Origin of the sequence: Rhodoblastus sp. (assembly GCF_052145335.1) — a bacterium.
In the GTDB taxonomy this organism is placed as follows: Bacteria; Pseudomonadota; Alphaproteobacteria; order Rhizobiales; family Beijerinckiaceae; genus Rhodoblastus.
The window spans coordinates 1-45,698 of sequence record NZ_JBKQOU010000066.1; the positions used below are offsets into that span (position 1 = coordinate 1).

Annotated in this window: 51 protein-coding genes and 1 tRNA gene; 18 read left to right on the top strand and 34 right to left on the bottom strand. The window is 62.4% G+C overall.

Annotated elements, in window-relative coordinates; all coding sequences use genetic code 11:
• From ACLP2E_RS04615 to rpsL, 4 genes are all read right to left on the bottom strand, one after another.
• Nucleotides 1-122, bottom strand: a 122-nt coding sequence (locus ACLP2E_RS04615; protein WP_442465302.1) for a GTP-binding protein, incomplete at its 3' end; no start/stop codon positions are given.
• A 41-nt stretch (nucleotides 123-163) separates the two neighbouring features.
• Nucleotides 164-2,239: an elongation factor G gene (fusA, locus tag ACLP2E_RS04620; RefSeq protein ID WP_442461479.1), complete on the bottom strand. Its 2,076-nt coding sequence runs from the start codon at nucleotides 2,237-2,239 to the stop codon at nucleotides 164-166.
• Nucleotides 2,240-2,278: 39 nt separating this feature from the next.
• Nucleotides 2,279-2,749 carry a 30S ribosomal protein S7 gene (gene rpsG, locus ACLP2E_RS04625; protein WP_442461478.1) on the bottom strand — a complete coding sequence of 157 codons (471 nt, stop codon included), beginning with the start codon at nucleotides 2,747-2,749 and terminating at the stop codon, nucleotides 2,279-2,281.
• Nucleotides 2,750-2,766: 17 nt separating this feature from the next.
• The gene (gene rpsL, locus ACLP2E_RS04630; RefSeq protein ID WP_442461477.1) at nucleotides 2,767-3,138 is read right to left on the bottom strand and encodes a 30S ribosomal protein S12; all 372 of its coding nucleotides are present in this window, start codon (nucleotides 3,136-3,138) and stop codon (nucleotides 2,767-2,769) included.
• Nucleotides 3,139-3,588: 450 nt separating this feature from the next.
• Here rpsL and ACLP2E_RS04635 point away from each other — a divergent pair, with 450 nt between their 5' ends.
• Both ACLP2E_RS04635 and tyrS read left to right on the top strand, forming a co-directional pair.
• On the top strand, nucleotides 3,589-4,008 hold the full coding sequence (locus tag ACLP2E_RS04635) for a secondary thiamine-phosphate synthase enzyme YjbQ (RefSeq protein ID WP_442461476.1): 420 nt from the start codon (nucleotides 3,589-3,591) through the stop codon (nucleotides 4,006-4,008).
• A gap of 70 nt (nucleotides 4,009-4,078) precedes the next feature.
• Entirely contained in the window at nucleotides 4,079-5,332 is a 1,254-nt protein-coding gene (gene tyrS, locus ACLP2E_RS04640; RefSeq protein ID WP_442465278.1) for a tyrosine--tRNA ligase, read from the top strand.
• 101 nt (nucleotides 5,333-5,433) lie between these two features.
• Here tyrS and ACLP2E_RS04645 read toward each other — a convergent pair whose 3' ends face one another.
• A complete protein-coding gene (locus tag ACLP2E_RS04645) occupies nucleotides 5,434-6,618 on the bottom strand; it encodes a pyridoxal phosphate-dependent aminotransferase (RefSeq protein WP_442465279.1) in 1,185 nt (394 codons plus the stop codon).
• Between the two features lie 107 nt (nucleotides 6,619-6,725).
• Between ACLP2E_RS04645 and ACLP2E_RS04650 the strand changes: the two genes are divergently transcribed.
• Nucleotides 6,726-7,490, top strand: a complete 765-nt coding sequence (locus tag ACLP2E_RS04650; RefSeq protein WP_442461473.1) for a DsbA family protein — start codon at nucleotides 6,726-6,728, stop codon at nucleotides 7,488-7,490.
• Nucleotides 7,491-7,496: 6 nt separating this feature from the next.
• Here ACLP2E_RS04650 and ACLP2E_RS04655 read toward each other — a convergent pair whose 3' ends face one another.
• Together ACLP2E_RS04655 and ACLP2E_RS04660 are read right to left on the bottom strand one after the other, a co-directional pair.
• A complete protein-coding gene (locus ACLP2E_RS04655) occupies nucleotides 7,497-8,138 on the bottom strand; it encodes a glutathione S-transferase family protein (RefSeq protein ID WP_442465280.1) in 642 nt (213 codons plus the stop codon).
• A 5-nt stretch (nucleotides 8,139-8,143) separates the two neighbouring features.
• Complete coding sequence (locus tag ACLP2E_RS04660; RefSeq protein WP_442461471.1) at nucleotides 8,144-8,563, bottom strand: rhodanese-like domain-containing protein; 420 nt, start codon at nucleotides 8,561-8,563, stop codon at nucleotides 8,144-8,146.
• A gap of 96 nt (nucleotides 8,564-8,659) precedes the next feature.
• On the opposite strand from ACLP2E_RS04660, the gene ACLP2E_RS04665 reads away from it, so the two are divergent.
• Both ACLP2E_RS04665 and ACLP2E_RS04670 read left to right on the top strand, forming a co-directional pair.
• Entirely contained in the window at nucleotides 8,660-8,932 is a 273-nt protein-coding gene (locus tag ACLP2E_RS04665; RefSeq protein WP_442465281.1) for a DUF3253 domain-containing protein, read from the top strand.
• Between the two features lie 21 nt (nucleotides 8,933-8,953).
• Entirely contained in the window at nucleotides 8,954-9,742 is a 789-nt protein-coding gene (locus tag ACLP2E_RS04670) for a YdcF family protein (RefSeq protein ID WP_442465282.1), read from the top strand.
• 4 nt (nucleotides 9,743-9,746) lie between these two features.
• Here the strand turns inward: ACLP2E_RS04670 and ACLP2E_RS04675 are convergent, their stop codons facing one another.
• The gene (locus ACLP2E_RS04675; RefSeq protein WP_442461468.1) at nucleotides 9,747-10,556 is read right to left on the bottom strand and encodes a glycoside hydrolase family 25 protein; all 810 of its coding nucleotides are present in this window, start codon (nucleotides 10,554-10,556) and stop codon (nucleotides 9,747-9,749) included.
• 241 nt (nucleotides 10,557-10,797) lie between these two features.
• Between ACLP2E_RS04675 and ACLP2E_RS04680 the strand changes: the two genes are divergently transcribed.
• Nucleotides 10,798-11,727: a polysaccharide deacetylase family protein gene (locus ACLP2E_RS04680; RefSeq protein WP_442461482.1), complete on the top strand. Its 930-nt coding sequence runs from the start codon at nucleotides 10,798-10,800 to the stop codon at nucleotides 11,725-11,727.
• 71 nt (nucleotides 11,728-11,798) lie between these two features.
• Here ACLP2E_RS04680 and ACLP2E_RS04685 read toward each other — a convergent pair.
• Nucleotides 11,799-11,885 (bottom strand) — tRNA-Leu (locus ACLP2E_RS04685).
• 177 nt (nucleotides 11,886-12,062) lie between these two features.
• Between ACLP2E_RS04685 and ACLP2E_RS04690 the strand changes: the two genes are divergently transcribed.
• Both ACLP2E_RS04690 and lipB read left to right on the top strand, forming a co-directional pair.
• Nucleotides 12,063-12,941 carry an alpha/beta hydrolase gene (locus tag ACLP2E_RS04690; RefSeq protein ID WP_442461467.1) on the top strand — a complete coding sequence of 293 codons (879 nt, stop codon included), beginning with the start codon at nucleotides 12,063-12,065 and terminating at the stop codon, nucleotides 12,939-12,941.
• A gap of 119 nt (nucleotides 12,942-13,060) precedes the next feature.
• Complete coding sequence (gene lipB, locus ACLP2E_RS04695; protein ID WP_442465283.1) at nucleotides 13,061-13,789, top strand: lipoyl(octanoyl) transferase LipB; 729 nt, start codon at nucleotides 13,061-13,063, stop codon at nucleotides 13,787-13,789.
• Here lipB and ACLP2E_RS04700 read toward each other — a convergent pair.
• The 7 genes from ACLP2E_RS04700 to ACLP2E_RS04730 all read right to left on the bottom strand — a co-directional run bounded on the left by ACLP2E_RS04700 (nucleotide 13,786) and on the right by ACLP2E_RS04730 (nucleotide 19,760).
• A complete protein-coding gene (locus tag ACLP2E_RS04700; RefSeq protein ID WP_442461465.1) occupies nucleotides 13,786-14,250 on the bottom strand; it encodes a type II toxin-antitoxin system RatA family toxin in 465 nt (154 codons plus the stop codon). The genes lipB and ACLP2E_RS04700 overlap by 4 nt on opposite strands.
• A gap of 7 nt (nucleotides 14,251-14,257) precedes the next feature.
• Nucleotides 14,258-15,298 (bottom strand): lipoyl synthase, encoded by a 1,041-nt coding sequence (lipA, locus tag ACLP2E_RS04705; protein WP_442461481.1) that lies wholly within the window; start codon nucleotides 15,296-15,298, stop codon nucleotides 14,258-14,260.
• A gap of 64 nt (nucleotides 15,299-15,362) precedes the next feature.
• The gene (locus ACLP2E_RS04710; protein WP_442465303.1) at nucleotides 15,363-16,475 is read right to left on the bottom strand and encodes a 2-oxo acid dehydrogenase subunit E2; all 1,113 of its coding nucleotides are present in this window, start codon (nucleotides 16,473-16,475) and stop codon (nucleotides 15,363-15,365) included.
• Between the two features lie 45 nt (nucleotides 16,476-16,520).
• A complete protein-coding gene (locus ACLP2E_RS04715; protein ID WP_442465284.1) occupies nucleotides 16,521-16,808 on the bottom strand; it encodes a DUF5076 domain-containing protein in 288 nt (95 codons plus the stop codon).
• Nucleotides 16,809-16,930: 122 nt separating this feature from the next.
• Nucleotides 16,931-18,226, bottom strand: coding sequence for a pyruvate dehydrogenase complex E1 component subunit beta (locus ACLP2E_RS04720; protein ID WP_442461463.1), 1,296 nt, complete (start codon nucleotides 18,224-18,226; stop codon nucleotides 16,931-16,933).
• A 55-nt stretch (nucleotides 18,227-18,281) separates the two neighbouring features.
• Nucleotides 18,282-19,280 (bottom strand): pyruvate dehydrogenase (acetyl-transferring) E1 component subunit alpha, encoded by a 999-nt coding sequence (gene pdhA, locus ACLP2E_RS04725; RefSeq protein WP_442461462.1) that lies wholly within the window; start codon nucleotides 19,278-19,280, stop codon nucleotides 18,282-18,284.
• 129 nt (nucleotides 19,281-19,409) lie between these two features.
• A complete protein-coding gene (locus ACLP2E_RS04730) occupies nucleotides 19,410-19,760 on the bottom strand; it encodes a septum formation initiator family protein (RefSeq protein WP_442461461.1) in 351 nt (116 codons plus the stop codon).
• Nucleotides 19,761-19,923: 163 nt separating this feature from the next.
• On the opposite strand from ACLP2E_RS04730, the gene ACLP2E_RS04735 reads away from it, so the two are divergent.
• The gene (locus ACLP2E_RS04735; protein WP_442465285.1) at nucleotides 19,924-20,109 is read left to right on the top strand and encodes a hypothetical protein; all 186 of its coding nucleotides are present in this window, start codon (nucleotides 19,924-19,926) and stop codon (nucleotides 20,107-20,109) included.
• 15 nt (nucleotides 20,110-20,124) lie between these two features.
• Here ACLP2E_RS04735 and ACLP2E_RS04740 read toward each other — a convergent pair whose 3' ends face one another.
• The 4 genes from ACLP2E_RS04740 to eno form a co-directional block, all read right to left on the bottom strand.
• Nucleotides 20,125-20,439, bottom strand: coding sequence for a hypothetical protein (locus tag ACLP2E_RS04740; protein ID WP_442465286.1), 315 nt, complete (start codon nucleotides 20,437-20,439; stop codon nucleotides 20,125-20,127).
• A complete protein-coding gene (parA, locus tag ACLP2E_RS04745; RefSeq protein WP_442461458.1) occupies nucleotides 20,436-21,080 on the bottom strand; it encodes a ParA family partition ATPase in 645 nt (214 codons plus the stop codon). The genes ACLP2E_RS04740 and parA overlap by 4 nt, the downstream gene beginning before the upstream one ends.
• A gap of 105 nt (nucleotides 21,081-21,185) precedes the next feature.
• Nucleotides 21,186-21,491: a hypothetical protein gene (locus ACLP2E_RS04750; protein ID WP_442461457.1), complete on the bottom strand. Its 306-nt coding sequence runs from the start codon at nucleotides 21,489-21,491 to the stop codon at nucleotides 21,186-21,188.
• Nucleotides 21,492-21,630: 139 nt separating this feature from the next.
• Nucleotides 21,631-22,914: a phosphopyruvate hydratase gene (eno, locus tag ACLP2E_RS04755; RefSeq protein WP_442465287.1), complete on the bottom strand. Its 1,284-nt coding sequence runs from the start codon at nucleotides 22,912-22,914 to the stop codon at nucleotides 21,631-21,633.
• A 184-nt stretch (nucleotides 22,915-23,098) separates the two neighbouring features.
• On the opposite strand from eno, the gene queF reads away from it, so the two are divergent.
• On the top strand, nucleotides 23,099-23,560 hold the full coding sequence (gene queF, locus ACLP2E_RS04760; protein WP_442461455.1) for a preQ(1) synthase: 462 nt from the start codon (nucleotides 23,099-23,101) through the stop codon (nucleotides 23,558-23,560).
• A 102-nt stretch (nucleotides 23,561-23,662) separates the two neighbouring features.
• Here the strand turns inward: queF and ACLP2E_RS04765 are convergent, their stop codons facing one another.
• Entirely contained in the window at nucleotides 23,663-24,085 is a 423-nt protein-coding gene (locus tag ACLP2E_RS04765) for a winged helix-turn-helix transcriptional regulator (protein ID WP_442461454.1), read from the bottom strand.
• 170 nt (nucleotides 24,086-24,255) lie between these two features.
• On the opposite strand from ACLP2E_RS04765, the gene ACLP2E_RS04770 reads away from it, so the two are divergent.
• The gene (locus ACLP2E_RS04770) at nucleotides 24,256-24,912 is read left to right on the top strand and encodes an NAD(P)H-dependent oxidoreductase (protein ID WP_442465288.1); all 657 of its coding nucleotides are present in this window, start codon (nucleotides 24,256-24,258) and stop codon (nucleotides 24,910-24,912) included.
• A gap of 361 nt (nucleotides 24,913-25,273) precedes the next feature.
• Here ACLP2E_RS04770 and ACLP2E_RS04775 read toward each other — a convergent pair whose 3' ends face one another.
• Nucleotides 25,274-25,918 carry a hypothetical protein gene (locus ACLP2E_RS04775; RefSeq protein WP_442465289.1) on the bottom strand — a complete coding sequence of 215 codons (645 nt, stop codon included), beginning with the start codon at nucleotides 25,916-25,918 and terminating at the stop codon, nucleotides 25,274-25,276.
• A gap of 434 nt (nucleotides 25,919-26,352) precedes the next feature.
• Here ACLP2E_RS04775 and ACLP2E_RS04780 point away from each other — a divergent pair, with 434 nt between their 5' ends.
• The 4 genes from ACLP2E_RS04780 to ACLP2E_RS04795 all read left to right on the top strand — a co-directional run bounded on the left by ACLP2E_RS04780 (nucleotide 26,353) and on the right by ACLP2E_RS04795 (nucleotide 31,538).
• Nucleotides 26,353-27,213, top strand: coding sequence for a DUF6502 family protein (locus ACLP2E_RS04780; RefSeq protein ID WP_442465290.1), 861 nt, complete (start codon nucleotides 26,353-26,355; stop codon nucleotides 27,211-27,213).
• The gene (locus ACLP2E_RS04785) at nucleotides 27,210-28,574 is read left to right on the top strand and encodes a DUF5666 domain-containing protein (RefSeq protein ID WP_442465291.1); all 1,365 of its coding nucleotides are present in this window, start codon (nucleotides 27,210-27,212) and stop codon (nucleotides 28,572-28,574) included. The genes ACLP2E_RS04780 and ACLP2E_RS04785 overlap by 4 nt, the downstream gene beginning before the upstream one ends.
• A 377-nt stretch (nucleotides 28,575-28,951) precedes the next feature.
• A complete protein-coding gene (locus ACLP2E_RS04790) occupies nucleotides 28,952-30,832 on the top strand; it encodes an ABC-F family ATP-binding cassette domain-containing protein (protein WP_442465292.1) in 1,881 nt (626 codons plus the stop codon).
• A 118-nt stretch (nucleotides 30,833-30,950) separates the two neighbouring features.
• Nucleotides 30,951-31,538, top strand: coding sequence for a phosphatase PAP2 family protein (locus tag ACLP2E_RS04795; protein ID WP_442465293.1), 588 nt, complete (start codon nucleotides 30,951-30,953; stop codon nucleotides 31,536-31,538).
• Between the two features lie 5 nt (nucleotides 31,539-31,543).
• Here ACLP2E_RS04795 and ACLP2E_RS04800 read toward each other — a convergent pair whose 3' ends face one another.
• The 11 genes from ACLP2E_RS04800 to ACLP2E_RS04850 all read right to left on the bottom strand — a co-directional run bounded on the left by ACLP2E_RS04800 (nucleotide 31,544) and on the right by ACLP2E_RS04850 (nucleotide 42,146).
• Nucleotides 31,544-32,350: a hypothetical protein gene (locus ACLP2E_RS04800; protein WP_442465294.1), complete on the bottom strand. Its 807-nt coding sequence runs from the start codon at nucleotides 32,348-32,350 to the stop codon at nucleotides 31,544-31,546.
• A gap of 103 nt (nucleotides 32,351-32,453) precedes the next feature.
• The gene (locus ACLP2E_RS04805) at nucleotides 32,454-32,918 is read right to left on the bottom strand and encodes a substrate-binding periplasmic protein (RefSeq protein WP_442465295.1); all 465 of its coding nucleotides are present in this window, start codon (nucleotides 32,916-32,918) and stop codon (nucleotides 32,454-32,456) included.
• Between the two features lie 71 nt (nucleotides 32,919-32,989).
• Nucleotides 32,990-34,396, bottom strand: a complete 1,407-nt coding sequence (hflX, locus tag ACLP2E_RS04810; protein WP_442465296.1) for a GTPase HflX — start codon at nucleotides 34,394-34,396, stop codon at nucleotides 32,990-32,992.
• Between the two features lie 34 nt (nucleotides 34,397-34,430).
• Nucleotides 34,431-34,682: an RNA chaperone Hfq gene (hfq, locus tag ACLP2E_RS04815; protein WP_442461649.1), complete on the bottom strand. Its 252-nt coding sequence runs from the start codon at nucleotides 34,680-34,682 to the stop codon at nucleotides 34,431-34,433.
• Between the two features lie 189 nt (nucleotides 34,683-34,871).
• Nucleotides 34,872-35,732 (bottom strand): D-amino-acid transaminase, encoded by an 861-nt coding sequence (locus tag ACLP2E_RS04820; RefSeq protein WP_442465297.1) that lies wholly within the window; start codon nucleotides 35,730-35,732, stop codon nucleotides 34,872-34,874.
• A gap of 8 nt (nucleotides 35,733-35,740) precedes the next feature.
• Complete coding sequence (locus ACLP2E_RS04825; RefSeq protein ID WP_442465298.1) at nucleotides 35,741-36,280, bottom strand: chromate transporter; 540 nt, start codon at nucleotides 36,278-36,280, stop codon at nucleotides 35,741-35,743.
• Nucleotides 36,277-36,798 (bottom strand): chromate transporter, encoded by a 522-nt coding sequence (locus tag ACLP2E_RS04830; RefSeq protein WP_442461646.1) that lies wholly within the window; start codon nucleotides 36,796-36,798, stop codon nucleotides 36,277-36,279. Before ACLP2E_RS04830 ends, ACLP2E_RS04825 begins: the two co-directional genes overlap by 4 nt.
• A gap of 72 nt (nucleotides 36,799-36,870) precedes the next feature.
• Nucleotides 36,871-37,074 (bottom strand): hypothetical protein, encoded by a 204-nt coding sequence (locus ACLP2E_RS04835; RefSeq protein ID WP_442461645.1) that lies wholly within the window; start codon nucleotides 37,072-37,074, stop codon nucleotides 36,871-36,873.
• Between the two features lie 103 nt (nucleotides 37,075-37,177).
• Nucleotides 37,178-38,545 carry a nitrogen assimilation response regulator NtrX gene (gene ntrX, locus ACLP2E_RS04840; protein ID WP_442461644.1) on the bottom strand — a complete coding sequence of 456 codons (1,368 nt, stop codon included), beginning with the start codon at nucleotides 38,543-38,545 and terminating at the stop codon, nucleotides 37,178-37,180.
• A gap of 2 nt (nucleotides 38,546-38,547) precedes the next feature.
• On the bottom strand, nucleotides 38,548-40,815 hold the full coding sequence (locus ACLP2E_RS04845; protein ID WP_442465299.1) for an ATP-binding protein: 2,268 nt from the start codon (nucleotides 40,813-40,815) through the stop codon (nucleotides 38,548-38,550).
• A 116-nt stretch (nucleotides 40,816-40,931) separates the two neighbouring features.
• Nucleotides 40,932-42,146 carry an NAD(P)/FAD-dependent oxidoreductase gene (locus ACLP2E_RS04850; RefSeq protein WP_442465300.1) on the bottom strand — a complete coding sequence of 405 codons (1,215 nt, stop codon included), beginning with the start codon at nucleotides 42,144-42,146 and terminating at the stop codon, nucleotides 40,932-40,934.
• A 123-nt stretch (nucleotides 42,147-42,269) separates the two neighbouring features.
• Here ACLP2E_RS04850 and ACLP2E_RS04855 point away from each other — a divergent pair, with 123 nt between their 5' ends.
• Nucleotides 42,270-43,223, top strand: coding sequence for a D-2-hydroxyacid dehydrogenase (locus ACLP2E_RS04855; RefSeq protein WP_442461358.1), 954 nt, complete (start codon nucleotides 42,270-42,272; stop codon nucleotides 43,221-43,223).
• Nucleotides 43,224-43,478: 255 nt separating this feature from the next.
• On the opposite strand, the gene ACLP2E_RS04860 is transcribed toward ACLP2E_RS04855, so the two are convergent.
• Nucleotides 43,479-44,294 (bottom strand): glycosyltransferase family 2 protein, encoded by an 816-nt coding sequence (locus ACLP2E_RS04860; protein ID WP_442461357.1) that lies wholly within the window; start codon nucleotides 44,292-44,294, stop codon nucleotides 43,479-43,481.
• Between the two features lie 225 nt (nucleotides 44,295-44,519).
• Here ACLP2E_RS04860 and ACLP2E_RS04865 point away from each other — a divergent pair, with 225 nt between their 5' ends.
• Both ACLP2E_RS04865 and ACLP2E_RS04870 read left to right on the top strand, forming a co-directional pair.
• Nucleotides 44,520-45,266 (top strand): glycosyltransferase family 25 protein, encoded by a 747-nt coding sequence (locus tag ACLP2E_RS04865; RefSeq protein ID WP_442465301.1) that lies wholly within the window; start codon nucleotides 44,520-44,522, stop codon nucleotides 45,264-45,266.
• 52 nt (nucleotides 45,267-45,318) lie between these two features.
• Nucleotides 45,319-45,690, top strand: coding sequence for a hypothetical protein (locus ACLP2E_RS04870; RefSeq protein WP_442461355.1), 372 nt, complete (start codon nucleotides 45,319-45,321; stop codon nucleotides 45,688-45,690).
• The last annotated feature ends 8 nt before the right edge of the window (nucleotides 45,691-45,698 follow it).

Below are 45,698 nucleotides of genomic sequence, written 5' to 3' on the forward strand. Positions count from 1 at the left end.
CCGCCCGTCTCGGCCAGAATCTTGGTGATCGCCGCCGTCAGCGACGTCTTGCCATGGTCAACGTGACCGATCGTGCCGATGTTGCAGTGCGGCTTCGTGCGTGAAAACTTTTCCTTGGCCATGGCCCGGACTCCTTAGCGAATTTTCAAAGTGATCAGATGCCTCAGGCGTATTTCGCCTGAACCTTGGCGGCCTCGGCGGCCGGCACCTGTTCGTAGTGATCGAACTGCATGGTGAAGTTGGCGCGGCCCTGCGAGAAGGAGCGCAACTGGTTGACGTAGCCGAACATGTTGGCCAGCGGCACCATCGCATTGACGACGACCGCATTGCCGCGCATGTCCTGGCCCTGGATCTGGCCGCGACGCGAGTTCAGATCGCCGATGACCGAACCGGTATATTCTTCCGGGGTCACCACTTCGACCTTCATGATCGGCTCGAGAAGAACCGAACCGCCCTTCTGGAGGGCTTCGCGAGTAGCGGCGCGCGAGGCGATTTCGAAGGCGAGGACCGAGGAGTCAACGTCGTGGAAACCGCCGTCATACAGGGTCGCCTTCATGTCGACGACCGGGAAGCCGGCAAGAATGCCCGCGCCCATCACGCTCTGGATGCCCTTGTCGACGCCGGGGACGAATTCCTTGGGAACCGCGCCGCCGATGATCTTCGACTCGAACACATTGCCCGCGCCGATTTCATTCGGCTCGAAGATGATTTTCACGCGAGCGAACTGGCCTGTGCCGCCGGTCTGCTTCTTGTGCGTGTAATCGATGTCGACCTTCTTGGTCAGCTTTTCGCGATACGCGACCTGCGGAGCGCCGATGTTGGCGTCGACCTTGTAGGTGCGCCGCAGAATGTCGACCTTGATGTCGAGATGCAGTTCGCCCATGCCCTTCAGAATGGTCTGGCCGGATTCCTGATCGGTCGACACGCGGAAGGACGGATCCTCGGCGGCCAGCTTGGCGAGCGCAATGCCCAGCTTTTCCTGGTCGGCCTTGGTCTTCGGCTCGATGGCGATCTCGATGACCGGATCGGGGAATTCCATGCGCTCCAGGATGACGGGCTTGTGCAGGTCGCAAAGCGTGTCGCCGGTACGGGTTTCCTTGAGGCCGGCCAGCGCGACGATGTCGCCGGCATAGGCCTCCTTGATGTCTTCGCGGTTGTTGGCGTGCATGAGCAACATGCGGCCGACACGCTCTTTCTTGTCCTTGGTAGAGTTGAGCACGGTCGTGCCCGATTCCACCTTGCCGGAATAGACGCGGCAGAAAGTGATGGTGCCGACGAAGGGGTCGTCCATGATCTTGAAGGCGAGCATGGAGAAGGGATCGGTGTCGACCGGCTCGCGGGTCATCACTTCGCCCGTGTCCATGTCGACGCCCTGGATCGCTTCGCGATCGATCGGGCACGGCAGGAAGTCGACGACAGCGTCGAGCAGGGGCTGTACGCCCTTGTTCTTGAAAGCCGAGCCGCAGAACACCGGATGGAAGGCGATTTTCCGCACGGCGGCGCGGATCATGCGCTTGATGGTCGCCTCGTCCGGCTCGACGCCGTCCAGATAGGCAGACATCACCTCGTCGTCCATTTCGACGGCGGCCTCGATCATCTTCTCGCGATATTCCTTGGCCTGCTCAAGCAATTCGGCCGGAATTTCCTCGTCGTGATATTTCGCGCCAAGACCCTCGTCGTCCCACACCACCGCCTTCATGCGGATGAGGTCGATGATGCCCTTGAAATTGTTTTCCGAGCCGATCGGCAACTGGATGCAGACCGGACGGCCGCCAACGCGGGTCGTGATGTCCGACACGCATTTGAAGAAGTCGGCGCCGATCTTGTCCATCTTGTTGACGAAGCAGATGCGCGGAACGGCATATTTGTCGGCCTGGCGCCAGACGGTCTCCGTCTGCGGCTCCACGCCCTGGTTGCCATCGAGCACGCATACCGCGCCGTCGAGCACGCGCAGCGAACGCTCCACTTCGATGGTGAAGTCGACGTGGCCGGGGGTATCGATGATATTCAGACGCTTGCCGTTCCAGAACGTGGTCGTCGCGGCGGACGTGATGGTGATGCCGCGCTCCTGCTCCTGCTCCATCCAGTCCATCGTCGCGGCGCCTTCATGCACTTCGCCGATTTTGTGGGACTTGCCGGAATAGTAGAGAATGCGTTCGGTCGTCGTCGTCTTGCCCGCATCGATGTGGGCCATGATGCCGAAGTTACGGTAGTCTTCGATCGGATGACTGCGCGGCATGGTCAAGTTCCTTGGCTGACGCCCTACTAGAGTTGGGTTTTACCAGCGATAGTGCGAGAAGGCGCGATTGGCTTCAGCCATGCGGTGGGTGTCTTCACGCTTCTTGACCGCGTTGCCACGGTTGTTGGAAGCGTCGAGCAGTTCCGCCGACAGGCGGTCGACCATGGTCTTGTCGTTGCGGTCTCGGGCGGCCGAAATGATCCAGCGGATCGCCAGGGCCTGGCGACGCTCGGTGCGCACTTCGACCGGCACCTGATAGGTGGCGCCGCCGACGCGGCGCGAGCGGACTTCGATCGCCGGAGCGACGTTTTCAAGCGCCTGCTTGAAAACACCGAGCGGATCGACCTTGGCCTTGGCCTGGACGATATCGAAGGCGCCATAAACGATCTGTTCGGCGGCCGACTTCTTGCCGTCGTACATGATCGAGTTCATGAACTTGGCAAGGACGGTATCGCCATATTTGGCGTCCGGGATGACTTCGCGCTTTTCGGCGCTGTGACGACGCGACATGTTCGCTCCTAAATTTCTTACTTCGGACGCTTGGCGCCGTATTTCGAACGGCGCTGCTTGCGGTCCTTGACGCCTTGGGTGTCGAGCACGCCGCGCAGGATATGGTAGCGCACGCCGGGCAAATCCTTGACGCGGCCGCCGCGGATCATCACCACGGAATGTTCCTGCAGGTTGTGGCCTTCGCCCGGAATGTAGCCGATGACCTCAAAACCGTTGGTGAGACGAACCTTCGCGACCTTGCGCAGAGCCGAGTTCGGCTTCTTCGGGGTGGTCGTATAGACGCGAGTGCACACGCCGCGCTTCTGCGGGCTGGCCTGCAGATGGCGAGATTTCTCGCGATAAATTTTCGGTTGCCGCGGCTTGCGGATCAACTGGCTGATTGTCGGCATCCATCGCCCTTCCGAAGCGAGTAGTTTAACGATTTTCCCCGAACGCGACGATTTCCCGCCGGTCCGGCCATCTCGACAAAGAGCTTCAAAGCCCTATGGCGAAACGAACGAGCGCCTTCAGCCCAAGGGCTTCCGGCGCTGAAAGACAGAGGACCAACGTTTGAGTCGCCGATCGTGTCGATGAACGATTCCCGAGGGAATCGGATTGACTTGTTAAGTCGTAATGATGGTCGACAGCGTTTAGACTGCTTGGGTTTCCGGCGAGGCGCTGGAAAACATGCCCGTCTACGGCCTGTCTCGAGTGGGCGGAACATAGAAGCGAGATTCTTTGCAGTCAACCATTTTCGTCATGGCTTGTTCGTAAAAATGCGCTTCTGCGTCGGAATCCACGCGCGCTATTCCTTTGCGTGACTACCCAGCACGGATAGCCTGCCAGATTGGAGCAACCCGATGAAATCCTACCGCAAGGAATTATGGTTCGAAACGCCGGGACGACGCGCCTTCCTCAATATCACGCCGCAGGTCGAAGGCGCCCTGCGCGAGAGCGGCGTCCGCGAAGGTCTTTTGCTGGTCAACGCCATGCACATCACGGCCTCCGTGTTCATCAACGACGACGAGAGCGGGCTTCACCATGACTATGAAATCTGGCTGGAAAAGCTGGCGCCGCACGAGCCGGTTTCGGGCTATTGGCACAACCGGACCGGCGAGGATAATGCCGACGCCCATATGAAACGTCAGGTCATGGGCCGCGAAGTCGTGGTGGCGATCACCGGCGGCAAGCTCGATTTCGGCCCCTGGGAGCAGATCTTTTACGGCGAATTCGACGGCGGCCGCCGCAAGCGCGTGCTGGTAAAAATAATCGGCGAGTAGGATCGATTTTCGCCGCCGCCTTGCGCCCTGCCCCCCAAAAATCTAAACCTCGCGGAAAGCCGAGGAAATTATGACCGAATTCCAACCGAAATCCGATTTTCTGCGCACCCTTTCCGCGCGGGGCTTCATCCATCAGTGTTCCGACCTGGAAGGGCTGGACCGGAAGGCTCTTTCCAGCGACCTCGTCGCCTATATCGGCTTCGACTGCACTGCGCCCTCGCTGCATGTCGGCTCGCTGCTGCCAATCATGATGCTGCACTGGCTGCAACAAACCGGCGGCAAGCCGATCGCGCTCATGGGCGGCGGCACCACCCGCGTGGGCGACCCGTCCGGCAAGGACGAAAGCCGCAAGATCCTGACCGTCGAGCAGATCGAATCGAACAAGCTTTCGATCCAGAAGATCTTCGAAAAATTCCTCACCTTCGGCGCGGGAAAAACCGACGCGCTGTTGAGCGACAACGAGGAATGGCTGTGCAAACTCAATTACATCGACTTTTTGCGCGATGTGGGCCGGCATTTTTCGGTCAACCGCATGATGGCGATGGATTCGGTCAAGCTGCGGCTGGAGCGCGAGCACGAGCTTTCGTTCATCGAATTCAATTATATGTGCCTGCAAGCCTATGATTTCGTGGAATTGAACCGACGCCACAACTGCCTGCTGCAGATGGGCGGCTCGGATCAATGGGGCAATATCGTCACCGGCCTCGACCTTGGCCGCCGGATGGGGACGCCGCAGCTCTACGCCCTGACTTCGCCGCTGCTGACCACCGCTTCCGGCGCCAAAATGGGCAAGACCGCCGCCGGGGCGGTCTGGCTCAACGCCGACATGCTGCCGGTCTATGATTACTGGCAATATTGGCGCAACGCCGAGGACGCCGACGTCGCGCGGTTTCTAAAACTGTTCACCACCTTACCGCTGGACGAGATTTCAAAACTCGCAAGCCTCGAGGGCGCGGAAATCAACGAGGCGAAGAAGCTGCTGGCCAATGAGGCGACGGCGCTGCTGCACGGCCGCGAGGCTGCGGAACAGGCCGCCGATACCGCGCGGAAAACCTTTGAGGAAGGCGTGTTGGCGCAGAGCCTGCCGACGGTTACCTATCCTCGGAGCGAGCGCGAAACAATGGGCGTACTCACTGCCGCAGTCCTAGCCGGCCTTGTTAGCTCTACCGGAGAGGCTCGCCGACTCATCAAGAGCCGTGGCTTACAGGCCAATAATGTTGTGGTGACCAACGAACGAGACGTTTTGTCGTCGTTCGATCTGATCGACGGCGTTACCAAACTGTCAGTCGGCAAGAAAAAGATTGTGTTGCTAAAGCCGGAGTAAAAGCAGCTGTCATTGCGAGCGCAGCGAAGCAATCCAGAGCCAGCTTACGGCCTCTGGATTGCCGCGTCGCTTACGCTCCTCGCAATGACGGCGTTGGTATGTTACCGCGCCGCCAAAAACCCCTTGAGCCTTTTCAAAGCCTCGATCATGTCGGCCTCAGCGCCGGCATAAGACAGGCGCAGCGACAAATGGCCGAGCTTGGGGTCGAAATCGACTCCGGGCGTCGCCGCGACGCCGGCGCGATGCAGCAGGTCATGGCAAAACTGGGTCGAATCGCCGGTGAAACGGCTGATGTCGGCATAGAGATAAAAGGCGCCGTCGGCGGGCGCGAGATCGCCGAGCCCCAGTTCCGGCAGCCCGTTCAGCAAGATATCGCGGTTGCGCCGGTAGCCCTCCTTCACCGCCTCGAGTTCTTCTTTTGCCTCGAACGCCGCCTCGGCCGCGATCTGGGACAGGGTCGGCGCCGATATGGCGAGCGATTGCTGCAGCCGCTCGATCGGTCGAATCAATTCGGGCGGCGCGACCAGCCAGCCGATTCGCCAGCCGGTCATGCAATAATATTTGGAGAAGGAATTGACGACGATCGCCTGATCGGAAAAAGCCAGCGCCGTCTGCGCCGGGCGGGAAAAGGTCAGGCCATGATAGATTTCGTCGGAAATGAACTTGACGCCCTCGGTCTCGCAAAAAACCGCGATGTCGCGCAGTTGCTGGACGCTCAGCATGGCGCCGGTCGGATTGGCCGGGCTCATCGCCAGAACGCCGTCGAGCCTTTGCGCCGCATGGGCCTTTGCCAGCGCCGCCGCCGTCATCGCGAAGCCGTTTTCGGAATTGACCGGCACATCGACGGTCTCGACGCCAAGGGCGGCGAAAATATTGCGATAGGCCGGATAGCCGGGATTGGGGATCGCCACCCTCGCGCCGGCGTCGAACAGCGTCAGAAAAGCCATGATGAAAGCGCCGGAAGAGCCGGTGGTGATCGCCACGCGCTGCGGATCGACGTCTATTCCAAAGTTTTCAGCGTAATGGCGGGCGATGCGCTGGCGCAACGACAACAGGCCGAGCGCGTCGGTGTAGCCTATGGGCCCTCCCGCCAGCGCCGCCATGGCGGCCTCTCGCACCAGGCGCGGCGGCGGCGCGCAAGGCTCGCCCACTTCCATATGGACGATCCGCTCGCCCGCCTGTTCCTTGAGCGTGGCCTCGCGCTTGACATCCATGGCGATGAAAGGCGCGATGGATGCGCGGCGGGCCGGCGCCAGATTTTTGATCGTCTCGATATTCAAGGACATGGTTTCGCCACTGAAACAATTTAGCGGGTGGGAAAATGACGCCGCAATTCGACCCCGTGCACGATCTGGTGCATAAGCAGCGTTAGATTTTTCTTCGGGAGTTGTCCATGTTCGACCTGCGCCGCAAGGCGATCTTCGCCGCCCTGAGCCTCGCGGCTTTCGCTTTCCCCGCCCATTCGGCGGAGTTCAACGCCGCCCAGAAAGCCGAGATCGAGGCCATCGTCCATTCCTATCTCGTCGAACATCCGGAAGTGCTGCGCGAGGTTTCGGTCGAGCTGGAAAAGCGCCAGAAAGTCGAAGAAGCCGATCTGCGCGGCCACGCCATCGCGGATAACAAGCAGGCTCTGTTCAATTCGCCCTTCCAGGCGGTGGTTGGAAATCCCAAGGGCAAGATCACCCTGGTGGAGTTCTTCGATTACAATTGCGGCTATTGCAAGCGCGCCCTTTCCGATCTGGTCAACCTGATGAAGGCCGAGCCGGAACTGCGTGTCGTGCTCAAGGATTTCCCTGTGTTAGGCCCCAACTCGATCGAGGCCGCCCAAGTCGCCTCAGCCGCGCGCAAACAGATTACCGGCGATAAATTCTTCGAATTCCATCAAAAACTGCTGATGACCCATGGCCCGGTCGGCCGCGAACAGGCGCTGGCCGTCGCCAAGGATCTCGGCCTCGACATGGACAAGCTGCAGAAGGACTCGAAAGACCCCTCGATTCACGCGGGCATCGAGGAAGTGATGAAAATGGCCGATTCGCTCGCCCTGACCGGCACCCCGTCCTATGTCGTCGGGGACGAAGCGGTGGTCGGCGCGGTCGGCATGGCGGAGTTGAAGACCAAGGTCGACGCCGTCGGCAAGTGCGGCAAGACCGTGTGCTGATGGCTCTTAAAGCCCCTCCCACTTCTCGATGACCCAATCCTCCGCCTTGGCGCCTTCGCGCCAGGCGGAAAAGGCCGGCAGGCCCAAAATCGCGTCGCAATATTTTTCCGTGCGCGCTGCGACCGGCAGCGAGTATGTGTCGATCCGGCTGACCAGTGGCGCGAAAAAAGCGTCGGCGGCGCTGAAATCGCCAAACAGGAACGGTCCCCTGGCGGCTGAGAAAATCGCTTCGATGCGGGCGAGGTCAGCCTGCGCCGCCTCGTCGATCTCGCGCGGCCCGGCGCGTTTGTCGCGGCGGAAATTTGTCGGGCAGTTCTGGCGAAAGGCCTGAAAGCCGGAGTGCATTTCGCAGCAGAGCGCCCGCGCATGGGCGCGGTCGCGCGCGTCCTTGGGCCAGATGTTTTTTTGCGGAAATTTTTCGGCCAGATATTCGACAATGGCGAGCGAATCCCAGATCGCCAGATCGCCGTCGAGGAGCACCGGAACTTTTCCCGTCGGCGCCACAGCCAGCATTTTTTCGCGCGAGCCTTCGACAAAGAGCGGCGTCACCACTTCGACGAAGGCAATCTCCAGCGCCCGCATCGCCAGCCAGGGCCGCAGCGACCACGACGAATAGGCCTTGTTGCCGATGAACAGGGTCATGGACATGGCGGTCAGAACCTTTTCGCCGCGGGATCTTCTGGCGGCTCGAACGGCGCGCCGGATTTCTTCCAGGCGGAAAAACCGCCCTCGATATGGGCCACCGGCGCCAGCCCCATGCGCTGGGCGAGATGGGCCGAAAGCGCCGAGCGCAAGCCGCCGGCGCAGAAGAACACGAAAGTCTTGTCCTCCTGGAACTGCGGCTTGGCATAGGGGCTGGCCGGATCGATCCAGAATTCCAGCATGCCGCGCGGACAATGGAAGGCGCCGGGAATGCGCCCCTCGCGCGCCAGTTCGCGCGGGTCGCGCAGATCGACGAACAATACGTCGCCACGGCCGAGCATGGCCTGCGCTTCGTCCAGATTAAGCGTTTTGATCGAGGCGTTGGCTTCGGCCAGCATCTGCTGGACGCTGTAAGTGATTCGAGAGGGCATGGCATTGCTCCTGGCTTTGGACGATAGGACCGCAAGCAATATCGCGCGTCAACTTACCCTCCTTGACCGCGGAAGGGGATTTGCCGAAAAGGCGGCATGATTGAAAATGACCCCCTAGCCCAGGCGATTCTCGCGCTTTGCGCCGCCGCCAGCCCCGGCAAGACCATCGACCCGACCGAAGCCGCGAAATTCTACGCCCGCCAGCGCGAGGAGGACGAGCTTGCCTGGCGCTCCCACCTGACCCAGGTTCGCGCCCGCGCCGTCGCCTTGGCGCGGCAGGGCCGCCTGGTGATTTATCGCAAGGGCAAGCCGGTCGATCCCGACGATTTTCGCGGCGTCTATCGCCTCGGCCTGCCCAGCGGCGATTGATCCGGGCAAGAGGGCGCCACGATGTTCTTCGTTGTTTCCAAACTCGTCTGGTTTATCGCCTCGCCGCTGCATTTGCTGCTGATCGCCCTCGGGGCCGGATTGTTTTTCGCCTCGCGGCGTTGGTACGGCCGCCCTTTGGCTATCGCCGCCGCGACCGGGCTGGTGCTGATGGCCTTTTCTCCTCTCGGCGCCCTGTTGCTGCGGCCGCTGGAGGACCGTTTTCCCATGCAGTCGCCGATCATGGCGCCGCCCAAGGGCATCATCGTGCTCGGCGGCGCGCTGGACGAGCGCACGACCGCGGCCCGCGGCCAGACCAGCCTCAACGAGGCGGCGGAAAGAATGACCGCGGCGGCGGCCCTGGCGCGACGTTATCCGCAAGCGCTGCTGGTTTTTTCCGGCGGCTCCGGCTCGCTGATCGACGGCAGCGTCAAGGAAGCGCAAACCGCCCATAGAGTCTGGAGCGAACTCGGCGTGCCGGAAAGCCAGATGATGTTCGAGGACCAGTCGCGCAATACCTATGAAAACGCCGTCTTCACCCAAAAACTCGTTCATCCTCGGAAGGACGACAAATGGCTGTTGGTGACTTCGGCCTATCACATGCCGCGCTCGATCGGCATTTTTCGCGCTTTGGGGATGAATCCCCTAGCCTTCCCGGTCGATTATCGCACCGATGGCAATGACGCAGATTATCGGCCGCCGGTCGACGGCACGCTGGCGATGCGCAATGTCGAGACCGCGCTGCGGGAATGGGTTGGATTGGTCGCCTATCGGCTTACCGGCAAGACCGACGCGCTCTTTCCAGCGCCGTAATCCCTCAGTTTGACGCAAACCCGTTGGTTTTCAACCAGACTTGCCAATCCTTGGTGTCGCCGTAGAAAGCGTTGCGGTCGACGCGGGTCGGAATGCCGCGCACCCAGCCATCGGACTGGTACTGCCAGAAATGCCAGGCGCGATCGCCATATTTCACCGAGGGGCGGTGCTTGGTCGAGCGAATCCACATCGGGTATTCGCCCAGGGCGTTGCCATAGAAAATCGCCTCATGAAAATCGACCGTCGTGTAAATGATCGGGCGCTTGCCGTAGTAACGCTCCATTTCGACCAGCATGGCCTTGATGTCGCGCAGGGTCTGCTCGCGTTCCAGATGGCGCGGACAGGTCGGCGAAGTCGGCGTCGCCTCGACATCGAGCACGGGCGGCAAAGCGCCGGGATCGCTCGGCACCGTCTTTTCGAACAGCGCCATTTGCTCCTGCCAGGGGCGGCACCAATAGACGAAATGATAGCCGCCATGCGGCAGGCCGGCAGCCTTGGCGCCGTTCCAGTTCTGCAGGAATTTCGGATCGATGCGGTCGCCGCCCTCGGTCGCCTTGATATAGGCGAATTGCACGCCGCCCTCATGGACGGCCATCCAATCGACGTTGCCTTGATATTTGGAGACATCGACGCCGTGGATGGCAAAATTGCGCGCAAGCTCCGTCGCTTCCGTTTCCTTGTAATTGCCGGGACGCGCGCCGGTCAGCATCGGCCTGTCGGGCAAGGCCGTGGGGCCGGGACCGCAGGCGGCGAGCGAAAGCAGCGCGAAAAGGGGCGCCAATTTCGAAAGGGACTTGAGCGGAACTTCACACATGCGGGCAAGTTACCCCTTAGGCGGTAAGAAGTCCTTAATATGCGTCAACTTGGACTTGAGCCGAATTTTTGCCGTTTGGCAAGACTCAGGTTGTTTTTCGCCCTGGCGCGCTTTGCGCAAAAACCTTAATTTTCACGAGCTCCAGCGTCTTGGCTCTTGCAATGTTGCGTCGCAGCAACCAAAACAGCCAAGCTTTTTCACGGGCGCATGAATGCGTCCCTCGGGCGGAAGTTTTGCTTTGATGGCAAACAGAGCATTAATCGCTGCGGTGCTGCTCGCCGGCCTTTGTGGGGGCGCTCGCGCGCAAACCTGCGGGCCCAATGCGCTGGGCGTTTCGCGCACGATGGCCGTTGGCGGCGCGACACAATTCGGGCTGAAAACCTACCCGCGAACCCTCGATCTCAAGGACCATGAAGTGGTCCTGACCTTCGACGACGGGCCGGCGCCGACGACGCCCGCCGTGCTGGCGGCGCTCGACGCCCAATGCGCCAAGGCGACCTTCTTCCTGATCGGCCGCAACGCCGCGGAGCGCCCCGACCTGGTGCGGCGCGAAATCGCGGCGGGCCATACGGTCGGGCATCATTCCTTTTCGCATCCGGCGCGCTCGCTCGCCGGCCTGTCGCTGGAGGCGGCGCTCGCCGACGTCGATCGCGGCGTGGCGGCGGTGGACAAGGCCGCCGGGGGCAAGGATTCGAAATTCTTCCGCTTTCCCGGTTTCGGCGATTCCCCGGAATTGCTGGCGGCTCTGGCGGCTAAGAACATGCCGGTGTTCGGGACCGATCTCTGGGCTTCGGACTGGAACAGGATGACGCCGCAGGCGGAGCTGGAACTGGTGATGGGACGGCTGCGCCGCGCCGGGGGCGGAATTTTGCTGCTGCACGACATCCACAAACAGACTGCGGACATGCTGCCGATGCTGCTCGCCCGGCTTAGGGAAGAGAATTTTCATCTGGTCCACCTCATTCCCGGCGATTCGCCGGCTCCGATGCGCCCTGCCCCGGCGGGCTGGAAATCCGAGACGGAAGCCTATTTCGAGCATTGGGGGAATTTACGCGCGGCGAAAGCGGCCAGGGCGGCGCAACAGGCTTCGCCGATGCAGGAGCAGAAAAAGGCGCCGGTTGCGCCAGCGGCTGCTGTCCCGGCGCCGGAGGCGCCTGCGCCAAAACCCTGATGCTCGGGCGACGCCAAAAACGATAACGGCGCCCAAAAAGGGCGCCGTTCATCAGACCAAATTCATAAATTTGGTGCGGCCAAGAGGACTCGAACCTCCACCCCGGTTAAAGGACTAGCACCTCAAGCTAGCGCGTCTACCAATTCCGCCATGGCCGCAGGAAAAGATTGGTTTGGCCGAAGCCGAACAATCGGTAGGCGCGTCGTCTAACAAATCGCTTCCACCGTGGCAAGCAGTTCGCGTCATTTAATCCCCGCCGCGACAAGCCGGTTGCAATCGTCCGCGCCTTCCTTAGTTTCAATGGCCTCATTCGCTCAGTCGTCGCGAGTTCCGACTTGTCCAGAGCCACAAGAATATTCCTCTCGATCCTGGCGCTTTGCATCGGCTTCGGGCTCCTCGCCAGTTGGCGTGTCGGAACCGAAATGATCTGGCGGCGCAAGGAGGCGACAATCGCCGCCGCCGTCGCGCCTGCCAGCGATTTGACCATTTCCACGCCGGACGGAATGACGTTGGGCGCGACCTATTGGCCAGGCAAAAATCCGAATTCTCCCGGCGTGCTGCTTTTGCACGGCCTCGGCGAATCACGGCAGGCCTTCGCGGCCAACGCCGACTGGCTTGCAAAACAGGGTTATGCGGTGTTGACCATCGACTTTCGCGGCCATGGCCAGTCAAGCGACGCGCCCCATTCCTTCGGCCTGGAAGAATCCATGGATGCGCAAACGGCTTTCGATTGGCTCAAAAAGAGCCAGCGCGGAGCGCCCGTCGGGGTGATCGGCATTTCGCTCGGCGGCGCGGCGGCCCTTTTGGGCAAAAACGGGCCGGTTCCCGCGGACGCGCTCGTGCTTCAGGCGGTTTTCCCCGACATCAGGCGGGCGATTCGCAACCGGATCGCCGCCCATTTGCCAGCGCCCCTTGCCTATGCGCTCGAACCGCTGCTGAGCTATCAATCGCCGATGCGATTCGGCGTCTGGCCGGACCGGATTACGCCGGTCGAGGCGCTGAAATCCTATAAAGGGCCAGTCTTGATCGTCGGCGGCGCCAACGATTCATTTACGCCCCCTTCGGAATCGCGCGAAATGTTCGCGGCGGCGACAGAACATAAAGAATTCCTGCTGCTGCGGGGGCTGAACCATTTCCAGGCGGCGGCAGCCAAATCGGACCAGTATCGCGGAGAAATTCTGAAATTTTTCGCCTCGACGCTGGGCGCGCCATAGCCTTTTCCGATCCGATTCGATCGGATCGGAAAAGGCTCCAGTTTTCTGTCTTTACGCGTTTTCTTCACGCGAACCGGCATCCACTTCGCTTGAAAACGCTTTTGGGTCCATAAGGCGATATGCAAAACCTGCGCGGCCAAAACCAAACCTCGTTAAAACCGCTGCCCGGCGCAGCGGCAGTGGAATGGCGCATCGCCGACGATCCGGTCGCCTATGACGACGCCGTGGCCTTCATGGAGGCGCGCGTCGCCGAAATCGCCGAGGGGCGAGCCAGCGAACTGGTCTGGCTGGTCGAGCATCCCGCGCTCTATACCGCGGGAACTTCGGCAAAACCGCAGGACCTGATCGATTCGCGCTTTCCGGTGCACGAGACCGGGCGCGGCGGCCAGTTCACCTATCACGGCCCCGGCCAGCGCGTGGCCTATGTCATGCTCGATCTCAGCCGCCGGCAAAAGGACGTGCGCGCCTTTGTCGCGGCGCTTGAGGCGTGGATCGTGGCGACGCTGGCGCTGTTCAACATCAGCGGCGAGACCCGGGAGGATCGCGTCGGCGTCTGGGTGGCGCGGCCCGACAAGAAGCCCGGCAGGAAAAATGAGCCAGCCGAGGACAAGATCGCCGCCATCGGCGTGCGGATGCGGCGCTGGGTGTCGTTTCACGGCATAGCGATAAATGTCGAGCCGGACCTGTCACATTTTTCCGGCATCGTGCCCTGCGGCATCAAGGACGACCATCTGGGCGTGACCAGCCTTGTCGATCTCGGCCTTCCAGTGGCCATGGCCGATGTCGATGTGGCGCTACGCCGGGCCTTTGAAGAAATTTTCGGGCCGACGGTCGGGTCTCCGCCTTAAGACCCCGGCGCCGTACGCAAGACCTGGTCGGCGCGCTCCTCGAAAGCAGAGGCGAATTTGCGGAACGCCGCGTCGAACATGTGTCCCATCAGCGTCGCCAGGGCGCGGCTGCGGAATTCATAGGCGATGAAGAAATCGACACGGCACTGGCCGCCTTCGGCCTCGGCGAAAAGCCAGCTATTCTCCAGATGGCTGAAGGGCCCATCGACATATTCAACGTCGATGCGCCGCCCGTCCCGGTCGAGCGCGACCCGGCTGGCGAACTTTTCCTTTATCGCCTTGTAGCCGACCTCCATGTCGGCGATCAGCGTCTCACTTCCTCCCTGCCCGGCGAAACGCCGGCGGACTCGCAGCGACTGGCACAAAGGCACGAATTGTGGATAGGATTCCACATCCGCCACCAGATCGAACATCTGCTGCGGCGTGTGCTTGACGACATGGCTGGTGCGAAAGCTTGGCATTTCACACTCACACGCCAGTTTCTCGTTTTGACGCGTTTTCTTTGCGCGAACCGGTGTCCGGTTCGCTCGAAAACGCTATGCCGGCGCGCCTTTTGGCGCGCAGGCGCTCGAAGTCCTCGCCGGCATGATGCGACGATCGCGTCAGCGGCGTGGCGGCAACCAGCGCGAAACCCTTGGCGTAGGCGATGGCTTCGTAGGCCTTGAAGGCTTCGGGTCGAATAAACGCCTCGACGGGATGATGTTTGCGCGTCGGCTGCAGATATTGGCCGATGGTGAGGAAATCGACCTCCGCCGACCGCAGGTCGTCCATCAATTGCAGCACTTCATTGCGCTCTTCGCCCAGCCCGACCATGATGCCGGACTTGGTGAAAATGTCGCCGTCCAGCTCCTTGACCTTCTGCAGCAGGCGAAGCGAGTGGAAATAGCGCGCTCCGGGCCGGACCTTGAGATATTTCGACGGCACGGTTTCGAGATTGTGGTTGAACACGTCCGGCCGGGCTTCGACCACGCGCTCCAGCGCGCCGGGCTTGCGCAGGAAATCGGGCGTCAGGATTTCCACCGTGGTCGCCGGGCTGGCGGCGCGGATCGCCGCGATCACCGCGGCGAAATGGGCGGCGCCGCCGTCATCCAGATCGTCGCGGTCGACCGAGGTGATGACCACGTGGGTCAAACCAAGTTTCGCCACCGCCTCGCCGATATGGCCGGGCTCCTTGGCGTCGAGGGGAGCGGGCAGGCCGGTCTTTACATTGCAGAAGGCGCAGGCGCGGGTGCAGACGTCGCCCATGATCATGAAAGTGGCGTGTTTCTTTTCCCAGCATTCGCCCATGTTCGGGCAGCCGGCTTCTTCGCAGACCGTCACCAATTTGTTGGCCTTGACGATGGCGTTGGTCTCGGCCCAGCCGGCCGATCCCGGCGCCTTGACGCGGATCCATTCCGGCTTGCGCAATACGGGCTGGTCTGGCCGATGCGCCTTTTCAGGATGACGCGGCCGCGCCTCCTCCGAATTCTTGCGGGGGTCCGAATTGAGCAGGTCGAGCACCACGGCCATGGTCGTTTTCCGTAAAGTGGGATCGTTCACATAAGCTTTTCCGCGCCGCGCCGCAAATGGCGGCTCACAATAACAACCCATAAGGATTTTCGATCAGTTGTCGAAAGGTGTCGAGCAGCATGGCCCCGGCGATTTCGTCCATGGCGCGGCGGTCGATGGCCAGGGTGACGCTTAAGGTTGCAGCGACCGCGGGAACGCCATCTTCGACGACGACGCGATTATCCGCCTCGCCGATGGCAAGAACCAAGGTCCATGGCGCGACGACCACGGGAAAGACGCGCTTGACGCCGAAATCGCCGAAATCAAGGACGAGGCTGGAGCCGGCCGTATGCGGGGGGCTGAATAAGCGGCCGGCCATGAACCGCGCGCGCGAAGCGGCGATTTCCGCCAGGGTCAGGTTTTCGGCCGAAGCCAGCGTCGGCGCGGCAAGCCTGCCCTCGACCGCGAGGCCCAGCGCGATGTCGCATTGTCGCGCGGGAGCGAACCCGTTGGTCCCGCGGGCCATGTTGGCGCGCGGCGTACGATGCAGGGCCAGGGCCAGGGCCTTGACCACGCAATCGACAAGCGAGATCGGCGCGCTAATTTCCTGTCGTGCCGATTCGTTGAGCCTGGTCCGTAGTTTTTCCAGCGCTTCGATGTTGCAATCGGCTTCGAGATGCGCCTGCGGCTCCCATTTTACGCCCGGCAGTAAAAGCGGGCTCTCGCCGCGCTCGCCGAATGGCGCAAGGTTGCGCGCAAGGTCGGGCGCCTGCTCGTGATCGTCCGTGCGCTCCGCCAGCGCCGCCCGCACGTCGCGCTCTACGATCCGGCCATGGGGACCGCTGCCGGCGACCGCCGCCAGATCGCAACCGGCTTCGTGCGCCAGCCGCCGGGCGCGCGGCGAGACGGGCGGCCGGCCCTTCTCCCCCGGAGGCGCTGGCGCGTCATCCATTCGCGGGTGTCGATGGGGCGCAGGGCGCGGATCGATCAAGGCGATGGGACGATCGACCGCGATCGGCGCCGAGCCTTCCTCGACCAGCAGCCGCACCAGCACGCCGGACTGGGGCGCCTCGACATCCATGGTGGCGCTCTCGGTGGCGATTTCGGCGATGGGGTCGCCCACCTCGACGAAATCGCCCTCGCGCCGCAGCCAGCGCTTCAACCGCCCTGCCCCCATGGAGGGTTCGACGGCAGGCATCAACACGTCTTTTCCCATGATCCCCGCCCCCGGCCGCCAAAAAAATTAATTCAGGGCGCCGCGATCCGTCTCGAGACGGTCGAAGGCCACTTCCAGCGCCAGCCGGATTTCAGCCAAAGCCTGTTCGGCGGCGATCGGCGTTTCGCGGCCGTAAACCTCGGCCACCTGCCGCGCCAGTTCGGCCAGCAACTGCCCCCACATTTCCGGCGCGGCAAAAGCCCGCTGCATCGTCAGAGACAAGGCTCCGTCGGTCACGAACAGCCGCAGGATTTCCGTGCCGCCATTAACCTCGACATCGGGCGGCAAGGACAACTCTCGTCTTTCTTCAGGCATTTTTGTTTTTTATCCCTCGGGTTAGCTCCACAGGGCGTCTTGAGGACGCCCGTCTTTCGACGGGCTGTCGGTCGCGTTCGCTCCTGGCCGGATCGAGCAGGGATCGCCTGCTCCACCCGGCATCACTCTTTCAGATAGAGCACCGCCTTGACCGCCGCGACGACATCCGCCGGTTTGGGCAAGGCCAGTTTTTCCAGATTGGCGGCGTAGGGCATGGGAATGTCCTTGCCGCTGACGCGCAGCACCGGCGCGTCGAGATCGTCGAAAGCTCGTTCGACGATTCGGGCGCAGATTTCGGCGCCGATTCCCGATTGCGGCCAGCCCTCCTCGACGATCACGCAGCGGCCGGTCTTGCGCACCGAGGCGAGAATCGTCGGCATGTCGAGCGGTCGCAGGGTCCGCAAATCAATCACTTCCGCGTGGATTCCCTCCAGGCCAAGCATTTCCGCCGCTTTCAGCGCCAGCCCGACTCCGTGGGAAAAAGCGATCAGCGTCACGTCGCCGCCCGCGCGAAATACATTGGCCGAGCCGATCTCGACCAGATGATCCTTCTCCCGAGGCGCCGGAAAACTCTGGTTGTAGAGTTGTTCGTGCTCCAGAAAGATCACCGGATTGGGGTCGCGGATCGCCGCCTTGAGCAGGCCCTTGGCGTCGGCGGCGCTATAGGGCGCGACGACTTTCAGGCCGGGAATATGGGCGAACCAGGCGGAAAAATCCTGCGCGTGCTGGGCGCCGACGCGCGAGCGCGCGCCATTGGGACCGCGAAAGACGATGGGACAATTGAGCGCGCCGCCCGACATGTACAAGGTCTTGGCCGCCGAATTGACGATATGGTCCATCGCCTGAAGGGCAAAATTGAAGCTCATGAATTCGATCACCGGTTTCAACCCGGCCATGGCGGCGCCGACGCCGAGACCGGCGAAGCCATGTTCGGCGATGGGCGAATCGACGACGCGGCGGGCGCCGAACTCCTGCATCAGGCCCTGCGTGATCTTGAAGGCGCCTTGAAAGTCGCCAACCTCCTCGCCGAGAATGAAAACGTCCGGGTCGCGGCGCATTTCCTCGGCCAGAGCCTCGCGCAAAGCCTCGCGCACGGTGATGTCATGCGCTGCAAAGCGCCGTTCTTCCGCTTCGGGAGCGGCTTTTTCGGTCCCCTCGCACAATTCGTGCGCAAAAATGGCCGGTTCGATCAACGCGATCGGCGAATCGACGGCGACATTTTCCGCTCCCTCGGGCGCAAGTATTCGCGCAAGCACGCCGGATTCGATCGCCTCGACCTCCATCGTCGCCTTGTCGGTCTCGATTTCGGCGAGTATATCGCCCGCCTCGACGCGCTCGCCCTCCCGCTTCAGCCACTTGGCAAGTTTGCCGAATTTCATTTCGGGCGAAAGCGCCGGCATCAGCACATGGGTCGCCATGAAAATCTCCGATCGACTTCCCTCATTGCACGAACGCCGTGCTGGACCAACGCCGTCAAATCAACACGTCTGTTTCCAGGTCGCCCGCGTCCGGCTCCGGGCAATTCGCCGCAAATTCCGCTGCTTCCACGACGATCGAGCGGACGCGGGCGTCGATCGCCTTGAGATCGGCCTCCTGGGCCAGACCAGCGCTCAAAATCTTTTCGCGCAACCTCTCCAGGGGATCCGGCGCCAAGCTGGCCCGGCCCTCGTCCTTGCGGCGATATTTGGCCGGATCGGCCATGGAATGGCCGCGATAGCGCTCGGTCCCCATTTCCAGAATCATCGGCCCCGCGCCTTCCCTGGCGCGGGAAATGGCGCGCACGCCCGCCTCGCGCACCGATTGAACGCACATCCCGTCCACCTGTTCGCCGGGAATATTGAAAGCGGCGCCGCGCTGGGCAAGAATGGCGGCGTCGGAACCGGCGCTCCCGGGATGCGCGCGGTTGTTCTCGATCACATAGACAATCGGCAGGCGCCAGCGCGAAGCCATGTTGAAACTCTCCGCGACCTGGCCCTGATCGGCGGCGCCGTCGCCGAAAAAAGCGACGCAGACCCGGCCGTCGCCACGATAGGCGTTGGCGAAGGCCAGGCCCGTGCCGATCGACACCTGCGCCGCGACAATGCCATGGCCGCCATAAAATTCGCATTCGGGCGCAAACATATGCATCGAGCCGCCCTTGCCGCCGGACAGTCCGCCGCGCCGCCCTGTCATTTCCGCCATCACCGCTTTCGGATCGGCGCCGCAGGCGAGCAAATGCCCGTGGTGCCGGTAGGAGGCGATGAACTGGTCCGATGGGCCGGCCGCCAGCCTCATGCCGACCACCACCGCTTCCTGCCCGATATAGAGATGACAAAAGCCGCCGATCAGGCCCATGCCGAATAATTGACCGGCCTTTTCCTCGAAACGGCGAATCAGCAGCATGGCGCGGTAGAGCGAAACCTCGTCGCCGTCTCCGAGAAATTCCGCCAGGCGCCGATTGTCGCCCGGAGAGGAAAAGGAAGCGTCGGCCATTTACCCTCCGGCTTTCCGCGCCCTTTTTTTGCAAGGGATTCGCGACGGTTTTTCGAGCCAAAGCTAGCCCGAAGCCGAAGAAAAAGCGAGATGGCTGGCGCGCGTCAATCCACGTGGCGTGGCGGTGCTTCAGTCCATGCGCCGGGGTGTGGCGGATTCGGGCTTGGGCGCCGGCAGGAAGACCAAAAGATCGTTCTTGTTGACGCGGTTCAAAAGGTTGCGCGCTTCCTCGTCGAGCAGGTCACGGTCGATGTCCGGCCCGCGCAGCAGGTCGATGCGCTTCTGCCAATTGGCCTTTTCCGCCCGCACTATCTTGAGCTGGGTCTCGATATCGGCCATCTGGCGGCGATATTCCAGATCGGCCTTGATGCCGCGCTCGCCGTGGAAGGCGTGCCAGACGAAAAAGCCGCCCACCGCCCCGGACAAGACGTGGAAGACAAGCGGCAGCAGGATGGAGGCGAGACGCGTGCGGACGACCATGCGAGTATTTTGCCGCGATAAGGTTAGGCGTCGGTTAAAATCCGGCAAGGTTGCAGCCGTTTGAGCGCGCGGCCCGAATTTTGAAGCCTGTTGGGCAAGGCCCGGCGTTTGTCTCGCTCAGAGACAAACGGGCCGATAGAGCAACCAATTCGGGACCCAACCCATGTCCAATCTGGGATTTTCCCTCGACCGCAATTTCACCGCCAGCAACGCCACGCGGCGCGCGGGCAGCCTTCCGCCCGTCATAAGCTTGTCGGATCGTGAGGAGAGCTCGAATCCCGTTTTGCTCGGCGCCATTGCGTTCGCGGCGGCGCTGTTTGGCGCGCTGGCGGGGCTGTTCCTGTTCTGACGCCGCCCAGCCCGTTCAGCGGCGGAAAAGCCGGAGATTTCTTTGCGTCGCGGTGAAGGCCCAGAGCGAAAAGGCCGCATAGGGCAGGAAGACGCCGATCTTGACCGCTTCGAACCAGTCCGGCTCGGCGGAAATGGAAAAAGTAAGAGTGGCGCCATTCCGCACGGATAAAGGCGCGGCATTTTCGCGAGCCGGCTCGATGGACTGCTCCTGGCTCACCCATTGCTCGGCTTCGCTCGCCGCCTGCGAGGGAAAAGGCGCAAGCTCGCGCGAAGACGGATCGGCCGCCGATTTTTTCGGGATCTGGATGGCGATGGTCTTCTTGCTCATGCGGCTTGCCTCTCGTGCCTAGGAAAAACCAGCTCCGCCAAACGCTTCATCTCCCTCGCCGCCTCGCTGCGCGGCGCCGATTCAAGGACCGACAGGCCCTGCGCGGCGCTTTCCGCATAGATGACGCGCTGGATCAGCGCAACGTCGAGCGCCGGCGTATCGGGGAACTGGTCGAGCGCCGAGGCGAAATCGCGGCCGATGGCGGTGTTGGTGATCTTGCGGTTGATAACGAAGGCTGAGCGCAAATTCTCGCGGTAGATGCGCGCCTCGCGGATCAGTTGAACCGTCTCGGTCGCGGCCCAGACGTCATAAGGCGAGGGCTGGACCGGAATCAGCACCATGTCGCTGGCGAGAATGGCCGCCCGCGCCAGTTCGTTTACACGGGGCGCGCCGTCGATCACCACGACGTCGTAATTCTTCGCCAGGGCCGGGATTTCACGGTGCAAGGTGGGCTTGGCCATGCCGACCACGACAAAAGCCGGTTCGGCTTCGCGGGCGCTGGACCAGGCCAGGGCGCTGGCTTGCGGATCGGCATCGACCAGCAGGACGCGACAGCCAGCCTGAGCAAAACAGGACGCCAGATTGACGGCGATCGTCGTCTTGCCCACGCCGCCCTTCTGATTCAGCACGCCAACAATCATCGAGGCCGCCTTTTCGCAGGCGCCGGGATCGAAAATGATTCGGCTCTCCCGCCTGCTGCGAAAGGTTGTCAATAATTAACCAGGTTGGCAATGGAAGGGACAGGACTATCCCCAGGTCTTCCCGAGCTGATCGAGATTGGCGCGGGCCAGATCCTCCGGATTCATGGCGACGCGGAATTCGACATCGGCCTCGAAAGTCAGGTACCAGGGTTCGGCCAAGGCCGGGATATCCGACGAGTCCTTGACGTCCACGGCCAGAACGGCGCCGCGTTGACCGTTCTGTTCAGTGAAATAGACGGCCTCGGGTTTGATATGTTCAAGAATGGCGCTCATTTTCGATCCGACCGTCCCGTCGCGCACGGCGCTGTTGAACGGCTCCAACGGAAAAATGATGTTCATGAGCATGCGCATCTTGGCCCCTCCAGCTTGACACGTTGCAGGCTAGCCCAGGCGCCTGCAAAGCCGAAACGATAAATCGTGGAAAGCGCCTCCACAAAAACAAAAAGGGACGCGCAGCGGCGCATCCCTTGGAGCGCGTCGAAGCCAGAGCTTACGCCAGAGCCTTCAGAGCCGAACGCCCGGCGTAAATCGCCTGCTTGCCCAGCTCCATTTCGATGCGGATCAGCTGGTTGTATTTGGCCAACCGGTCAGAGCGGCAGAGCGAGCCGGTCTTGATCTGACCGCAATTGGTCGCCACCGCCAGATCGGCGATGGTGGCGTCCTCGGTCTCGCCGGAACGGTGCGACATCACCGCCGTGTACCCGGCCCGCTGCGCCATGTCGACGGCGGCCAGCGTCTCGGTCAGGGTGCCGATCTGGTTGACCTTGATCAACACCGAATTGGCGATGCCCTTCTTGATGCCTTCGCCGAGGATCGCGACATTGGTGACGAAAATATCGTCGCCGACGATCTGGACCTTGTTGCCGATCAGGTCGGTGGTGATCTTCCAGCCTTCCCAATCGTTTTCGGCATTGCCGTCCTCGACGGAGACGATCGGATAGCCGGCGACCAGCTTGGCCAGATATTCCGCCTGTTGCTGGATCGAACGAACTTTGCCTTCGCCTTCATAATGATAAGCGCCGTCCTTGAAGAATTCGCTGGCGGCGGCGTCGAGGCCGATGGCGATGTCCTCGCCCGGCTTGAAACCGGCTTCTTCGATCGCCTTGACGACGAAATCCAGCGCCGCTTCGGCGGAAGGCAGGTTGGGGGCGAAGCCGCCCTCGTCGCCGACATTGGTGTTCTGGCCGGCCTTCTTCAGCGCCGACTTCAGGCCGTGGAACACTTCCGCGCCCCACCGCACCGCCTCGGCGATCGAATCCGCGCCGAGCGGAATGATCATGAATTCCTGGAAGTCGATCGGATTGTCGGCATGGGCGCCGCCATTGATGATGTTCATCATCGGCGTCGGCAAGACGCGCGCCTGGGTGCCGCCGATATAGCGATAGAGCGGCAGGCCGGAAGCGTCGGCGGCCGCCTTGGCCACCGCCATGGAGACGCCGAGAATGGCGTTGGCGCCGAGTCGCGCCTTGTTAGGCGTGCCGTCGAGCTCGATCAGCGCCTCGTCGATATGGACCTGGTCTTCGGCGTCGAAGCCGGAAATGGCGTCGAAAATCTCGCCATTGACCGATTCCACCGCCTTGAGCACGCCCTTGCCGCCGAAGCGGGAGGCGTCGCCGTCGCGCAGTTCGACCGCCTCTCGGGCGCCGGTCGAGGCGCCCGACGGCACGGCGGCGCGGCCGAAGGAGCCGTCTTCCAGCGTCACGTCGACTTCGACCGTGGGATTGCCGCGCGAATCGAGAATTTCACGGGCGACAATATCGATAATCTCAGTCATGAGGCTCCCCTGAGGAAAAAAGTGGCCTTTGCGGCGACGGACGCGGCGTTCTACGCCCGATGAATGAAATAAAAAAGATGGCCATCCGCCGCAGTCGCGCTTTTTCCCGCATGGCGGCGTTCTACGAGGCCGCCTTGCCCTGCGAGGCACTGCCGGGTAAATCCGGGTGGGTGAGGATGCTAAAATGGTTAGGACACACGATGGCGCGGGTATGCTCGGCGGAAAAGCCGAGACGCCGCAAAGCCCCGATGAAGCGACGCTCGACCGGGTGCCCAATCCGCACCCGGACGTGGATTATCTCGCGCGCTTCACCCAGCCCGAATTCACCTCGCTGTGCCCGGTCACCGGCCAGCCCGACTTCGCCCATCTGGTGCTGGATTACGTGCCGGATAAATATTTAGTTGAATCAAAGTCTTTAAAGCTTTATCTCACCTCGTTTCGTAACCACGGCGCCTTTCACGAGGCCTGCACCATCCGCATCGCCAAGGATCTGGTCGCGGCTCTGAGCCCGCGCTGGCTGCGCATCGGCGGCTATTGGTATCCGCGCGGCGGCATGCCGATCGACGTGTTTTACCAGACCGGCGAACCGCCCAAGGGCCTGTGGCTGCCCGATCAGGGGGTGGCGACTTATCGCGGGCGGGGGTGAGTTAAAGGCGTTCGACAATGCGTCGAGACGAAGGCGACGCGCGAAGGGCAAGACTGCTTATGCCGAGACGGGTTTGGACCAACTCGCGTTCGGCGGCGCTCCTCACCTGGCGGGGAGCGACGGGCGTTTTCGATCCTCCAGCGCAGAGCCAATCCAATCCTCGGAATCAAGCGGCCCGGCCCAATGGTGTGCGGCCCATCGAAACAACTCGTCGAATACCGGTCTCAGCGCCTGGGCCGCAGGCGTGAGCGTATATTCGACGCGCGGCGGAACCTCGGCATAGATTTCGCGGGTCACCAATCTATCGGCTTCCAACTCGCGCAGCCTGCAGGTCAGCATGTGCTGAGTGATGTCGGGAATGGCGCGGCGCAACTCGCCGAAACGGAGTGTTCCGTCTCGAAGGCAATAGAGAATTTCTGCGGTCCATTTGCCTGACAATACGCCAAGGGCGCGGCTGAACCGTTCGCGCAACTCCGGATCGGAGCATTGAGACTCCGACGGCGGCCCATTAGTCATGTTTTTCATACTGGCTCACTTAAAGCATCCTACTTGCCAAACTCATCCTAGCATCAAAAGATGCGCAATACCAAACGGACAGGGCTCATGCCGCGCAGGGCCATTGACGACGTGATTTCGCGAGAGCTCGACGACAGTGGCTGGAATCGGGGCTGCAGAAACAGAAGGGCAATTAATTCATGGCTAAAGCAGCGATCAGCGCAGATTCTATTCTGCGGGCACTGAACTGGCGCTATGCGACAAAATCGTTCGACACGTCTCGGACCGTTTCATCGGAAGATCTGAACACAATCCTCGAAGCCGTCAGGCTCGCGCCAACGTCTTACGGATTCCAGCCCTTCCATGTGACCGTGGTCAGCGATCCAGACACCAAGGCGAAGTTGCGCAAGGCGGCCTACGAACAGGAACAAATCACATCCGCCTCCCATATCCTGGTTTTCTCGGCGAGACCGAACATCCGCGATCGCGCGTCGAACCTGTTTTCCACCCTGCGGCGTAACGGAGCCCCCGAAGAAATAGTCGCGAAATTGGAAAAATTCTCAAAAATCACCAATCTCATCCGGACAGTCACGTTTTCCCGCACGTCCTGGGCCGCGAAGCAAGCATACGTCGCCCTTGGAATCGCGTCGCTCACCGCCGCGGAACTCGGAATCGACGGGTGTCCGATGGAAGGTTTCGACCCTGGCAAGTTCGCCAGGATTCTTCGGCTTGGAGATGACTTGCGGCCGGCCGTGTTGTTTGCGATCGGCTATCGCTCCGCCTCCGACAAGGTTCGCCCGAAATACCGCCTGCCGCTGCAGCAGTTGGTCACCTGGCATGACGTCACGGCATCCTGATGCAAGTCATGGCTTGAACGCCTGCGGCCCAGTATTGCATCCTGCCGGCAGGAAATCGGGGAATTAGAACGTCGATCGGCGCCAAAATCCCGCGCCGATCGACGCGCAATAAAACATGGCGCGCGTAAAAGCATCCCCTCTCATAAGCGGCTTCGGCGTCCGTCGTCCGAAGGTTTGAGACGACCGAGCCTTTTCAGGCGGGGAGACTTTTTGCTCTTCGGATTCATTAGTGCCGCTGGCGCGTGAGAAAAGGCAGCCGCAGCTTCGCGCTCACATCTAGCTGATCGCTCGTCCTATCTGGCCTCCCCGCTTCGATAAGCCAAGTTTGAAGGCGACCGACTCACGTTCGCGGGATCCATGATTACGGAAGACGACGGTCAAGGCGGCGCGCCTGTCGCGTTGCCTCTTCAGGCATAGCGCTAATGCACTCGCCGGAACCGGCCATGGGCAAGCGCGGGCCTATCAAGGAATCGCGAGCAATTTTTTTCGCTTTCCTGCTCCGTTTCATTTTGGCTTCGCGCAGGCTCGCCCAAATAAGAAAAGGGAACCCCAGCGCGATCAGACCGTAGGTGACAAGCCTTTCAAACAAGTGCAGCAAGGCTAGCAAGGCGCGCCACGCAAAGAGCAAACCACAGCCGAAAACGTCGCCCGCCCCGCAGGCTGAGGTCATGACAGTTTCGAATTCATTCTCCTCGGTCTCGGGGCGCCCATCGCGGGCAGTTTCGTCGATCCCGGCATCAAGATAGGTTCGATTCTCGCGATAGGCCGCTATTAACCCGGACTCCTCGCCGCCGCCAGCCCTTCCAGTTTCGAGCGACTGCGCACATCCGGTCAAGATGAAGGCGGCCGGGATCAGAACCAAAATCGTCCGAGCCAGGCGTGTTTTCGAGTGTTCGTCCGTTCGGAAGCACGCGCCGAAGCGTCTGCCTTGAAGGGGGAAGCCAAGCCGACGCCATCCGAGCGCGTCCCGCAAACGAACGCCGCCCAAGCTCGGAAAACTGGTCATAACTCGCCGCTCCAGGCAACTGCGGAAGAACCAACTGAAGGACCGACGGTGAGGCGTCGGGACGGACGAGCGTTGCGCAACCCTGGCGACACGCGCGAATACTGCGGCTCGTTGATGAGCGCCCGACCGGCGCGCGCCGGGGCGCCTTCGTCATTCATCCGTTGCGCCGTCCGCTCGCTCCCTGTCGAGGGAGCGGATAACAGGCGCGGGCCGCCAATGAGGAAACCGGCGACAGCGATGCATCTCACCATACGATTCAAAGCCTTTGCATTGGCCCGGACGGAATAAGCCGATCGAGGCGGAGCGAGGATTGAAATGAAGGACATGAAACGAACTCCAATGTCGCAAGGCCCGAGGGTTTTACGTGGGAAATTTTCCCACGTCAATAAAATTTGTGGGATTTAATCCCACGAAAAATAGTTTATGTTGACCTCATGACCGAAGCCGTCTCCCCGCCGGACGCGGGGCGTTTGCAGACCCCGATCGCACGCATTCTGCGTCCGCTCGTCCGCCTTTTCATTCGTTGCGGGATGACCTTTCCCGCTTTGTGCGATCTGCTGCGCGAGCTCTATATCAACGTCGCCGAATATGATTTCGCGCTCAGTGGCAAGGAGCAGACGGACAGCCGGGTCAGCCTCCTGACCGGAATCCATCGCAAGGAAGTTCGCCGGCTGCGCGGCGCGGGCGCGCCGGTCCGGCTTGTTCCGGCCAGCGTTTCACGCTCCAGCATGATCATCGCGCGCTGGATCGCCGCGCCGGAATTCACCGATGAAAAAGGCGCCCCGCTGCCCCTGCGCCGCGCCGGCGATTCCGGCGACGGCCCCACTTACGAAGACCTGGTGGAATCGGTGACACGTGACGTGCGCCCGCGCGCTGTTCTCGACGAATGGATCGACCGGGGCATGGTCGCGATCGACGAGGAAGGCCGCATCAGGCTGGAGGACGCCGCCTTCGCGCCGCGCGCGGGCGACGATCGCCAGCTCTACTATTTCGGCCGCAACCTTCACGATCATGTCGCGGCGGCCGTTGAAAACATCTCCGCCGCCCAGCCGCCGTTCTTTGAACGGGCGGTGCATTACGAAGGCGTTTCGTGCGCAGCCGCCCAAGACATGCTGGCTTTGTCGCGCAGGATCGCCATGGAAGCGCTTCAGAACGTGAACCGCGAAGCGCAGGGCGCGGTTCAGAAAGATCCCGGCGGGACATGGCGGTGGAATTTCGGCATCTATCTCTACAGTGAAGACGAATCGCTGCGGCGCGAGGCTCCGGCGGACGAAAACGGCGGGACCGCGACGTGAGCGCCTCGAGATTCCCGAGCCGCCGGCAGTTTTTGCTTCTCGCCTCCCTGCTGGGCGGCGCGAAAGCCTTTGCCGCGGAAAAGGGCGCCGGGAGCGGCGACAACGGCATTGGCGGCACCGGCTACAGTCCGGGCGACAATGGCATTGGCGGCACGGGCTTCATCGGAACCATCAGGAAGTTCGGCAGCGTCTATATCAACGGCCAGCGCATCGTCTATCCGGCGGACGCGACGATCGAAATCGACAACTCGCCCGGTCAGGCCCGGGACATGCGACTCGGGCAGGTCGCGCGCCTCGTCGCCGACCGGCGCGATGAAAGCTGGACGACCCATCGCATCGTCATCGTCAGCGAAGTTGTCGGCCCGGTCGAGCGGGTCAGCGGCAAGACTCTGGACGTCCTCGGCCAGCGGGTCCAATTGCCGAGCGGCAAGATCGCGCGCGTTCTCAAGATCGGAGATCGCATCGCGATCGGCGGCTTGCGCCGGCCGGACCAGACCATCGTCGCCTCGGCGGTCGAACGGCGCGAAGGCGGACTCGATCAGATCGCGGGCGTTCTGTCGCGGGACACGGGGGGCGAATTGCGCATCGGCGGCCAGAAAGTGGCAAGCGTCGGCGACGCGCTGGTCGGCCAGCGCATTGTCGCGCGCGGCGGCCTCGACAACGGCGTCTTCGTCGCCCAGGAGACCAAAAGGGACGCCGACATCGCGATCGGCGGCGTGCGAAATGTTTCCATTGAAACATGGGTGAGCCGTCGGGACGGCGGGTTGGAGACGGCCGAAAGCGTCCGGGTCGAGGATCGCGCCGGCGCTGTTCAACCGGGCAGCCATCATGTCGTCATCAATGGCGAGATCGGGACGGACGGTCGCCTGATCGCGCGCCAGATCGAATTCATCGGTCGTCGCGGCGATTTTGACCCGCACGGCGGCGGTCCAGCCGGCGGCGGTCCGGGCGGCGGAGGCCCGGGCGGCGGCGGTCCGGGCGGCGGCGGTCCGGGCGGCGGAGGCCCGGGCGGCGGAGGATCTGGAGGACCGGGCGGGCCAGGCGGACCCGGCCACGCGCCCGGCGGCGGTTCTCGTGGCGACAGCCTTCCCGGGGGCGGCGGCGCGCCTCCTGGCGGGCTTGGCGCTCCCGGCGGTCTCGGAGGGGGTTATCCGGGCGGCGGTGGAATGGGCGGTCCTGGTGGGCCTAGCGGACTTGGCGGTCCCAGCGGACCTGGTGGGCCCAGCGGACTTGGCGGTCCCGGCGGACTTGGCGGTCCCGGCGGCGGCGCCTCGGGCATTGGTCCCGGAGGGATCGGTGGACCTGGAGGCTTGGGCGGACCCCGAGGCTTCGGTGAGCCGCCCGGCGGCCGCATCCGTTGATCGAACCGGCGGCTCGCTCGCTTCCGGCTCGGTTGAACATGAACTACCCGCCGCCAGCGGAATTCCCGACGCAACGATACATGTGGAGCGCGCCGGCTTCCCGTTCCCGCACGGCGAACAATTAGATTGCCAGAACAATATCTTACAAGAGTAGCGGCACCGAGACGCACGCCCATGCCGGCGGCGCTGCATCGCGGCAGTTTCGTCCAGAAACGGCGCGAAACCACGCGTCAGTCATCATCGGGCTCGTGGCCTTGGTCTGGATTGCTTCGCTGTCGCTCGCAACGACGATAGGTCATGAGGACTGGGAAAGGCTCCAGGCCGTGAGCCCTCCGTAAAAAGCTTGCCTTCCGCCCCGCCCCGGGCAAAAAGGCGGCATGCTGCAATTATCCGAACTCACCTACCGGCTCGGGCCGCGCCTGCTTTTCGATTCGGCCAGCGTCATGCTGCCGGAACGCGCGCGGGTCGGTTTCGTCGGACGCAACGGCGCCGGCAAGACCACCCTGTTCCGCCTGATCGCCGGCGAAATCGCAGCCGAGGGCGGAACCATTTACATCCCCAGGGGCGCCCGGATGGGCCGGGTCGAGCAGGAGGCGCCCGGCGGCGACGGCAAGCTGGTCGATTTCGTCCTCGCGGCCGATGTCGAGCGCACCGCTTTGCTGGAAGAGGCCGAGATCGCGCACGACCCGCACCGCATCGCCGAAATCCATATGCGGCTGGCCGATATCGAGGCCCATGCGGCGCCGGCGCGGGCGGCGGAAATCCTTTCGGGTCTTGGCTTTGACGAAGCGGCGCAAAACCGGGCGCTGAAGGAGTTTTCCGGCGGCTGGCGGATGCGCGTGGCGCTCGCCGCCGTGCTGTTCTCGCAGCCCGACCTGTTGCTGCTCGACGAGCCGACCAATTATCTCGATCTCGAAGGCTCGCTTTGGCTGATCGACTACCTGACGCGCTATCCGGCGACCATCATCGTCATCAGCCATGACCGCGACCTGCTGAACGATGTCTGCGACCACATCGTCCATCTCGACAAGGGCAAGCTGCAGCTTTATCGCGGCAATTACGACGGCTTCGCCCGCCAGCGCGCGGAAGCGCGGATGCTGCAGGCGAAATTCCTGAAAAAACAGGAAGAAAAGCGCGCCCATTTGCAGGAGTTCGTCGATCGGTTCCGCGCCAAGGCGACCAAGGCGCGACAGGCCCAGTCCCGATTGAAGATGCTGGAAAAGATGGAGACAGTCGCGGCGGTGGTCGATGACGAAATCCTGCCCTTCTCCCTGCCCTCGCCGGAAAAGCCGCTGTCGCCGCCGATCATCGCCATGGAAAACGTCTCGGTCGGCTATGGCGAGCGGGTGATCCTGTCGAAACTCAGCCTCTCGCTTTCCAACGACGACCGCATCGGACTGCTCGGCTCCAACGGCAACGGCAAATCGACCTTCGCCAAGCTTCTGGGCGGCAGGCTGGAGCCGATGTCCGGCGAGTTGCGCAAATCCTCGAAACTGGAGGCCGGGTTTTTCGCCCAGCACCAGGTCGACGATCTCGATGAGCGGGACACGCCCTACCTCGCCATCCAGCGGCTCATGACCGACGCGCCGGAAGCGAAAATCCGCGCCCGCGCCGCGCAGATCGGCTTCCCCAACGTCAAGGCCGACACCAAGGTCGCCAATCTCTCCGGCGGCGAAAAGGCGCGGCTGTTGATGGGGCTCGCCACTTTCAACGGGCCGCATCTGCTCATTCTCGATGAGCCGACCAACCATCTCGATATCGACAGCCGCGCCGCGCTGATCGAGGCGATCAACGATTACGCCGGGGCGGTGATCCTGGTGTCGCACGATCAATATCTGCTCGAGGCCTGCGCCGACCGGCTGTGGCTGGTCGCGGACGGCCGCGTCCAGACTTTTGACGGCGACATGCAGGATTATCGCAAGCTGGTGCTGGAAGGGGCCAGAGCGCCGGCGAAAAGGCGCGAGCGCGAGGCGGCGGCGGCCAATCCCGCCGACCAGCGCCGCGACGCCGCAAGGGCGCGCCAGGACGCCAAGCCCTTGGCGAGAAAGGTTCAGGCGGCGGAGGAAAAAATGACGCGTTTCGCCGATCTCATCGCCCGCGTCGACCTCCTCCTTGCCGATCCGCGCGCGTTCGAGCGCAATCCGGCGGAAGCCTCCAAACTGTCGCAGCAGCGCGCCGAACTGGAGCGCGCCCTGTTGATGGCGGAAGAGGAATGGCTCGAACTTTCCGCTGAATATGAAGCGCTGGTGGGCGGTTAGTCATAGTGTCGCACTTAGCCGCTTTAACGGGCCGACGCGCTTTTATCGGGACCTGAAGATGCAAGCTCTGCGCCCCAGTCGTCTTGGTTCTTATCTTGTTGGCGCGGTTTTTTGCGCGATGCTCCTGAGCATTGCTTTTTTTGACCGGCCCGTCGCCAACTTCATGTTCCAGCACGCCCATGAATCGCGCGCGCCCTTCATAGCACTGAGCCATATCGTCGATGGGCTGGAATTTCTCGCGGCCCTCGGCATTCTCTGGAGCGGCTGGAATTTTGCCCGTCACAGGTCGTTCGGCCGCCATGGCCAAATCGTGTTGCGGACGGCTTTGGCTTTGTTCACCGCCATGGGCGTCAAGGACGTGCTGAAACTGGTTTTCGGCCGCACCTGGACGGAAACCTGGATCTGCGGCAATCCCTCCTTGATCCGCGACGGCGTCATGAACTTTTCGCCCTTCCACGGCGGCGGCGGCTGGGCCTCCTTCCCCTCCGGCCACGAGACCCTGTCCTGCGCTGTCGCCTCCTGTCTTTGGGTGCTGCTGCCGCGATTTCGCCCGCTCTACCTTCTGGTGGTTTTCCTCGTCGCTTTGAGTCTGTTGCTCTCCGATTTCCACTTCGTCAGCGATATTCTCGCCGGCTGCCTGGTCGGCTGGATGGTCGGGTTGTTCGCAGCCAAACTCGACTTGCCCAAAGTCGAAACGCTCGCCTGATCCGCTCAATAAGTGAGCTGCCAGGCCAGATACCAGGAAAAAAGATTGGTTTGCCGAGCATTGAGCAGGCCTCGCCCGGCGGACGCCAACAGATGGTTGTGCTCGTCGAGATCGTAAATCCCGCCGAGATTGAACCCGAGATTGTCCGGACTGGGCAGATTGGTCGGAAGCTGGACGCTGCCGGCGGTTTGGAAAAATAGCTCCCCTCCGAGCGACAGGTTCGAAGTTACTTTCCGCTGCAGCGTCCAGCCGGCGTAAAGATAATTCCTGCCGCCAAATCGGCTGTTGTCGTTGAGCCAATAGCCGCCGCCGCCATACGTGACCCAGTCGCCGAAATTCTTTTCAACCCATAGTGGCAGAAAGGCGCGGACATAGCCCTCGCCGAGGCCGCGCTGCTGGCTGCCGGTGGGCAGTTCAAGCAAAGGATAAAAAGAGGCCATCGGCGTTGCGCCATTCTTGTCCTCTTGGAGAAAGCGGTATTTCACGCCCAATTCAGTATCGCCGAGCCCCAGGTGGAACGGCGCCCCCGGAGTGGCGTCAAAGGCGGTGGAGGGGCCGACATGCAACTGCAGATTTGGCGCCGCGCCATAATTGAAATCGACGGCCAGCGCGCCGCCCGACGTTTCCCCGCGGACATGGGCGCCGTCTGAATAGACGAACATTTCAATGTGCTGGTAATCGACGGGTTCGGGATCGTCGGTGCGAAAGGGCGGCCCCGCGCGCGCCATCGTCGGCATGAAAATGCCGAACACAACATTGGCCGCCACGAAAACCGGCAGAGCGCGACAAGATGGGGCTCTGGCGATGCGCATTACGGGACCTTCACGACGACGACAGTATCGTCGCTGCCGCATCTCACTTTTTGTCGGCCATGAAAAGCTTTAACGCGCGAAATCAGCAGCCAGTGGAAAAACTTCAACGGAGGAAGAATTTCTCTTCCAGCGACCGCCATTCCGGCCCGTTGACGATCTTGATCAGTGCGCGGTCAATGGGCCGGCGCCAAGGAGAGTTTTCGGGCAAAGCGATTGCCATATTGGCCGGCGACAGCAGGCCCGCGTCGTAGCGCCCCTGCTCCAACCCGGACAAGATGGTTTCCATGTCGGCAACCGGGATCAGCTTGAAATCGACCTCCATCTCGCCGGCGATCCGTCGCCACAGATCGACGCTGACGCCAGCGATGGAGCCGTCGGTATCGACATAGCCATAGGGCGGGACGTCGTAGACGGCGACGCGCAAGGGGGCGTTTTTGGGCGCCTCGTCGGCGGCTGCGCGGAGCGCGCCCGAGGTCAGGCAGAGAGCGAGCGCGGCGAGCAAGCAGCACTGGGAGGCGAGGTTGCGCCAAGCCGCAAAATCGCGTTTTCGGTCGAAACTGGGATCCATCGGGCGCGATCGGCTTATCGGTTCAACAAAGCTTTTCGGCGAAGATCGCGGTGGATCATGAAGCTGTTATGTCATCGCAAGTTTAAGGCGTAATGTAGCGGCGAGCTTTCCAGCACCGCCTCCGCTCCCGGAAAACGCCTCAAAACCCGGTCGCATTGTTCCGGCGCGACGCGGATGTGGAAATGCGCCCCGCCCTCTTCGTCGGTGTCGCGCGACAAAACCTCGGTATGGGCGTGCAGCCAGGCCTGGCCTTCGCCATCGCTCGACGCCAGCGGCACGTCGAGAACCACCCGTCCCCGCGCCAGCCGCGTTTCGATCGCCAGAAGCAGAATGTCCAGCCCGTCGCCGGTCACCGCCGACACGGCATAGGGCCGCTCGTCTTCCGGGCGCAAAGCGGCCTTGTTCTTGACCCGCTCGCGCTCCTCGGAGGGCAACAGGTCGATCTTGTTCCACACTTCGATCAGACGGTTGTAGTCATGCGCGTCGACGCCGAGTTCGGAGAGAATCTTCTTCACATCCTCGCCCTGCGCTTCCGCGTCGTCATGGGCAATGTCGCGCACATGCAGGATCACGTCGGCCTCGAGCACTTCTTCCAGCGTGGCGCGGAAGGCCGAGACGAGCATGTGCGGCAGGTCGGAAATGAACCCGACCGTATCGGACAGGATGATCTTGCCGCCATGCGGCAGTTTCAGCCCGCGCAAGGTTGGGTCGAGCGTGGCGAACAACAGGTCCTTGGCGAAGACTTCGGACTTGGTCAGAGTGTTGAACAGCGTCGATTTGCCGGCATTGGTGTAGCCGACCAGAGCCACCACCGGGAAAGGCGCGTCGCGCCGGCTCTTGCGGTGCAGGCCGCGCGTCTTCTTGACCTTTTCCAGATCGCGCTCGATGCGGGTCATGCGCTCCTGGATCAGCCGACGGTCGGTCTCGATCTGGGTTTCGCCGGGGCCACCCAAAAATCCGAAGCCGCCGCGCTGGCGCTCCAGATGGGTCCATGAGCGCACCAGCCGCGACTTCTGATAGGTCAGATGCGCCAGTTCGACCTGCAGCGCGCCTTCCGAAGTACGGGCGCGCTCGCCAAAAATTTCGAGGATCAGGCCTGTGCGGTCGATTACCTTGGCGGAAAAAGCCTTTTCGAGATTGCGCTGTTGCACAGGCGACAATGCGCAATCGACAACGACCAGATCGACCTCACGCTCCTCTATGAGGGCGGAGATTTCTTCCACCTTGCCTTTGCCGAGATAAGTGGCGGGGCGAATCTGCGGCAGCAGCACCAATTCGCGGCCAACGATCTCCACGTCGATCGCCAGCGCCAGCCCCTCGGCCTCGTCAAGCCGCGACTCGTGCGAGCGGATGGCTTTTTCACCTAGCGCATAAGTCGCCGCGCGGTCGGTAAGATAGGGTCCGATCACCAAAACGCGGGTTTTAGCGCCGCGTTTGCGGGCCAGAGCGCCCGATTCGCCGTTGGGGCCGCCGTTCAAGCGGACCTCGAAACATTTGCCGCGTAACGAAAATTCACTTTTCCATGGCCTCTTCGGCCGGGTCGAACATCTGGATCGGATGACCCGGCATGATCGTCGATATGGCGTGCTTGTAGACGAGTTGCGAGTGCCCGTCGCGGCGCAGCAACACGCAGAAATTGTCGAACCAGCTCACAACGCCCTGTAATTTAACGCCGTTCACCAAAAAAATGGTGAGGGGTATTTTGTTTTTTCGTACGAAATTAAGAAAAGTATCCTGAAGATTGGGTGTGCGTTCAACCGCCATGTTTTTTCCATTCTCTTTTTTTTGACGCCTGCAAGGTTCGCAACGCAACCGGGACGAAGTCCCTTTGTGGCCAACCTCAAGCGAAGTCAATCCTCGCCGCAGGCGCCCAATCGCTTAATAGAATCTCAAGCACGCGTTATAGGCAAGATTTTCTTTTAGACGTGTAATTGAATTTCTGCGACAAAAGATTCACTCGCTGGCCGGCGCGAAGCCGTGGAAAGCGGCGCGCAAACCCAGCGCCACCGGGCCGGGCGCGCCGCCGCCGATTTTTTCGCCATCGATCGCCACCACCGGCATCACCAGCGTAGTCGCGCCGGTAATGAAGGCCTCGCGGGCGGCCTTGGCCTCGACGACGGTGAAGCGGCGCTCGACGATCCTGATCTGATGGGCGGCGGCGATTTCGAACAGCCGCGCACGGGTGATGCCGCGCAAAATTCCGGAATCGGCGGGATGGGTGACCAAGGCGCCGTCGGCGTCGACGATCCAGGCGTTGCTGGACGAACCTTCGGTGACGAACCCCTCCTCGTCCACCAGCCAGGCTTCATAGGCTCCAAAATCTTTCGCCTGCTGCTTCGCCAGCACGTTGGGCAACAGGCTGGTGGACTTGATATCCGGCCTTTTCCAGCGGATGTCGGGCAGCGAGATGACCTTGATCCCCGCCTGCGCCTTGGCTTCCGCCGCCGCGCGGTCGCTCCGGTGGGCGAAGGCGACCAGAGTGGTCGGCGTCCCGGCTTTGGGGAAGAAATGGTCGCGCCGGGCGGCGCCCCGCGTCACCTGCAGATAGACATGGCCGTAGGCGACGCCGTTGCGCGCGACCAGTTCGCGCAGGATCAGCTTCAAGACGCGCGCGCCTACCGGGAGCTTCAGCAGCAATTCCCGCGCCGAGCGATTGAGACGTTCCAGATGCCCCGCCTCGTCGATCAATTTGCCGCCAAAAATCTCGATCACTTCGTAAATACCGTCGGCGAACAGAAAAGCGCGGTCGTCAATCGACACCGCCGCCTCGGAATGCCGGACATAGCGGCCGTTGACGTAAGCAATTCGGGACATGAGGCTCCTTACAACAGTCCGGCGCGCCCTGCCGCGACGCAAACCGCCGCGCCGCCGGCGATGGCCCAGAGCGGGCTGCGCGACGTAAAAACAACGAAAGCCGTCGCAATCGCAGTGATGAGCAAAGCGAAAGCATCGGAATCGGCGGCGCGGGCCAGAACATAGCCGCTCGCCGCCATCAGGCCAATGGCGAGCGGCGCCAGCGACTTTTTCAGCCGCGCCAGCCACGCGGCCTCGCCCGCCCGTCGCATGATCCTCGCAGCCGCGAAGGCCAGCAGCGAGGACGGCCCCAATATGCCGAGCGTCGCCGCGACAAGGCCGGCCAGACCCGCCATCCGCCAGCCGAACAGGCTGAAGACGATGACATTGGGGCCGGGCGAGGTCTGGGCTATGGCGAAGCTCTGCGCGAATTGCGCGTCGGTCATCCAATGCGCCCCGGTGACGATCTGGCGCTGGGCTTCCGGCAGAGCCGCCATCGCGCCGCCGACCGCCAGCAGCGAAATGCCCGCGAAGCGCAGGAAAATCTGAGTGAGCAGATCGTCTTTCATCGCCGCGCTCCCGCCAGGAAATAGCCTGTCGGCAAAGCAACGGCGATGATCGCCGGCAGGGGCAAGCGGAACAGGGCGGCGGCGATGAAGGTAGCGGCGGCCAGACCGATCAACACAGGATCGAAGGGGATTTTCCGCGCCATCTTGATCGCCGTGCCGATGGCGAGACCAGCGCCTGCCGCCGTCGCGCCGAACAGGGCGGCGCGCACATCGGCATTGCCGGCGAAAGTGGTGAAAAAGCTGGCGACGGTCACCAGGATGATCAAAGGCGCCAGCAGCAGCCCGAACAGGGCGATCGCCGCGCCGCCGGCGCCGAAGAACCTGTCGCCGACCATCACCGCGAAATTGCAGGTATTGGCGCCTGGAAGGGCCTGGCAAAGACCGAGCAAGCCGGCGAATTCCGCATCGTCCAGCCAGCGCCGGTCCTCGACGATAATCGCCCTTGTGATCGGCCCCGTGCCGCCAAAGGCCAGCGCGCCCAGTTTGAAAAAGCCGAGGAAAAGGTCGATTCGCCGCATGGACAAGTCATAGCAGAACGCTCGGCCGATGGCCGGTCCCGCAGCCGGGAATCGAGTGGCTTCCCGCCCGACTTAATAGTCGCCGCTTCCCACCAGCGGATGGATGCCGCCGTTGCCGTGGCTGTGGCGATGCGCGCTCGGCTTGGTGTGCTTGGCGACCTGAACGATCGGGTCCGCTTTCGCCCAGAAGGGCGAAGCGGGGCGGAGCGTCGGCAGGGCAAAAGCCGTGGGAATGGCAAAAGCGCAAACGAACAGCGTGGCAAGAAAATAACGCATGGGATCACTCCCTATAAACCAAGAGGCCGCCGTCCATGAGCGGCGCCGCGAGCTTAGCACAATTCGCTGCGGTTTTGGAGCAAGAACGCCTGATCCCGCTCCCTCAATCGATCGCCAGGGACTTCAATTTCCGGTGCAGCGCCGAACGCTCCATGCCGATGAATTCCGCCGTCCGCGAAATATTGCCGCCGAACCGGTTGATCTGCGCCACCAGATATTCGCGCTCGAACACTTCGCGCGCATCGCGCAGGGGCAGGCTCATCAGCTTTTCGCCGCCGGAACCATTGGGCGTCGAAGGCACGAGGGCGCCGATTTCCTGCGGCAGCATTTCGGCGGTGATCTCGGCGTCCTGATCGCCGCCGGTCAGGATCATCAAACGTTCGATATTATTGCGCAATTGCCGGATATTGCCCGGCCAGTCGTGCGATTGCAGCACCGCCATGGCGTCGGCGCCAATTTTCCGCCGTGGCAGGCCGGAATTGGCGGCGAGCTGATCCATGAAAAAATCGATCAGTTCGGGAATGTCCTCGCGCCGCTCGGCCAGCGAGGGCACGCGCACCGGCACCACCGACAGCCGGTGGAACAGATCCTCGCGAAAAGCCCCTTCGGCAATGGCGCGCGGCAGATCGCGCGCCGAGGAGGAGATCACCCGCACGTCGACATGGACACGGGTCGAGCCCTCGACGCGCTGGAAATTCTGATCGACCAGCACGCGGAGAATTTTCGCCTGGGTGTCGCGCGGCATGTCGGCGACTTCGTCGATATAGAGCGTGCCGCCATGCGCCTCTTCCAGCGCCCCGGTTTTGCGCGGACGGCCGTCGCGCGCCTCGACGCCGAACAGCTCCGTCTCCATGGTCTCGGCGGCGATGGCGGCGGCGTTGATGACGACAAAGGGGCCGGCCGCCCGCGTCGAAACTTCGTGGATGGCGCGCGCGGCGAGCTCCTTGCCGACGCCGGGCATGCCGGTGATCAATATACGCGAATTGGCCGGCCCGACCTTTTCGATCACCTGCCGCAATTGCTGCAGCGCCGACGAATGGCCGACCAGGGTGTTGGAGCCGACGGAGCGCGCCTTGAGTTCGGTGACTTCGCGGCGCAGGCGCGAGGTTTCCAGCGCCCGTTCGGCGACCAGCACCAGCCGGTCAGCCTTGAAAGGCTTCTCGATGAAATCATAGGCGCCCTGGCGGATCGCCGTCACCGCCGTCTCGATATTGCCGTGGCCGGAGATCATCACCACCGGCAGGGTCTGGTGATGGCGCTTGATCGATTCGAGCAATTGCAGACCGTCGAGCTTCGAACCCTGCATCCAGATGTCGAGGAAGATCAGTTGCGGCCGGCGCGCTTCGATGGCCGCGAGGGCCTCGTCGGAATTGCGCGCCGTGCGGGTGGAAAAGCCTTCGTCTTCGAGAATGCCCGAAACGAGTTCGCGAATGTCGGCTTCGTCGTCGACGATCAGAATATCGCTCGCCATGTTCAACCTTCGCTTAAATTTTTGGCGCGGGACGCGCCGTCAGGAAGTGTGTCGCCGGTATTTTCGACCATCCCGACAACCGGAAAATGCAGGCGCACCAGCGCGCCCTGGCCGGAGGAGGCGTCGAGCAATTCGATGCCGCCGCCGTGATCCTCCAGAATTTTGGCGACAATGGGCAGGCCGAGGCCAGTGCCTTCCTTGCGCGTCGTCATATAGGGCTCCAGCAGCCTCGCGCGGTTCTCGCGCGGAAAACCCTTGCCGTTGTCCTCGACATCGACAACGGCCTCGCCCTCTTCGAGCCGCAACGACACATGGATCGCCGGCGCGCGGCCGTCCATCTCGGCGCCTTCGATGCCCTCGGCGGCGTTTTTCACCACATTGGTCAGGGCCTGCGACAACAGCCGCCGGTCGAAGCGCAGCACCGGCCGACTTTCCGCAAAATCGCCGGTGATCTGGATGTCGGGATGACCGACGCGCATCAGGAACAGCACCTGCTCGATGCAGGCGACGAGATCGTCGGGGACCAGTTGCGCCTTGGGCATGCGGGAGAAGGACGAGAATTCGTCCACCATGCGCTTGATGTCGTCGACCTGCCGAATGATCGTGTCGGTGCACTGGTCGAACACGTCCTTGTCGACGGTGATGACGCGGCCATATTTGCGCTTCAGCCGTTCCGCCGAAAGCTGGATCGGGGTCAGCGGATTCTTGATCTCATGGGCGATGCGCCGCGCCACATCGGCCCAGGCGGACGTGCGCTGCGCCGCAACCAGATCGGTCATGTCGTCGAGCGTGGCGACGAAAGTGCGCTCGCCGCGATTGAGCGGCCCGTTGGTGACGCGGGCGTTGAATGTGCGCTCGCGGCCGCCGCGATTGAGCAGGATCTGCTTTTGCGTCATGCGCGCATGGCCGGCGCGCGCCTCCTGCAAGGCGGCGTCGAGTTCGGGCAACACTTCCGCCAACGGCTTGCCGATCGCCCGTTCCGCCTCGATTTCATCGCCGCCGACGAGACTGCGGGCGGATGGATTGAGCACGGTGACGTCGCCACGCGCGCCGACGCCGATCACCGCCGCCGGCACGCCCGACAGCACCGCCTCGGTGAAGACCCGGCGCTCGTCCATCAGATGATTGGCGGCGACCAGCCGGTTCTGCTGCAACCGCAGCTCCGAGGTCATCTTGTTGAAGGTCGCGCCGAGATGGGCGAGGTCGCCCTCGGCGGCGCGCACCGGCACCTGGACGTAGAAATTGCCGGCGGAAACCTGATCGGTGGCGGCGATCAGCCGGCGGATAGGGCCGACGAGACCGTTGGTGAAGGCAAGGCCGATCCACACCGCCGACAGCAGCATGATCGCGGCGAGCAGGCCGAACATAATCGCCAAAGTCAGCTGGAAATTATGGCGATGCTGTTCGGAGGCGTCGAACAGCTGCACGAGGGCGGAGGCCTGTTTGGGAAACTCCAGCGTGAAGGGATCGACCGGCCGGCTGGCATAGAGAAAAGTGTCGTCGAAGGCGGGCATCGGGCGCAAGGCGACGAAAGTGCGGCCCTGGTTGAGGATCAGGCAGAGCGGCTCATTCTTTGCCGAATCGGCGAAATCGCTGTCCTGTGGCTTGACCACGGAATCGCGCGCGGCCGAGCCGGAATCGACCTGTTCGACGATGGTCCCGTCGCGCTTGATCAAGGCGGCGGAGGAGAAGCCCAGAAAATGCGCGCGGGAGGCGAAGAATTCCTTGAACAGCCCGCGATCGGCGTCGAACATCGGCTTGCCGCGATCGAGATCGGAAGCGGTGAGCTGGGCCTCCTGCAACAGCCAGCGACACTGGTCTTCGCGGAACAGATTGGCGGCCTCGGTGGCGCCCATGATGAACCCGCGCACATCGCGCATAAAAGCCGGGTCGAGCATTTTATCGAGCGTCACCGAACCGACGATGGCCATGGACAGGGTCGGAACGGCGGCGATGACCGCGAAGAGCGCGACGATGCGGATATGCAGGCCAGCGGCGGCTGTTTTGGCGCGCCAGGCGCGAATCAGCAGGATGGCCTCGAAAATCACCAGCCCGAGCAGAACCAGCACGATGGCGAAATCGACCACGAACAGGATCGAGACCGTCTCGTCGGTCGGCGTGATCGGGGTGAGTCCGGCGAAGATCAGGAAGGAAAAAATCGCGCAGATGATGGCTAAGGCGACGACGAATGGCCCAACCCGCGGCAGCAGCCGACGCTCGCCGCGACGCGATTTTTTCTGGTCGAGCCTTTTGTCCTTGGTCTGATTCATACAGTCCGCGATTTGCGATTCTCGCCCCGCGGGGAAAATAGCCGAGCCGGGGGTGAGTTGCAATATTGCAACGCTGTTGCAGGATTGCGACAAAAAACGGGCGCTTTTGAGAGCGCCTAACGCAGCAGCCCGCGCAAATCGCCGGCGGCGTCCGCCACCTGGGCCTTATCCGGCGAAATCCCGGCGTCCAGCAGCTTTCGCGCCAGCAGATGCTCGCCGGGACGGTTGACCGAATCGACCGCGATCAGCTTTTCGCCGCGATAATAGAACAGCGAAAAGGCGCTTTCGCCCGAAACCCGCTCGACGAAGCCGTCGAACCCTTCGGAAAGCCCGGCCATTTGCAGCTTGACGTCATATTGGTCCGACCAGAACCACGGCGCGGCGACGAAGGGCTTTTTTCGCCCCATCAAAGAGGCCGCAGCCGCCTTGCCCTGCTCCACCGCGTTCTGCACGCTTTCCAGCCGCAGCAATTTGCCGTCGTCGCGCCGCCAGACCGTGCAATCGCCCGCCGCGACGATCGCCGAATCGGAGGTTCCTCCGTACGAATCCACGACTATGCCGCGCGAAACCTCGAGTCCCGCAGCGGCCGCCAGTTCGTCGTTGGCTATGGCGCCTATGCCGAGAATTACCAGATCGGCGGGGATTTTCTGATCCTCCGCCGTGATCACGGCCGCCACGCGGCCGTCACGCCCCTCCAGCGCCGTGACCTGGGTCGAAAACAGCAACTCCGCTCCGTGAGCGCGATGCAGATCAGCGAAAAAAGTCGAGATTTTCGGCGTGACGGCGCGGGCCATCAACCGGTCCAGCGTCTCGACCACTTTCACCGGGCGCCCTTTTTTGCGCGCCGCCGCGGCCACTTCTAGCCCGATGAAACCGCCGCCGATCACCACGATATTTTCCGCCAGCGGCAAGCGATGGGCGATGCTCCTCGCGTCCTCGATATCCCGCAGCACGCAGACGCCGGCGAGATCGGCGCCCGCAATGGCCGGCCGCCGCGCCCGCGCGCCCGTCGCCAAGGCCAGGCCGGAATAATTTTCCACGGAGCCGTCGGCGAGGATCACTGTCTTGCTGGCGCGGTCGATCGCGGTGACATGGGCGCCGAGACGCAAATCGATGTTCCTGGCGGCGAAAAAATCCGCGCCGCGCAAAAACAGCCGCTGTTCGGCAACCTCGCCCTGCAGCCAGGCCTTCGACAGCGGCGGACGCTGGTATGGCGGAAAGTTTTCGCCCGCCAACAGGACTATGTCGCCGGCGAAAGCCTCGGCGCGGAGCGATTCGGCGATTTGCAGCCCCGCCTGTCCGGCGCCGACGATGACTATTTTTTCGCTCATGCGCGGTCCCGCGTTTTCGATTTTGGGTGCGCTTTTTTGCGCAGATTTCGCAACGGCGAGGGAGACCTTTGCCATCGCGCGAAAGACGATGCTAGCCTGCGCATCCCTGCGGAGTCTCGTTTCATGCACAGAATCGTCTTTCTCGACGCGGCGACCCTCGCCGAGGGCGTTGTCCTGCCTCGGCCCGACTTCCCGCATCAATGGCGCAATTTCCCGGCCACCGCGCCGTCGGATATTTTTTCGCGCGCCAAGGACGCCGACATCATCGTCGTCAACAAGACCCGCCTGGACGCCGCGACAATCGCCGTTTTGCCAAAAGCGAAGCTCATCGCCATCGCCGCCACCGGCTATGACAATGTCGATCTCGACGCCGCGCGAAAAACCGGAGTCGCGGTGACCAATATCCGCGCCTATGCCGTCCACGCCGTGCCGGAACATGTTTTCGCGCTGATGCTCGCGCTCTGCCGGAAGATCATGCCCTATGTCGCCGACGTCCGCGCCGGAGAATGGCAGGCGTGCGGCCAGTTCGCCTTCCATAACCACAAGATCGAGGATCTTTACGGCAAGAGACTCGGCCTGTTCGGCTCCGGCGATCTCGGCCGGCGAGTGGCGGAAATCGCCAGGGTTTTCGGCATGGATGTCGTTTTCGCCGGCCGCAAGGGCGAGGCGCCGAAAACGGGGTTTGTCTCCTTCGATGAGGTCTTGGCGACTTGCAACGTGCTGTCCCTGCATTGCCCGCTGAACGCCCACACCCAAAACATGATCGGCTGGCCGGAACTTTCCGCGATGAAGAAAAAGCCGATCCTGATCAATACGGCGCGTGGCGGACTGGTCGACGAAGAGGCGCTGGAGCGGGCGCTCGACGCCGGACTCCTCGCCGGCGCAGGAATCGACGTCACGCGTCCCGAGCCGCCGCCAGCCGACAGCGCCATCATGCGTCTGGCGCGGCGGCCGGATGTCATCGTGACGCCGCATGTCGCCTGGGCCAGCCACGAGGCGCAGCAGACGCTCGCCGACCAACTCGGCAAGGTGCTGGAGGCTTTCGTCGCCGGTGAAAGGCTGAACCGGCTGGACTAACGATTGCCTCTCCCGCCGCTGGAGACGCGCTATGCTCACAGGGCGACTCGCGCTGATCGTCGCCGCGATGTTTTCCGGCGCGGCGTTTTATGTCGGCTTGCGCCGACAAATTACCGTCTGGTGGCGACCGCTCCGGCGAAGGCGGGGCCGGAGAGCCGCGCGCTCATCGCAAAATGGGGCGCCCTTCACGCGGGCCGCACCGCGCTCGGCCTTGCCGCTACACTGATTTTTCTGTGGGCGTCGTTGGGCTGACTTTCAATCGCGGCGGCCTTTACCGCCGGAGTCGCCCCCGCCCTCCAGCCAAAGCTGGTAATGCAGCGCCTCGCCGAGGAAGGAATAGATCGCGCCGGTCCAGGCATGGATGAAGCCCGGAATCCCGCACAAAAACATCCGGCGCAGAAAATAGACCCGGAAAAAATACATCGGCGGGTTGAAGACCAGCTTGAGCAGGCTGGGTTTTTTTCCGGCGGCGATGCGCTGCTGCGCCTTCAGCCGGGCGTAAACGATCTCCTTGCCGATCTGCGCGTCCAGCCGCAGCGCGCGCTCATGGCGCAGCAAGCCATTGTTCGCGTCCAGAACCTCGCCGTCGGCGATCAGCCCCTCGTGGACCAGCACGCTTTCGTCGAACCGCACTTTTTCTCGCCGGGCCAGCCGCAGGATGCGCTCGGGCCGCGTCGCTTTCGGGGCCGGGGCCACTCGGCCAAACAGGGTCAGCGCCCGTTGCAGCCGCCAGCCCGCGATATTGGCCGGCGCCTGCAACAGGCGCGGCAAATCCGCCCTTAATTCAGGGTCGAGCCATTCGTCGGCGTCGATGGAGAGAACCCAATCCTGCGTCGCCTGTTCCAACGCGAATTGTTTCTGCCTGGCGTAACCGGGCCATCCGCGCTCGATCAGTTTTATCGGAAAGCCTTTCGCCGAAAAATCGCGGACGATGGCGAGGGTCGCGTCGGTCGAGCCGGAATCGACCACTACGATTTCGGCGCAGGACTCCAGGCTGGCGAGACAGGCGCCGATACAGGCCTCCTCGTTCTTGCAGATGACGGCGGCGGAAAGCGGCAGTTTTTCGGACACGGACGGCAACCTGGTTGTTACGCGCGAGCCTTTTCCGATCCAGGAGAATCGGATCGGGGCTCTTTTTTAACGCGTTTTCTTCACGCGAATCGGAATCCGCTTCGCTCGAAAACGCTTTGCTTGCCCACAAAACTTTTTCGCGGGCGTTTGTCAAAGCGGGCGAAGTTCCGCAAGATGACAGCGCCGCCGGGGAAGGCTACAAGCGGCGCGGAAAAACCGGGCGCCATGTCGGAAACGAAAGCTTTCATTCTGCATCTGGAGCGGGCCGCACAAAGGCGCCCGCAGGTCGAACGTCTGCGTTCCGCGCTGCCCTTCGCCAGCGAGATCGTCGCCGCCACCGACGGCTCCCAACTGACCGACCACGAAATCGAAGCCGTTTACGCAAGGCAATTGCACCGCCCGCGCTTTTCCTTCCCCCTCAATCGCGCCGAAATCGGAGCCTTTCTCAGCCATCGCGCCGCGTGGCGACGGATTGTCGAACAGGGGCTGGATTACGCATTGGTGTTCGAGGACGACGCGGCCATCGACGCGGAAACCTTTGCAAGAACCTGCGCCTTCGCCCACAACACACGGCAATTATGGGAATACACGCTCGCGCCGGCGCCCCAGACCCGGGTCGTCGGGACGGTCGTCGCCGAAACGGACGGGCTGGCGTTGATTCGCCCGAAAAATCCGCCCCTGCGCGCCATAGCGCAATTTGTTTCGCAAGAAGCCGCGCGAAAACTTCTGGCGGCGACGGAACGATTCGATCGGCCGATCGACACTTTTTTGCAGATGGGCTGGGTGACCGGGGTGGAATTGCTGGCGCTGCGGCCCTCCGGCGTCATGGAGATGTCAGGCGCCCTCGGCGGCTCGACCATCCAGCGCAAGAGCATGGGGTTGGCCGAAAAAATCCGCCACGAAATCGCCCGGCCAATCTACCGCGCGCAAGTGCGCGCCTGGCGCGCCTTCGCGAAAAGACCTGGGAACTAGGCTGTCGGACGCTCAAAAATTTGCCCCGGCCGTCATTGAAGGATCATCCGTCATGCGATCGCATCAACTCGTCTTTGTTTGTTTTGCGATGTGCGCACAGATTGCCAACGCCGAGACGCCTGAGGCGCCCGACTGCATGGCGGTCGAGGAGTTTTTTCAGAAGTTGGGAACGGTGATGGCTGTTACAGCGCAGTGCCCCGATATCAAGACAAACATGAAAAGAATCAGGGCGGAGGCCGCCGCTCTCGGCATACCTTTAGGCAATTTGGCGTCTTACAAAGCATGCCCTGGTTCATTGGTCAGGGGAACTTCGAGCGGCAAGGCAATGGCGGCTATGTTCAATGATAGCAGCGGTTCGCAAGCCTGCGAAAAGGCCGTTACACGCTCCAATGAGCTGAATTGGGAGAGTTTTATCGAGAAATAACCGCCATG

Coding starts and splice junctions, on each gene's coding strand:
- fusA (WP_442461479.1), bottom strand. CDS start 2,239: ATGCCGCGCAGTCATCCGATCGAAGACTACCGTAACTTCGGCATCATG.
- rpsG (WP_442461478.1), bottom strand. CDS start 2,749: ATGTCGCGTCGTCACAGCGCCGAAAAGCGCGAAGTCATCCCGGACGCC.
- rpsL (WP_442461477.1), bottom strand. CDS start 3,138: ATGCCGACAATCAGCCAGTTGATCCGCAAGCCGCGGCAACCGAAAATT.
- ACLP2E_RS04635 (WP_442461476.1), top strand. CDS start 3,589: ATGAAATCCTACCGCAAGGAATTATGGTTCGAAACGCCGGGACGACGC.
- tyrS (WP_442465278.1), top strand. CDS start 4,079: ATGACCGAATTCCAACCGAAATCCGATTTTCTGCGCACCCTTTCCGCG.
- ACLP2E_RS04645 (WP_442465279.1), bottom strand. CDS start 6,618: ATGTCCTTGAATATCGAGACGATCAAAAATCTGGCGCCGGCCCGCCGC.
- ACLP2E_RS04650 (WP_442461473.1), top strand. CDS start 6,726: ATGTTCGACCTGCGCCGCAAGGCGATCTTCGCCGCCCTGAGCCTCGCG.
- ACLP2E_RS04655 (WP_442465280.1), bottom strand. CDS start 8,138: ATGTCCATGACCCTGTTCATCGGCAACAAGGCCTATTCGTCGTGGTCG.
- ACLP2E_RS04660 (WP_442461471.1), bottom strand. CDS start 8,563: ATGCCCTCTCGAATCACTTACAGCGTCCAGCAGATGCTGGCCGAAGCC.
- ACLP2E_RS04665 (WP_442465281.1), top strand. CDS start 8,660: ATGATTGAAAATGACCCCCTAGCCCAGGCGATTCTCGCGCTTTGCGCC.
- ACLP2E_RS04670 (WP_442465282.1), top strand. CDS start 8,954: ATGTTCTTCGTTGTTTCCAAACTCGTCTGGTTTATCGCCTCGCCGCTG.
- ACLP2E_RS04675 (WP_442461468.1), bottom strand. CDS start 10,556: ATGTGTGAAGTTCCGCTCAAGTCCCTTTCGAAATTGGCGCCCCTTTTC.
- ACLP2E_RS04680 (WP_442461482.1), top strand. CDS start 10,798: ATGGCAAACAGAGCATTAATCGCTGCGGTGCTGCTCGCCGGCCTTTGT.
- lipB (WP_442465283.1), top strand. CDS start 13,061: ATGCAAAACCTGCGCGGCCAAAACCAAACCTCGTTAAAACCGCTGCCC.
- ACLP2E_RS04700 (WP_442461465.1), bottom strand. CDS start 14,250: ATGCCAAGCTTTCGCACCAGCCATGTCGTCAAGCACACGCCGCAGCAG.
- lipA (WP_442461481.1), bottom strand. CDS start 15,298: ATGGCCGTGGTGCTCGACCTGCTCAATTCGGACCCCCGCAAGAATTCG.
- ACLP2E_RS04710 (WP_442465303.1), bottom strand. CDS start 16,475: ATGCCTGCCGTCGAACCCTCCATGGGGGCAGGGCGGTTGAAGCGCTGG.
- ACLP2E_RS04715 (WP_442465284.1), bottom strand. CDS start 16,808: ATGCCTGAAGAAAGACGAGAGTTGTCCTTGCCGCCCGATGTCGAGGTT.
- ACLP2E_RS04720 (WP_442461463.1), bottom strand. CDS start 18,226: ATGGCGACCCATGTGCTGATGCCGGCGCTTTCGCCCGAAATGAAATTC.
- pdhA (WP_442461462.1), bottom strand. CDS start 19,280: ATGGCCGACGCTTCCTTTTCCTCTCCGGGCGACAATCGGCGCCTGGCG.
- ACLP2E_RS04730 (WP_442461461.1), bottom strand. CDS start 19,760: ATGGTCGTCCGCACGCGTCTCGCCTCCATCCTGCTGCCGCTTGTCTTC.
- ACLP2E_RS04735 (WP_442465285.1), top strand. CDS start 19,924: ATGTCCAATCTGGGATTTTCCCTCGACCGCAATTTCACCGCCAGCAAC.
- ACLP2E_RS04740 (WP_442465286.1), bottom strand. CDS start 20,439: ATGAGCAAGAAGACCATCGCCATCCAGATCCCGAAAAAATCGGCGGCC.
- parA (WP_442461458.1), bottom strand. CDS start 21,080: ATGATTGTTGGCGTGCTGAATCAGAAGGGCGGCGTGGGCAAGACGACG.
- ACLP2E_RS04750 (WP_442461457.1), bottom strand. CDS start 21,491: ATGCGCATGCTCATGAACATCATTTTTCCGTTGGAGCCGTTCAACAGC.
- eno (WP_442465287.1), bottom strand. CDS start 22,914: ATGACTGAGATTATCGATATTGTCGCCCGTGAAATTCTCGATTCGCGC.
- queF (WP_442461455.1), top strand. CDS start 23,099: ATGGTTAGGACACACGATGGCGCGGGTATGCTCGGCGGAAAAGCCGAG.
- ACLP2E_RS04765 (WP_442461454.1), bottom strand. CDS start 24,085: ATGAAAAACATGACTAATGGGCCGCCGTCGGAGTCTCAATGCTCCGAT.
- ACLP2E_RS04770 (WP_442465288.1), top strand. CDS start 24,256: ATGGCTAAAGCAGCGATCAGCGCAGATTCTATTCTGCGGGCACTGAAC.
- ACLP2E_RS04775 (WP_442465289.1), bottom strand. CDS start 25,918: ATGACCAGTTTTCCGAGCTTGGGCGGCGTTCGTTTGCGGGACGCGCTC.
- ACLP2E_RS04780 (WP_442465290.1), top strand. CDS start 26,353: ATGACCGAAGCCGTCTCCCCGCCGGACGCGGGGCGTTTGCAGACCCCG.
- ACLP2E_RS04790 (WP_442465292.1), top strand. CDS start 28,952: ATGCTGCAATTATCCGAACTCACCTACCGGCTCGGGCCGCGCCTGCTT.
- ACLP2E_RS04795 (WP_442465293.1), top strand. CDS start 30,951: ATGCTCCTGAGCATTGCTTTTTTTGACCGGCCCGTCGCCAACTTCATG.
- ACLP2E_RS04800 (WP_442465294.1), bottom strand. CDS start 32,350: ATGCGCATCGCCAGAGCCCCATCTTGTCGCGCTCTGCCGGTTTTCGTG.
- ACLP2E_RS04805 (WP_442465295.1), bottom strand. CDS start 32,918: ATGGATCCCAGTTTCGACCGAAAACGCGATTTTGCGGCTTGGCGCAAC.
- hfq (WP_442461649.1), bottom strand. CDS start 34,682: ATGGCGGTTGAACGCACACCCAATCTTCAGGATACTTTTCTTAATTTC.
- ACLP2E_RS04820 (WP_442465297.1), bottom strand. CDS start 35,732: ATGTCCCGAATTGCTTACGTCAACGGCCGCTATGTCCGGCATTCCGAG.
- ACLP2E_RS04825 (WP_442465298.1), bottom strand. CDS start 36,280: ATGAAAGACGATCTGCTCACTCAGATTTTCCTGCGCTTCGCGGGCATT.
- ACLP2E_RS04830 (WP_442461646.1), bottom strand. CDS start 36,798: ATGCGGCGAATCGACCTTTTCCTCGGCTTTTTCAAACTGGGCGCGCTG.
- ACLP2E_RS04835 (WP_442461645.1), bottom strand. CDS start 37,074: ATGCGTTATTTTCTTGCCACGCTGTTCGTTTGCGCTTTTGCCATTCCC.
- ntrX (WP_442461644.1), bottom strand. CDS start 38,545: ATGGCGAGCGATATTCTGATCGTCGACGACGAAGCCGACATTCGCGAA.
- ACLP2E_RS04845 (WP_442465299.1), bottom strand. CDS start 40,815: ATGAATCAGACCAAGGACAAAAGGCTCGACCAGAAAAAATCGCGTCGC.
- ACLP2E_RS04850 (WP_442465300.1), bottom strand. CDS start 42,146: ATGAGCGAAAAAATAGTCATCGTCGGCGCCGGACAGGCGGGGCTGCAA.
- ACLP2E_RS04855 (WP_442461358.1), top strand. CDS start 42,270: ATGCACAGAATCGTCTTTCTCGACGCGGCGACCCTCGCCGAGGGCGTT.
- ACLP2E_RS04865 (WP_442465301.1), top strand. CDS start 44,520: ATGTCGGAAACGAAAGCTTTCATTCTGCATCTGGAGCGGGCCGCACAA.
- ACLP2E_RS04870 (WP_442461355.1), top strand. CDS start 45,319: ATGCGATCGCATCAACTCGTCTTTGTTTGTTTTGCGATGTGCGCACAG.